Source organism: Serratia sp. SCBI (assembly GCF_000747565.1).
Classification (GTDB): Bacteria; Pseudomonadota; Gammaproteobacteria; order Enterobacterales; family Enterobacteriaceae; genus Serratia; species Serratia ureilytica.
Window position 1 is genome coordinate 1,978,626 of record NZ_CP003424.1, and the last position, 55,295, is coordinate 2,033,920.

58 protein-coding genes and 1 pseudogene (2 of these 59 cut by a window edge) are annotated in these 55,295 nt (G+C 58.5%); 34 read left to right on the top strand and 25 right to left on the bottom strand.

Annotation, left to right across the window (positions count from 1 at the left end; translation table 11 throughout):
- From SERRSCBI_RS09215 to SERRSCBI_RS09240, 6 genes and pseudogenes are all read left to right on the top strand, one after another.
- A pseudogene (locus tag SERRSCBI_RS09215) lies at positions 1-1,458 on the top strand (peptide MFS transporter); it begins 7 nt to the left of the window's first position.
- 127 nt (positions 1,459-1,585) lie between these two features.
- The gene (ghrA, locus tag SERRSCBI_RS09220) at positions 1,586-2,527 is read left to right on the top strand and encodes a glyoxylate/hydroxypyruvate reductase GhrA (protein ID WP_042784222.1); all 942 of its coding nucleotides are present in this window, start codon (positions 1,586-1,588) and stop codon (positions 2,525-2,527) included.
- 90 nt (positions 2,528-2,617) lie between these two features.
- Positions 2,618-3,355, top strand: coding sequence for a phosphatase (locus SERRSCBI_RS09225; RefSeq protein WP_033642709.1), 738 nt, complete (start codon positions 2,618-2,620; stop codon positions 3,353-3,355).
- A 42-nt stretch (positions 3,356-3,397) separates the two neighbouring features.
- Positions 3,398-3,976 carry a molecular chaperone gene (locus SERRSCBI_RS09230; protein ID WP_033642710.1) on the top strand — a complete coding sequence of 193 codons (579 nt, stop codon included), beginning with the start codon at positions 3,398-3,400 and terminating at the stop codon, positions 3,974-3,976.
- A gap of 149 nt (positions 3,977-4,125) precedes the next feature.
- A complete protein-coding gene (locus SERRSCBI_RS09235) occupies positions 4,126-4,779 on the top strand; it encodes a tellurite resistance TerB family protein (RefSeq protein ID WP_033642711.1) in 654 nt (217 codons plus the stop codon).
- A gap of 68 nt (positions 4,780-4,847) precedes the next feature.
- Positions 4,848-6,881, top strand: a complete 2,034-nt coding sequence (locus tag SERRSCBI_RS09240) for a S9 family peptidase (RefSeq protein ID WP_033652006.1) — start codon at positions 4,848-4,850, stop codon at positions 6,879-6,881.
- 35 nt (positions 6,882-6,916) lie between these two features.
- Here SERRSCBI_RS09240 and exoX read toward each other — a convergent pair whose 3' ends face one another.
- Together exoX and SERRSCBI_RS09250 are read right to left on the bottom strand one after the other, a co-directional pair.
- The gene (gene exoX, locus SERRSCBI_RS09245; protein WP_033644251.1) at positions 6,917-7,585 is read right to left on the bottom strand and encodes an exodeoxyribonuclease X; all 669 of its coding nucleotides are present in this window, start codon (positions 7,583-7,585) and stop codon (positions 6,917-6,919) included.
- A gap of 26 nt (positions 7,586-7,611) precedes the next feature.
- A complete protein-coding gene (locus SERRSCBI_RS09250) occupies positions 7,612-8,358 on the bottom strand; it encodes a carbon-nitrogen hydrolase family protein (RefSeq protein WP_042784223.1) in 747 nt (248 codons plus the stop codon).
- 369 nt (positions 8,359-8,727) lie between these two features.
- On the opposite strand from SERRSCBI_RS09250, the gene dksA reads away from it, so the two are divergent.
- Positions 8,728-9,153, top strand: coding sequence for an RNA polymerase-binding protein DksA (gene dksA, locus SERRSCBI_RS09255; RefSeq protein ID WP_033652008.1), 426 nt, complete (start codon positions 8,728-8,730; stop codon positions 9,151-9,153).
- 177 nt (positions 9,154-9,330) lie between these two features.
- Positions 9,331-10,284, top strand: a complete 954-nt coding sequence (pip, locus tag SERRSCBI_RS09260) for a prolyl aminopeptidase (RefSeq protein ID WP_033644252.1) — start codon at positions 9,331-9,333, stop codon at positions 10,282-10,284.
- A 31-nt stretch (positions 10,285-10,315) separates the two neighbouring features.
- Here pip and SERRSCBI_RS09265 read toward each other — a convergent pair whose 3' ends face one another.
- Positions 10,316-10,546 (bottom strand): DNA polymerase III subunit theta, encoded by a 231-nt coding sequence (locus SERRSCBI_RS09265; protein WP_033642715.1) that lies wholly within the window; start codon positions 10,544-10,546, stop codon positions 10,316-10,318.
- Between the two features lie 340 nt (positions 10,547-10,886).
- Between SERRSCBI_RS09265 and ftnA the strand changes: the two genes are divergently transcribed.
- The 4 genes from ftnA (at position 10,887) to SERRSCBI_RS09285 (ending at position 13,406) form a co-directional block, all read left to right on the top strand.
- The gene (gene ftnA / locus SERRSCBI_RS09270) at positions 10,887-11,405 is read left to right on the top strand and encodes a non-heme ferritin (RefSeq protein WP_033642716.1); all 519 of its coding nucleotides are present in this window, start codon (positions 10,887-10,889) and stop codon (positions 11,403-11,405) included.
- A gap of 322 nt (positions 11,406-11,727) precedes the next feature.
- On the top strand, positions 11,728-12,111 hold the full coding sequence (yobA, locus tag SERRSCBI_RS09275) for a CopC domain-containing protein YobA (RefSeq protein ID WP_004940886.1): 384 nt from the start codon (positions 11,728-11,730) through the stop codon (positions 12,109-12,111).
- A 2-nt stretch (positions 12,112-12,113) separates the two neighbouring features.
- The gene (gene copD / locus SERRSCBI_RS09280) at positions 12,114-12,995 is read left to right on the top strand and encodes a copper homeostasis membrane protein CopD (protein ID WP_042784225.1); all 882 of its coding nucleotides are present in this window, start codon (positions 12,114-12,116) and stop codon (positions 12,993-12,995) included.
- Positions 12,996-13,064: 69 nt separating this feature from the next.
- A complete protein-coding gene (locus tag SERRSCBI_RS09285) occupies positions 13,065-13,406 on the top strand; it encodes a YebY family protein (protein ID WP_016928154.1) in 342 nt (113 codons plus the stop codon).
- A gap of 125 nt (positions 13,407-13,531) precedes the next feature.
- Here SERRSCBI_RS09285 and SERRSCBI_RS25345 read toward each other — a convergent pair whose 3' ends face one another.
- Positions 13,532-13,996: a hypothetical protein gene (locus SERRSCBI_RS25345; protein ID WP_369795921.1), complete on the bottom strand. Its 465-nt coding sequence runs from the start codon at positions 13,994-13,996 to the stop codon at positions 13,532-13,534.
- 250 nt (positions 13,997-14,246) lie between these two features.
- Between SERRSCBI_RS25345 and SERRSCBI_RS09290 the strand changes: the two genes are divergently transcribed.
- Positions 14,247-15,149, top strand: coding sequence for a hypothetical protein (locus SERRSCBI_RS09290; protein WP_049866671.1), 903 nt, complete (start codon positions 14,247-14,249; stop codon positions 15,147-15,149).
- A gap of 607 nt (positions 15,150-15,756) precedes the next feature.
- Here the strand turns inward: SERRSCBI_RS09290 and SERRSCBI_RS09300 are convergent.
- The gene (locus SERRSCBI_RS09300; protein ID WP_042784228.1) at positions 15,757-16,410 is read right to left on the bottom strand and encodes a hypothetical protein; all 654 of its coding nucleotides are present in this window, start codon (positions 16,408-16,410) and stop codon (positions 15,757-15,759) included.
- Between the two features lie 371 nt (positions 16,411-16,781).
- Here SERRSCBI_RS09300 and SERRSCBI_RS09305 point away from each other — a divergent pair, with 371 nt between their 5' ends.
- A complete protein-coding gene (locus SERRSCBI_RS09305; RefSeq protein WP_232230759.1) occupies positions 16,782-17,096 on the top strand; it encodes a hypothetical protein in 315 nt (104 codons plus the stop codon).
- Here SERRSCBI_RS09305 and SERRSCBI_RS09310 read toward each other — a convergent pair.
- A complete protein-coding gene (locus SERRSCBI_RS09310; RefSeq protein WP_033640661.1) occupies positions 17,093-17,311 on the bottom strand; it encodes a hypothetical protein in 219 nt (72 codons plus the stop codon). The genes SERRSCBI_RS09305 and SERRSCBI_RS09310 overlap by 4 nt on opposite strands.
- A 74-nt stretch (positions 17,312-17,385) precedes the next feature.
- Positions 17,386-17,730: a hypothetical protein gene (locus SERRSCBI_RS09315; protein WP_033642719.1), complete on the bottom strand. Its 345-nt coding sequence runs from the start codon at positions 17,728-17,730 to the stop codon at positions 17,386-17,388.
- A gap of 248 nt (positions 17,731-17,978) precedes the next feature.
- On the opposite strand from SERRSCBI_RS09315, the gene SERRSCBI_RS09320 reads away from it, so the two are divergent.
- The gene (locus SERRSCBI_RS09320) at positions 17,979-18,329 is read left to right on the top strand and encodes a DUF4377 domain-containing protein (protein WP_004940949.1); all 351 of its coding nucleotides are present in this window, start codon (positions 17,979-17,981) and stop codon (positions 18,327-18,329) included.
- A 50-nt stretch (positions 18,330-18,379) separates the two neighbouring features.
- Here SERRSCBI_RS09320 and SERRSCBI_RS09325 read toward each other — a convergent pair whose 3' ends face one another.
- Both SERRSCBI_RS09325 and SERRSCBI_RS09330 read right to left on the bottom strand, forming a co-directional pair.
- A complete protein-coding gene (locus SERRSCBI_RS09325) occupies positions 18,380-18,682 on the bottom strand; it encodes a hypothetical protein (protein WP_042784229.1) in 303 nt (100 codons plus the stop codon).
- A complete protein-coding gene (locus SERRSCBI_RS09330) occupies positions 18,682-19,296 on the bottom strand; it encodes a DUF4225 domain-containing protein (RefSeq protein ID WP_197781847.1) in 615 nt (204 codons plus the stop codon). The genes SERRSCBI_RS09325 and SERRSCBI_RS09330 overlap by 1 nt, the downstream gene beginning before the upstream one ends.
- Positions 19,297-19,738: 442 nt before the next feature.
- Here SERRSCBI_RS09330 and fabV point away from each other — a divergent pair, with 442 nt between their 5' ends.
- The 6 genes from fabV to SERRSCBI_RS09360 all read left to right on the top strand — a co-directional run bounded on the left by fabV (position 19,739) and on the right by SERRSCBI_RS09360 (position 23,675).
- Entirely contained in the window at positions 19,739-20,938 is a 1,200-nt protein-coding gene (gene fabV, locus SERRSCBI_RS09335; protein WP_033642722.1) for an enoyl-ACP reductase FabV, read from the top strand.
- A 157-nt stretch (positions 20,939-21,095) separates the two neighbouring features.
- Positions 21,096-21,659, top strand: a complete 564-nt coding sequence (locus tag SERRSCBI_RS09340; RefSeq protein WP_033642723.1) for a DUF2975 domain-containing protein — start codon at positions 21,096-21,098, stop codon at positions 21,657-21,659.
- Between the two features lie 7 nt (positions 21,660-21,666).
- The gene (locus tag SERRSCBI_RS09345) at positions 21,667-21,882 is read left to right on the top strand and encodes a helix-turn-helix transcriptional regulator (RefSeq protein WP_025302459.1); all 216 of its coding nucleotides are present in this window, start codon (positions 21,667-21,669) and stop codon (positions 21,880-21,882) included.
- A gap of 637 nt (positions 21,883-22,519) precedes the next feature.
- Complete coding sequence (locus tag SERRSCBI_RS09350; RefSeq protein WP_033642724.1) at positions 22,520-22,819, top strand: hypothetical protein; 300 nt, start codon at positions 22,520-22,522, stop codon at positions 22,817-22,819.
- A gap of 61 nt (positions 22,820-22,880) precedes the next feature.
- Positions 22,881-23,306 (top strand): hypothetical protein, encoded by a 426-nt coding sequence (locus SERRSCBI_RS09355; RefSeq protein WP_049866673.1) that lies wholly within the window; start codon positions 22,881-22,883, stop codon positions 23,304-23,306.
- 33 nt (positions 23,307-23,339) lie between these two features.
- Positions 23,340-23,675 carry a hypothetical protein gene (locus tag SERRSCBI_RS09360; protein ID WP_042784230.1) on the top strand — a complete coding sequence of 112 codons (336 nt, stop codon included), beginning with the start codon at positions 23,340-23,342 and terminating at the stop codon, positions 23,673-23,675.
- Positions 23,676-23,712: 37 nt separating this feature from the next.
- Here the strand turns inward: SERRSCBI_RS09360 and dcuR are convergent, their stop codons facing one another.
- The 3 genes from dcuR to SERRSCBI_RS09375 form a co-directional block, all read right to left on the bottom strand.
- Entirely contained in the window at positions 23,713-24,432 is a 720-nt protein-coding gene (gene dcuR, locus SERRSCBI_RS09365; RefSeq protein WP_033642727.1) for a two-component system response regulator DcuR, read from the bottom strand.
- On the bottom strand, positions 24,425-26,038 hold the full coding sequence (locus SERRSCBI_RS09370) for a sensor histidine kinase (protein WP_042784231.1): 1,614 nt from the start codon (positions 26,036-26,038) through the stop codon (positions 24,425-24,427). Before SERRSCBI_RS09370 ends, dcuR begins: the two co-directional genes overlap by 8 nt.
- A gap of 125 nt (positions 26,039-26,163) precedes the next feature.
- Positions 26,164-27,006, bottom strand: a complete 843-nt coding sequence (locus tag SERRSCBI_RS09375) for a class I fructose-bisphosphate aldolase (RefSeq protein ID WP_033642729.1) — start codon at positions 27,004-27,006, stop codon at positions 26,164-26,166.
- A gap of 496 nt (positions 27,007-27,502) precedes the next feature.
- Here SERRSCBI_RS09375 and SERRSCBI_RS09380 point away from each other — a divergent pair, with 496 nt between their 5' ends.
- The 5 genes from SERRSCBI_RS09380 (at position 27,503) to SERRSCBI_RS09400 (ending at position 32,935) form a co-directional block, all read left to right on the top strand.
- Positions 27,503-28,432, top strand: coding sequence for a sugar ABC transporter substrate-binding protein (locus tag SERRSCBI_RS09380; RefSeq protein WP_033652022.1), 930 nt, complete (start codon positions 27,503-27,505; stop codon positions 28,430-28,432).
- A gap of 75 nt (positions 28,433-28,507) precedes the next feature.
- Positions 28,508-29,992, top strand: a complete 1,485-nt coding sequence (locus tag SERRSCBI_RS09385) for a sugar ABC transporter ATP-binding protein (protein ID WP_042784232.1) — start codon at positions 28,508-28,510, stop codon at positions 29,990-29,992.
- A gap of 15 nt (positions 29,993-30,007) precedes the next feature.
- Entirely contained in the window at positions 30,008-31,048 is a 1,041-nt protein-coding gene (locus SERRSCBI_RS09390; protein WP_033652114.1) for an ABC transporter permease, read from the top strand.
- A 64-nt stretch (positions 31,049-31,112) separates the two neighbouring features.
- On the top strand, positions 31,113-32,033 hold the full coding sequence (locus SERRSCBI_RS09395) for a sugar ABC transporter substrate-binding protein (protein WP_033642732.1): 921 nt from the start codon (positions 31,113-31,115) through the stop codon (positions 32,031-32,033).
- 137 nt (positions 32,034-32,170) lie between these two features.
- Positions 32,171-32,935: an SDR family oxidoreductase gene (locus SERRSCBI_RS09400; RefSeq protein ID WP_042784233.1), complete on the top strand. Its 765-nt coding sequence runs from the start codon at positions 32,171-32,173 to the stop codon at positions 32,933-32,935.
- Positions 32,936-32,981: 46 nt separating this feature from the next.
- Here the strand turns inward: SERRSCBI_RS09400 and metQ are convergent, their stop codons facing one another.
- The gene (gene metQ / locus SERRSCBI_RS09405; RefSeq protein WP_033652023.1) at positions 32,982-33,797 is read right to left on the bottom strand and encodes a methionine ABC transporter substrate-binding lipoprotein MetQ; all 816 of its coding nucleotides are present in this window, start codon (positions 33,795-33,797) and stop codon (positions 32,982-32,984) included.
- Between the two features lie 236 nt (positions 33,798-34,033).
- On the opposite strand from metQ, the gene SERRSCBI_RS09410 reads away from it, so the two are divergent.
- The 5 genes from SERRSCBI_RS09410 (at position 34,034) to SERRSCBI_RS09430 (ending at position 36,515) form a co-directional block, all read left to right on the top strand.
- Positions 34,034-34,552, top strand: coding sequence for a hypothetical protein (locus SERRSCBI_RS09410; RefSeq protein ID WP_033652024.1), 519 nt, complete (start codon positions 34,034-34,036; stop codon positions 34,550-34,552).
- A gap of 147 nt (positions 34,553-34,699) precedes the next feature.
- Positions 34,700-35,125 carry a universal stress protein gene (locus SERRSCBI_RS09415; protein WP_033642735.1) on the top strand — a complete coding sequence of 142 codons (426 nt, stop codon included), beginning with the start codon at positions 34,700-34,702 and terminating at the stop codon, positions 35,123-35,125.
- A 110-nt stretch (positions 35,126-35,235) separates the two neighbouring features.
- Positions 35,236-35,550, top strand: a complete 315-nt coding sequence (locus SERRSCBI_RS09420) for a helix-turn-helix transcriptional regulator (protein ID WP_033642736.1) — start codon at positions 35,236-35,238, stop codon at positions 35,548-35,550.
- On the top strand, positions 35,547-35,876 hold the full coding sequence (locus tag SERRSCBI_RS09425) for an SRPBCC domain-containing protein (RefSeq protein WP_033652026.1): 330 nt from the start codon (positions 35,547-35,549) through the stop codon (positions 35,874-35,876). Before SERRSCBI_RS09420 ends, SERRSCBI_RS09425 begins: the two co-directional genes overlap by 4 nt.
- A gap of 45 nt (positions 35,877-35,921) precedes the next feature.
- Complete coding sequence (locus SERRSCBI_RS09430) at positions 35,922-36,515, top strand: ATP-dependent Clp protease proteolytic subunit (protein ID WP_033642740.1); 594 nt, start codon at positions 35,922-35,924, stop codon at positions 36,513-36,515.
- Between the two features lie 5 nt (positions 36,516-36,520).
- Here the strand turns inward: SERRSCBI_RS09430 and SERRSCBI_RS09435 are convergent, their stop codons facing one another.
- The 6 genes from SERRSCBI_RS09435 to SERRSCBI_RS09460 form a co-directional block, all read right to left on the bottom strand.
- A complete protein-coding gene (locus tag SERRSCBI_RS09435) occupies positions 36,521-37,387 on the bottom strand; it encodes a hypothetical protein (RefSeq protein ID WP_042784235.1) in 867 nt (288 codons plus the stop codon).
- Positions 37,388-37,430: 43 nt separating this feature from the next.
- Entirely contained in the window at positions 37,431-38,183 is a 753-nt protein-coding gene (locus tag SERRSCBI_RS09440) for a molecular chaperone (protein WP_226886058.1), read from the bottom strand.
- Positions 38,180-39,520 (bottom strand): fimbrial protein, encoded by a 1,341-nt coding sequence (locus SERRSCBI_RS09445; protein WP_042784239.1) that lies wholly within the window; start codon positions 39,518-39,520, stop codon positions 38,180-38,182. Before SERRSCBI_RS09445 ends, SERRSCBI_RS09440 begins: the two co-directional genes overlap by 4 nt.
- A gap of 27 nt (positions 39,521-39,547) precedes the next feature.
- Entirely contained in the window at positions 39,548-42,079 is a 2,532-nt protein-coding gene (locus SERRSCBI_RS09450; RefSeq protein WP_042784241.1) for a fimbria/pilus outer membrane usher protein, read from the bottom strand.
- A gap of 20 nt (positions 42,080-42,099) precedes the next feature.
- Complete coding sequence (locus SERRSCBI_RS09455) at positions 42,100-42,822, bottom strand: molecular chaperone (protein WP_033642746.1); 723 nt, start codon at positions 42,820-42,822, stop codon at positions 42,100-42,102.
- A gap of 89 nt (positions 42,823-42,911) precedes the next feature.
- Positions 42,912-43,445 carry a fimbrial protein gene (locus SERRSCBI_RS09460; RefSeq protein ID WP_042784243.1) on the bottom strand — a complete coding sequence of 178 codons (534 nt, stop codon included), beginning with the start codon at positions 43,443-43,445 and terminating at the stop codon, positions 42,912-42,914.
- Positions 43,446-43,820: 375 nt separating this feature from the next.
- Between SERRSCBI_RS09460 and SERRSCBI_RS09465 the strand changes: the two genes are divergently transcribed.
- Positions 43,821-44,504, top strand: coding sequence for a helix-turn-helix transcriptional regulator (locus SERRSCBI_RS09465; protein WP_226773005.1), 684 nt, complete (start codon positions 43,821-43,823; stop codon positions 44,502-44,504).
- A 1-nt stretch (position 44,505) separates the two neighbouring features.
- Here SERRSCBI_RS09465 and SERRSCBI_RS09470 read toward each other — a convergent pair whose 3' ends face one another.
- The gene (locus SERRSCBI_RS09470) at positions 44,506-45,006 is read right to left on the bottom strand and encodes a helix-turn-helix domain-containing protein (protein ID WP_033642749.1); all 501 of its coding nucleotides are present in this window, start codon (positions 45,004-45,006) and stop codon (positions 44,506-44,508) included.
- A 155-nt stretch (positions 45,007-45,161) separates the two neighbouring features.
- Here SERRSCBI_RS09470 and SERRSCBI_RS09475 point away from each other — a divergent pair, with 155 nt between their 5' ends.
- Positions 45,162-45,590 (top strand): tautomerase family protein, encoded by a 429-nt coding sequence (locus SERRSCBI_RS09475; RefSeq protein ID WP_042784247.1) that lies wholly within the window; start codon positions 45,162-45,164, stop codon positions 45,588-45,590.
- A 54-nt stretch (positions 45,591-45,644) separates the two neighbouring features.
- Here the strand turns inward: SERRSCBI_RS09475 and SERRSCBI_RS09480 are convergent, their stop codons facing one another.
- The 4 genes from SERRSCBI_RS09480 to ychF all read right to left on the bottom strand — a co-directional run bounded on the left by SERRSCBI_RS09480 (position 45,645) and on the right by ychF (position 53,041).
- Positions 45,645-48,971: an efflux RND transporter permease subunit gene (locus SERRSCBI_RS09480; RefSeq protein ID WP_042784249.1), complete on the bottom strand. Its 3,327-nt coding sequence runs from the start codon at positions 48,969-48,971 to the stop codon at positions 45,645-45,647.
- A gap of 10 nt (positions 48,972-48,981) precedes the next feature.
- A complete protein-coding gene (locus tag SERRSCBI_RS09485; RefSeq protein WP_232230760.1) occupies positions 48,982-50,148 on the bottom strand; it encodes an efflux RND transporter periplasmic adaptor subunit in 1,167 nt (388 codons plus the stop codon).
- Positions 50,149-51,066: 918 nt separating this feature from the next.
- Positions 51,067-51,651, bottom strand: coding sequence for a TetR/AcrR family transcriptional regulator (locus SERRSCBI_RS09490; protein ID WP_042784251.1), 585 nt, complete (start codon positions 51,649-51,651; stop codon positions 51,067-51,069).
- Between the two features lie 298 nt (positions 51,652-51,949).
- Positions 51,950-53,041, bottom strand: coding sequence for a redox-regulated ATPase YchF (gene ychF, locus SERRSCBI_RS09495; protein ID WP_033633304.1), 1,092 nt, complete (start codon positions 53,039-53,041; stop codon positions 51,950-51,952).
- Positions 53,042-53,376: 335 nt separating this feature from the next.
- On the opposite strand from ychF, the gene SERRSCBI_RS09500 reads away from it, so the two are divergent.
- The gene (locus SERRSCBI_RS09500) at positions 53,377-54,906 is read left to right on the top strand and encodes a SulP family inorganic anion transporter (protein WP_042784253.1); all 1,530 of its coding nucleotides are present in this window, start codon (positions 53,377-53,379) and stop codon (positions 54,904-54,906) included.
- 37 nt (positions 54,907-54,943) lie between these two features.
- Here the strand turns inward: SERRSCBI_RS09500 and pth are convergent, their stop codons facing one another.
- Positions 54,944-55,295, bottom strand: partial view of an aminoacyl-tRNA hydrolase gene (pth, locus tag SERRSCBI_RS09505; protein WP_033652046.1) — the 3' portion only. The gene runs 239 nt beyond the window's last position; the window shows 352 of its 591 coding nt (coding positions 240-591); its start codon lies off the right edge, out of view; its stop codon occupies positions 54,944-54,946.

Genomic DNA, 55,295 nt, shown 5'->3' on the forward strand with positions numbered 1-55,295 from the left:
CGCCGCAAGCGCGCCATGCCATTCCCCCGGCGCGGGGCGCTGTTCTTCATCCAGATCTTCGCCACGCTGGGTTTCGCCGTGCTCTATTCCACGCTGGTGCTGTACGCCACCAAGCGATTGGGTTTCAACGAAAGCAGCGCCAATGCCATGATGGGCGTGTTCGGCGCCTTCAACTATGGCCTGCACATGTTCGGCGGCTATCTCGGCGGCCGTTTCCTCAGCAACCGCAATCTGTTCGTGCTCGGTATGGTGCTGCAGGTGTTCGGCTGCGCGCTGATTGCCGTCGCGGGCGTGTGGGGGTTGTACTGGGGGCTGGCGATGTTCCTGACCGGCAGCGGTCTCAACGTGACCTGCATCAATATGATGCTCACCCAGCGTTTCAAACCGGACGATGATCGGCGCGAATCGGCGTTCCTGTGGAATTACGCCGGCATGAACCTCGGGTTCTTCGTTGGCTTTACTGTGGCCGGGTATTTCCAACTGACGGAAAATTATCGCGCGCTGTTCCTGTTCGCCACGCTGGGCAACGCGGCGGCGATCATCGTCGCCGTCTGTCGCTGGCGCATTCTGGCCGATCTCAATACGCCGCTCCACGACGCCAGCCGCAGCCAATACCGCTGGCGCATGCTGGTCGGGTTGGCGGTGCTGGTGGCGCTGGTGCCGATTATCCGCGTGATGCTGACCCATGCCGAGTTCAGCGGCCATTTCGTGATCGTGCTCGGCGCGCTGATCTTCCTGATGCTGTGCGTCGTGACGCTGCGCCACCATCCGCGCGATGAGCGCCGCAGAATGGCGGCCTATCTGATCCTGGCGCTGGGGTCGCTGGTGTTCTGGGCGCTGTATCAGCTGGCGCCGATGGGGCTGATGCTGTTCTCCGAGCACAACATCAATCTGAACGTTTACGGCATTCAGGTGGCGCCGCAGTGGATCCAGAACATCAACACGCTGGTGATCGTGGTGGGCGGCCCGCTGCTGGCCTGGTGGTTCAACCGCCTGCGCGCTCGCGGCTGCAACATCGACATTCCGCTGCAGTTCTCCGGATCGCTGTTTTGCATCGGGCTCGGCATGCTGGTATTGCCGCTGGGCATCAGCATGGCGGGCGGCGACGGGCTGGTGGCGTTTAAATGGATCGTCATCAGCTATGTGCTGCAAAGCGTCGGTGAATTGATGATCTCGCCGATCGGTTACGCGATGATCGGCAAGCTGGCGCCGCCGCGCTATCAGGGTGTGATGATGGGCTGCTGGATGATGGTGACCGGCGTCGCTTCGGTGTTGGCGGGCTACGTATCCGGCCTGATGCCGGAAAACAGCGGCAGTACGCCGCTGCAAACCAATCCCGGCTACAGCGAAATCTTCAGCGCGCTGGGCTGGGGGGCGACGGGCGTCGGCGTGGCGATGCTGATTTTAATTCCGCTGTTGCGGCGTCTTATCCGGCGCGACGGCGCGTCTGCCGCCTGATTTTGCGCACATGCACAACAGCCCCACTGGTCGGGGCTGTTTTTATTTTGGGCTTTAACGCTTGCATCCGGCGATGAATCGCGGAAGGCTGAAGGAAAACCAATAAAAACAAACGGGAGCCCGCAGTATGAACATCATCTATTACCATCCCTTATTTAACGCCCAGGAATGGCTGACCGGCATCAAGCAACGCCTGCCGCAGGCCGAGATCCGCGAATGGCAGCGCGGCGACGAGCGGCCGGCGGATTACGCGCTGGTATGGCGCCCGCCGCACGAGATGTTAGCCAACCGCCGCGATCTGAAAGCGGTGTTCGCCCTCGGCGCCGGCGTCGACGCCATTCTCGATCAGGAGCGCAAACACCCCGGCACGCTGCCCGCCGGCGTGCCGCTGCTGCGGCTGGAGGATACCGGCATGGCGCAGCAGATGCAGGAATATGCGCTGAGCTATGTGCTGCGCTATTTCCGCCGTTTCGACGAGTATCAGGCGTTGCAGCAGCGGCAGGAATGGCAGCCGCTCGATCCGCACTCGCTGGATGATTTCACCATCGGCATCCTCGGCGCCGGCGTGCTGGGGCAGAGCGTGGCGCGTAAGCTGACCGAGTTTGGCTTTAGCGTGCGCTGCTGGAGCCGCAGCGCCAAACAGATTAACGGCGTGCAAAGCTTCGCCGGGGAGACTCAGCGCGCGGCCTTCCTCGACGGCGTCAAACTGCTGATCAACCTGCTGCCCAATACGCCGGAGACCGTTGGCATCCTCAACCGCGAGCTGTTCGCACAGTTGAGCGCGGGCGCCTACCTCATCAACATCGCGCGCGGCGCGCACCTGGTGGAAGCCGATCTGCTGGCGGCGCTGGAGCAGGGGCAACTGGCCGCCGCCACTCTGGACGTGTTCGCCCGTGAGCCGCTGCCGCAGGATCACCCGTTCTGGCGTCATCCGCGTGTCACCATTACCCCGCATATTGCTGCCATCACGTTGCCGCAGCAGGCGATGGATCAGATCGCCGCCAACATTCGCGCGCTGGAGGCGGGGCATCCCCCTGCCGGCGTGGTCGACAGGCAACGGGGGTACTGATCCTTCAGCCGCCGTTCGGTAACTGATAAGCTGACACCGTCATCGCGCCCGCCCGCACCGCTGCGGGCAGGCCCTCTGGAAGGAGAAACAATGTATCCCGTTGATTTGCATATGCACACCGTCGCCAGCACGCACGCTTACAGCACGCTGCACGATTACATCGCCGAAGCCCGGCAGAAGGGCATCCAGCTGTTCGCCATCACCGATCACGGCCCGGACATGGCCGATGCGCCGCACTACTGGCACTTTATGAACATGCACGTTTGGCCGCGCCGGGTGAACGGCGTGGGCATTTTGCGCGGTATCGAAGCCAACATCAAAAACCTGCAGGGCGATATCGACTGCACCGGCCCGATGCTGACGGCCACCGACGTGATCATCGCCGGTTTCCATGAGCCAGTGTTTGCGCCGCAGGATAAAGCGTCCAATACTGAAGCGATGATCGCCGCGATGGCGCAGGGGGACGTGCATATCATCAGCCACCCCGGCAACCCGCGTTATCCGATCGACATTCCCGCCGTCGCGGCGGCGGCGGCCAAATACGAGGTGGCGCTGGAGCTGAATAACTCGTCGTTCACCCACTCCCGCAAGGGCAGCGAGGCCAACTGTCGGGCGATCGCCGCCGCGGTACGCGACGCCGGCGGCTGGCTGGCGCTGGGCTCGGATTCGCACGTCGCCTTTTCGCTGGGTAACTTTGAGCACTGCGAGCGCATTATCGAAGAGGTGGGCTTCCCGCAGGAGCGCATTCTCAACGTCAGCCCGCGCCGGCTGCTGGATTTTCTCGAGCGGCGCGGCAAGCCGGCGATTGCGGAATTGGCCGATTTGTGACATCGTCCCGGCAAAATTTTCCGTATTGAATAAGGCTTTATCATGAATGAGTTTTCGATTGTCTGCCGCGTGCTGGGTACGCTGTTCTACCGCCAGCCGCAGGATCCGCTGTTGGTGCCGCTGTTCGCGCTGATTAAAGAGGGCAAGCTGCAGCAGCACTGGCCGCTGGAGCAGGATGACCTGCTGAAGCGCCTGCAGCAGGGCGGCGACGTCAACCAACTGGCGACCGACTTCAATGCGATGTTCGTCGGCAGCGAATGCAGCGTGCCGCCGTTCCGCTCCGACTATGTCGAAGGCGCAAGCGAGGCTGAAGTGCGCGCCTTCCTGCAGCAGCGCGGCATGCCGCTGGCTGAGGCGCCGGCCGACCATTTCGGCCAGCTGCTGCTGGCGGCGTCCTGGCTGGAAGATCAGTCGCAGGAAGATGAAGCGCAGGCGCAGATCGCGCTGTTCGACGAGTTCCTGCTGCCGTGGTGCGGCCGCTTCCTCGGCAAAGTGGAAGCGCACGCCACCACCGGTTTCTACCGCACGCTGGCGCTGATGACCCGCGACGCCCTCCAGGCGATGCGCGACGAGCTGGCCGAGTACGAGCAGGACGACGAAGCGGGCGACGAAGACGCGTAACGCCGCAGCCATCCTGGCGGGCCGCCCGGCCCGCTAAACACAGGTTTGCATCCCCCAGACGTAAATTGACAAAAGATCCCCTAATCTGGCGGTTTACCGTCGGTTCGGCCGCGCCTGCGCGCCGCGTTTTCTCACGCAAGGGGTAGATGATGAAAAGTAACTGGATGCAGCAGATTCAAACGTTGATCGGGCAGAAGGCCGGCGCGATGGGCGGGGCAGAAGGCATCGGCAAACTGCTGGCGCCCACGGCGCTGGGCGGCCTGGTCGGCGTGCTGTTGGCCAACAAATCTTCGCGCAAGCTGGTGGGTAAGTTCGGCAAGAATGCGCTGATTATCGGCGGCAGCGCGGCGGTGGGCGCGGTGCTATGGAACAAGTACAAGCAGCGGGTGAAAGAGACCCATCAGGACGAACCGCAGTTCGGTTTGCAAACCACGCCGGTGGATCTGCGCGCCAAGCGTTTAGTGCAGGCGCTGGTGTTCGCCGCCAAAAGCGACGGCCATATCGATGCCGACGAGCAGCGCGCCATCGATCACAGCCTGGCGCAGCTGCAGGTGGGGGAAGAGGCGCAGGGCTGGGTGCAGGAAGCGCTCGACCAGCCGCTCAACCCGGCGTTAATCGCCCGCAGCGTGCAAAACGAAGACGAGGCGCTGGAGGTTTATTACCTGAGTTGCCTGGTAATCGACGTCGATCACTTTATGGAGCGCGGCTATCTTGATGCGCTGGCGCAGGCGCTGAAGATCCCGGCGGACGTCAAGCAGGGCATCGAGAGCGACGTCAACGAGAAAAAGCGCGAGCTGGCATAGCGCCGCTTGGCAAGCCGGGGGGAATCGTGTCACTCTTGCCGCAATCTATGTAAGCGGATGATTTAGCAATGATGACCCCACCGAAAGCGGAAAAACGGCCTTATCCCATCACTATCCACGGCGATACGCGCGTGGATGACTACTACTGGCTGCGCGACGATGAGCGCGCAGACCGTCAGGTGCTGGACTACCTGCAGGCGGAGAACGCCTACACCGATGCGATGTTGAAGCCGCAGCAGACGCTTCGCGAAGCCCTGTACGAAGAGATGGTGGCGCGCATCCCGCAGCAGGAACATTCGGTGCCTTACGTGCGCCACGGCTATCGCTATCAGACGCGCTACGAGCCGGGCAACGAATACGCGATTTATGTGCGCCAGCCGCAGGCCGAGAGCGAGCAGTGGGATGTGCTTATCGACGGCAACCAACGCGCCGAGAACCACGAGTTTTACACCCTGGGCGGGCTGGACGTCAGCCCCGACAATCAGCGTCTGGGGGTGGCGGAGGATTTCCTGTCGCGCCGCCAGTATGACATTCGTTTCAAGAACCTGGCCGACGGCAGCTGGGCCGACGAAGTGCTGGAAAATACCTCCGGCAGCTTCGAGTGGGCCAACGATTCCTCGACGGTGTACTACGTGCGCAAGCACGCCAAGACGCTGTTGCCGTATCAGGTTTATCGCCACGTAGTCGGCAGCGATCCGCAGCAGGACGAGCTGATTTACGAAGAGCAGGACGATACCTTCTACGTCGGGCTGGAGAAGACCACCTCCGAGCGCTTTATTCTGATCCACCTGAGCAGCACCACCACCTCGGAGATCCTGCTGCTGGACGCCGATCGGGCGGATGCCAAGCCGCAGCTGTTCGTGCCGCGCCGCAAGGATCACGAGTACGCCATCGATCACTATCACCAGCATTTCTATATCCGCTCCAACAAGGACGGCAAGAACTTCGGCCTGTACCAGAGCGAGCAGGCGGACGAAGCGCAGTGGCAGACGCTGATCGCCCCGCGCGCCGACGTGATGCTGGAGGGCTTCAGCCTGTTCCGTGATTGGTTGGTGGTCGAAGAGCGCAATGCCGGCCTGACGCTGCTGCGCCAGATCCACTGGCAAAGCGGCGAAGAGAAGCGCATCGCCTTCGACGATCCGACCTACACCACCTGGCTGGCGTATAACCCGGATCCGGAAACCGCGCTGCTGCGCTACGGCTATTCGTCGATGACCACCCCGACCACGCTGTACGAGCTGAACATGGACAGCGGCGAGCGGACGATGCTCAAACAGCAGGAAGTGAAGAATTTCACGCCGGACAACTACCGCAGCGAGCGGGTGTGGGTGAAGGCGCGCGACGGCGTCGAGGTGCCGGTTTCGCTGGTGTATCGCCAGGACAGCTTCCAGCGCGGCGCCAACCCGCTGATGGTGTATGGCTACGGCTCTTACGGCAGCAGCATGGATCCGGCGTTCAGCGCCAGCCGCCTGAGCCTGCTGGATCGCGGTGTCGTGTTCGCGTTGGCGCACATTCGCGGCGGCGGCGAGCTGGGGCAGCTGTGGTATGAAGACGGCAAGTTGTTCAACAAGCAGAACACCTTCAACGACTTTATCGACGTGACCGAAACGCTGGTCGCCCAGGGGTACGGCGACGGTAAGCGAGTGTTCGCGATGGGCGGCAGCGCGGGCGGCCTGCTGATGGGCGCGGTGATCAACCAGGCGCCGCAGCTGTTCCACGGCGTGGTGGCGCAGGTGCCGTTCGTCGACGTGGTGACCACCATGCTGGATGAGTCCATTCCGCTGACCACCGGCGAATACGACGAGTGGGGCAACCCGAACGAGCAGGCCTATTACGACTACATCAAGCAGTACAGCCCGTACGATCAGGTGAAAGCGCAGGAGTACCCGCATCTGCTGGTGACCACCGGCCTGCACGATTCGCAGGTGCAGTATTGGGAGCCGGCCAAGTGGGTGGCCAAGCTGCGCGAGCTGAAAACCGACGACCGGCAGCTGCTGCTGTATACCGACATGGATGCCGGCCACGGCGGCAAATCCGGCCGCTTCAAGGCCTATGAGGATATTGCGTTGGAGTACGCCTTCATTCTGGCGCTGGCGGAATAACGGCGTGCGGCGGGCGGCCTGAGCCGCCCGCTGTGTTAGCCAATCAGATAGTATTTCAGCGTGTGTTTCATGTCCGGGCTCAGATCGTCGATGGATTTCAGCATCCAGCGCAGATAGCCGGGGTCTTCCTGGGCGATGCGGTCGATCTCCTGCCCGCGATACTTGCCGAACTTGAACTTCTTCAGCAGCACCGGCTGTTCGGTGATCTGCACCATTTGCTCCGGCGTCCAGCCCGAATCCTTGATGATGCGTTGCAGCAGCGCGGCGGTGACGTAGCAGTCGTACAGCGCGCGGTGCGGGTACAGCGTGGCGTCTGCCGGCAGCTGCACGTCCAGATTCAGCGCGTAGCGCAGATACTGGTTGCCGTACTTGATGTCCGGATACAGCGTGCGCGCCAGCTTGAGGGTGCAGATCCAGGCGCCGTTCATCTCCGGCAACACCCCGCGATCAAAGGCGGCGTTGTGCGCCACATAGTAGGGGCTGCCCTGATAGCGGCCGATCGCCACCGCAATGCGCGGTTTGCCTTCCACCATCTGTTCGGTGATGTGATGAATCGCCATCGCGTCGAGGCTGATGGGGCGGTCCGGGCTGATCAGGTCGCTCATCGGGTTGGTCAATTGGCCGTCGAGCAGATCGAGGGAGGCCACTTCCACCACGCCGCCGTCCAGCCCGCAGGTCTCGGTATCTATTACGCGTAACGTCATGCTTTCCTCCGCGTTGCCGTCAGGCTTCAGCTTAACCGGCACAGGCGGCCGTGCCAACCGTCGCGGGTCTTGCCGGCGATGACAAGACCAGGGGCGTCATCCGGTGCGGCAATCAAAAGCGCTCCCGTTTCATCCCAGATGGCGCTGCGGCCTGCCGGGATCCAGCCTCCGGTCAGCGCCGCATGGTTGGCCATCAGCGTGACCATGCCATAACGACGGGCATAGCCTGCCAGCGCGTCGCTGTCTTTCGCGTAACCGGCTTCAGATACCAGCACGCCGGCGGCATAAATCTGCGCACCCGCCAGCGCGGCGGCGCTTGCGTGGCCGGGTTGCGAGGTGTCGGCGCAGATCGCCAGCGCGATGCGTTGCCGATGTATTTCCAGCAGCGTGCCGCCATTACCGGGCAAGAACCGTTGCTGTTCCGTGCCGTGCAGATGTTGTTTGGTATAGGCGGCCACCGCGCCGTTGGGGGAAAAGATCAAGGCGGCGATATGCAGCGCCTGGCCGCTGCGCAAGGGTGCGCCGACGATGATCGTCATCTGATGCGATTGCGCCGCCGCAGCGAGCGGTTGCAGACGCGGATCGCCCAGCGTCAGCGCCAGTTCGGCGGCATCGGCCAGCTCATAGCCGCTTAGCGACAGTTCGGGAAAAACCAGCAGTTGCACCTGCTGTTCGGCTGCCTGCGCGACAAATTCAAGGTGACGTTCAAGGTTGCAGGCGATATTGGCCGCAGCGGCGGGGTATTGGGCTGCGGCGAGGGTAAAGCAGGGCATTGGCCATCTCTCCAGTGAGGCAATAAAAAACCCGCCTTGGCGGGTTTAATGACGGATGGAAGGACGCTTACTCACCAGACGGATGCGCTTTTTTGGCGCGTTTCTCCGCACGTTTCTCAGCTGGGGTTTTCAACGGCTTCTTCTTCGCATTTTTTTTGCTATCCATTCCCTTACTCATGATGGCCTCTCGTTACCTATGATTGGGTGGCTTGCTCAGCCATTAACCGCCTAAAGCCGGCAGGATGCAAGCGACAAAGTGCAAGTAGTATGTAACCGGCTGTTTGCACGTGAAATTTTGTTTTTGGATGACCGGGTGCTTAAAATAATTATTATGTTATAATATTACACTTTTGGGGTTCGGAGAACGCAATGACAGTGATGACATTACCGGATGCGCAGCAACTGCTGGCCATGCCGGATTCTGATTACATGAACTCGGTTCAACGGGCTTTTTTCCGCCAGCTGCTGCAGGATGAGCGGCAAAAACTGCTGCTGCACATCGATGAGCTGAAGAAGGCGATCGACAGCGGCGAAGCGACGGGCGATGAAGCCGACAAGGCGGCGCGCGAAGAAGAGCTGCGCCTGTTGTTCCGCCAGTTGGATCGCGAAAGCCGCCTGCTGCCGAAAATCGATGCGGCGCTGGCGCGGTTGCAGAACGGCGAATACGGCTACTGCCGGGAAACCGGCGAACCCATCGGCTTGGCACGCCTGATGTTGCGCCCGACGGCGGAGCTGAGCATCGAGGCGAAAACGGCACAGGAGATGCGCGAGCCGCATATGCGTAAAGGCGTGTAGGCGTAACAAGGCGTGAACTGATCGGGCCTGTGGGCATTTTGCAGGCGGGTCGTTGCGATTTTGAGCAAACGCGCGCCGAGTTCCCGGCGCGCGTTCGAGTTTTCAGGTTTTACCGTTGACCTGCCGGGCGGCTTCCGCTTTGATGAAAGCATGACTCACAGAGAGACGGAAAGCGCCATGGAACAATTACGAGGTTTGTACCCGCCGTTAGCGGCATACGACAGCGGTTGGCTGGACACTGGGGATGGCCACCGGATCTACTGGGAGCTGAGCGGCAACCCGAACGGTAAACCGGCGGTCTTCATTCATGGCGGGCCGGGCGGCGGCATCTCTGCGCATCATCGCCAGCTGTTCGATCCCGAGCGCTACAAGGTGCTGCTGTTCGATCAGCGCGGCTGTGGCCGCTCCCGTCCGCACGCCAGCCTGGACAACAACACCACCTGGCATTTGGTGGCCGATATCGAGCGGCTGCGCGAAATGGCCGGCGTCGAGCAGTGGCTGGTGTTCGGCGGCTCCTGGGGATCTACGTTGGCGCTCGCCTATGCGCAGACCCACCCGGAGCGCGTCAGTGAAATGGTGCTGCGCGGTATCTTTACCCTGCGCAAGCAGGAGCTGCATTGGTATTACCAGGATGGCGCCTCGCGCTTCTTCCCGGACAAGTGGGAGCGCGTGCTGTCCATTCTGTCGGATGACGAGCGCAAAGACGTGATTGCCGCCTATCGGCAGCGGCTGACTTCAGCCGATCCGCAGGTGCAGCTCGAAGCGGCCAAACTGTGGAGCGTGTGGGAAGGGGAAACGGTGACGCTGTTGCCAAGCCGTGAATCCGCTTCGTTCGGCGAGGATGATTTCGCGCTGGCGTTCGCCCGCATTGAAAACCACTACTTCACGCATTTGGGGTTCCTGGAGAGCGATGACCAACTGCTGCGCAACGTGCCGCTGATCCGCCATATCCCGGCGGTGATCGTCCACGGCCGCTATGACATGGCCTGCCAGGTGCAGAACGCTTGGGATCTGGCCAAGGCCTGGCCGGAGGCGGAGCTGCATATCGTGGAAGGGGCGGGGCATTCGTTTGATGAACCGGGCATTTTGCACCAGCTGATGATCGCCACCGACCGGTTCGCCGGCAAGTGACACGAAAAACCCGCCGTAACGGCGGGTTTTGTTATTTGGCCTTCGGTTCGTAAGGCAGACGCGAAAACTTGTGGGATTCCGCGCGGTAGTGCGCCACGCGCTCGCGAAAATAGTCGCGCAGCGGCTCCGGCTGCTCGCGCTCCACCACTTCCGGGATCACCGGCATGTTGTAACGCTCTTTGTACGCCACGCCTGAGGCGGCGAGGTCCACATTCACCCTGTCCATTTCTTCTTTGGACAACTCGGCCAGATTGTAACCCACCTTATGCTCCTTACTTTGCCGCATTGAATCTGCGCAGAAGGTAATCCACCCGGCGGCGCTTGGCAAGCCCGTTGCGCCGCGGCGGCGGGCGATATTTATCCAAGAGTAATGCAATCTATTTATTCTTTTAAATAAGAATAATTCGCTTTATGATTAAAATAAAAGATCTAAATAATTCTCATGTTAATTCTCAAAGTATTGGTGATATTTTAATTTATTGATATTTATGGTTTTTATAATTAATGTGATTTGAGTGTAAATAAGGTGTTTTTATTTTTACGGCGACAGGGCATAATGCGCGGAAATTAAATTCATGACCTGCAAAATAAAAGGAATGATTATGCTGACGCAAGAAATGACTCAAAAGCTGAATGAGCAACTGAATCTGGAGTTCTACTCCGCCAACCTGTATCTGCAGATGAGCGCATGGTGCAGCGACAAAGGCTTTGAAGGCGCCGCCGCATTTCTTAAAGAGCACTCTCAGGAAGAGATGCAGCATATGCAACGTCTGTTCGACTACCTGAGCGACACCGGCTCTCTGCCGCTGCTGGGCACCATCGCGGCCCCGCCGGTGGCGTTTGAGTCGCTGGCGGACGTGTTCGAGCAGACCTACGAACACGAGAAGCTGATCACCCGTCAGATCAACGAGCTGGCGCACGCGGCAATGTCCTCTCACGATTACTCCACCTTCAACTTCCTGCAATGGTACGTGGCGGAGCAGCACGAAGAAGAGAAACTGTTCAAATCCGTGCTGGATAAGCTGGCGCTGGTGGGCACCAGCGGCAAAGGCCTGTTCTTCATCGACAAAGACCTGAAGAAAATGGGCGCGATGGGCCAGGGCGGCAACGGCCAGGCCTGATTCCTGACTGAACATTGAAAAACCGCGCGCGGGGCAAACCCGACGCGTGGTTTTTTTTACCCTGCGTTTATCGCGGTTATGCGGCGATACGTGCTGCCGGATCGCAAAATGCCAGTGATGCGCTCGACTTGCTGAGGCGTGCTCGTTATGATTTACCGCGATACGCTACAGGGATGGTAGAGTCAAAACAGCGGGTTAGCCGATACAACCCGTTTTTCTGTTTACCCGTGGCGCAATCATTTGCGGTGGGTTGGGGCCGCTGATACATCGCCTTGGCTGTGGCCTTAACCCTTATGACCCTCTTTATATTAGGGATACCACTGTGATCGGTAAAATTCGTTCCTCCTGTCGCCTGCTTTCCACCGTTTTCGTCCTGTTCGTTGGCCTGTCTTCACAGCAAGCCTTGGCGCACGCTCACCTGAAAGTGGAAACGCCGAAGGCCGACGCCAGCGTCAGCCCGGCGCCGAAGGCGCTGACTCTCAGCTTCTCCGAAGGCATCGAGCCGAACTTCAGCGGCGTGAAAATCACCGGCCCGGATAACGCTGTGGTGAAAACCGGCAAGCTGCAGCTCGATCCGAACAACAACACCCAGGTCAACGTGCCGATCGAAGGCGAGCTGAGCGCGGGCAAATACAACGTCAGCTGGCATGTGGTGTCGGTCGACGGGCATAAAACCAAAGGCCAGTACAGCTTCACCGTAAACTGATCGTGAGTTTGGCGACCCTGTTCGTTCTGTGTCGCTTGGTGCACTTTGCGGCGGTGATGCTGATGTTTGGCATCAGTCTGTTCACCGCCTTATTGGCACCGCAGCGCCTTTCCCCGATCCTCTCCCGCGATGTGCGTCCGCTGCTGCTTGCCGGCACCTGGATTGCCGGGCTTTCCGCCGTGGCGCTGCTGGCCATTCAGGCTGGGCAGATGGGCGACGGTTGGCAAGACACCTGGCGGCTGGAGGTTTGGTGGGCGGTGCTCGGCACCACCTTCGGCGAAGTGTGGCGCTGGCATCTGGGCCTGTCGCTGCTGGCGATCCTGAGCCTGCTGCTACCGGAACGGCCGCGCGCGCAGGCGTTGGCGCTGTGCTCAGCGCTGCTGCTGGTGAGCCTGGCGTTCATCGGCCACGCGGCGATGCACGAAGGCGCGCTGGGCGCGCTGCACCGCGCCAACCATGCGGCGCACCTGCTGGCCGCCGGTTACTGGTTCGGCAGTCTGGCGCCGCTGCTGGTTTGCCTGCGCTACCTGCAGCCGCCGCAGTGGCGCAGCGACGCCATCACCACGCTGATCCGTTTCTCGCGCTGGGGGCACCTGGCGGTGGCGGCGGTGATCGTCACCGGCATCGTCAACAGCCTGATCATACTCGGCGGTTGGCCGCTTAATCTCAGCTCGCCTTATCAGCGCCTGCTGCTGATCAAAACCGCGCTGGTGGCGCTGATGGTGATGGTGGCGCTGGCCAATCGCTACGCCATCGTGCCGGCGATGAGCCGCGTACCGGCGCTGGCGCAGCGCGGGGTGGTGCTGGCCTGCTGGCTCGAAGTCGGGCTGGGGATGGCGGTGCTGCTGCTGGTCAGTTTATTTGCAACCTATGCGCCGGTTTGACATTTCAGCTTGCCGCAGGCCGGCAAGCTGCGGGAAAATCGACGCGAATAGCAACCTTAAGGCCATCACATGAAATCGGTATTACTCGGCATTACGCTGCTGGCAACCGCGACCGGCGCGCTGGCGGCAGACAAACTGGTTAACATCACCAAACTGGAGTACGGCAAACAGTGGGCGTTCACCAAGGAAGAGGTGACGCTGCAGTGCCGCAGCGGCGGCGCGCTGTTCGTGCTGAATAACAGCACCCTGATGCAATACCCGCTCAACGACGCGGCGGAGCAGCAGGTGAAGAAGGGCCATCAGCGCGCGCAGCCGCTGGACGTGATCCTGCTGGACGATCCCGCTGAACCGGGGAAGAAAATGAGCATGGCGCCGTTTATCGAACGCGCCGAGAAGCTGTGCGCTGACTAACCGCTTGTTTGCCAACGCCTTGCCCAGCGCGCGCAGATTGATGCGCATTTGCCGCATAGTTATTTCGTCACGAAACTATCACGCGGCCGCCGGGCGGCTGGCAAAACTGGCGCGGTAGGCTACTCTTAAAGTGCACGGCTGAACAAGCCCTGCATTAAATGCCAACTTTTAGCGCACGGCTCTCTCCCAAGAGCCATTTCCCTAGACCGAATATAGGAATCGTATTCGGTCTTTTTTTGAGTTTTTGATTTTGAAGGATTTATTTTCGTTTGTCCGAAAATGTCCGAAATATGTCCGAATTTTGATATTCGGTCTTTTACAGCATCACGTACTCTTTCCCCCTCGTTTTGAGATATTTCAGCGTCATCATTTCCGTTGTATGCCCCAGCAGCTTTTTGAGCAAATGCCTTGTCGTTCTGCTTTTCGTACAGGCGGCCGGACAGGCTTCGGAGCTCGTGGAACGTCGGCGGGCTTTCCTGAAATTCCAAACCTGATGCTTTCCGCGCGGCGACAAATTTTTTCGTTAGCCCGTCGGGATGGATCGAACTATCAGGGGGGTTTTTGCGGGTGGGGTGTTCTCCTGAAAGCATCGAGCTGGTGCTCCGCATGCTCCTCGATCGGGGGCTGCTTATCCTGAAGTCTCTGACGGTCGAATCGTGGGCATAAACCATGGCCGAGCAATTGTCATTGTTAAACTTGGATTTTCTACTTGCCAGTATAAACTCCGAGAGTATTTATTCTCTTCAGAAACTATGCTTTGGATGATTGATTGTTAACTAACTTAAAATTAAGATGTACCAAACATATGCATTTTATTGAGATAATTATTGAGGTAATAAAATGGTAAAAGAGAAGCGGGCTAATAATTCGAGTAATATAGAAGAAGTTGATTCGGATGACCAAGGGGTTAATGGTCAACCTATTTGCGGAATAATCATGCCAATAGCTAGCACTCCTGGTTATCCTGATAGGCATTGGGGGGATGTGTACGATATTTTATGCGAGGTCGCATCTAAGGCTAATTTCAACCCAAGAATGGTTAGCTTTGATGATGACATTGGCGTTATCCACAAAAGAATAGTTCAAAATATATACAGCAACCCAATTGTGATTTGTGATATCAGTTCACGAAACGCTAATGTCATGTTTGAGTTGGGTATGAGGCTTGCGTTCGATAAAGCGACCATAATTGTAAAGGATAATCAAACCCCATTCTCATTTGATATATCTGCAATTGAACATCTAGAATACCCATCTGATCTTAGATATCAATCTATTAACGATTTTAAGAAGAAGTTGGAAGGTAAAATATTGGAGACATATCGACGTTCTGTTGAAGATGCAGAGTATTCGACCTTCCTAAAACAATTCGGAACATTCAAAGTTTCAAAGCTTGACGAAAGGGAAGCGGGGTTTAATGAGGTATTACTTGAAGAGTTCAAAGATCTCAAGAAATCGATAGCTATGCAGTTAAATAAAAGTAGCAATAGTAAAATTACTGTCGGGGATAACGTAGGTAGATGGAATAAGCATGAAGGTAATAAAAACATCTACTTTAAAAGACCAGGGATAGGTAATAAAGGAAAGGGTGTTTTAGATATGTTTCTCGATCTAAGTGATTCATCTGGTATAGAAATACCTTCTATTCGTACTATGGATGAGAATATCATAGGGCTTCAATTCACGGTCACCCCGTCAGATGAAGAAATGGAAATAATAAAATCTTCGATAGAAAAACTGTGAGTGATTGAAATAGACCCGGATTATATTTAAAATTTATTGGGGTATTTGATTTTTCGCCTGTGAATGATGTAAATGTGAGTTATCTTAGTCAATGTGAAATTTACTACGAGACAAATGAATTTGTATTTAACATGAGGGCGCTATAGATTGACTTTTTTAACTGGGAGTGACGGTCGGGATAGATGTTGGCTTAAGTGGCCAGCGCATCTACCCAGAGGCTGTAGTTGCACGCTAAAGTGTTTCGAGCAGAGGTGATGTTGGTACGTGCTGCCAGGTGTATATGCCGTACAACTCAACGATTGAACACCGGCGCTACGTATTCGGCGACCCGCTGAGGTTCTCTACATAGAAGGCCCATTGATGAATTATGGCCAGCACTCGTCGGCCTGATAGCATCAATAACCTCGTAGCTTTTTGATGAGGCTGTCGCCGAGCCAGCAAATGATACAAAATATTGCTATTGTCGATAAAATGGCAACGACGCGCTGAGTTATCGTGTCGAAGCTAAAGAAAAAATAGATACACAATAAAAAACCAATTCCTCCGATTAACTGATAGAAAAATTCAAAGAAAAAAGAGAATATGCGGATATGGATGCTATCTTTTCTCATTTCATTTTTTCCTCAATGTTTTTCAGCAATCTATTAAACTCTGCATCACCTTGGTTTTTACGTACAGCCAAAGCCTCTATGAATGGATCAACATAGGGTTGAACTAAAAAGTATATAAAGTCCAAATTCCCGGCACTTCTAAGCTTGTAGTAAACGACACTATGCATACGTTCGAGACCGATTGATTTGTATATGCTTCGTTCTATCATTCCGCCAGCCATCAGCGTGAAGCTTGTAGCAACGCCTGCACCTCGGGTAATCATGGCCGCACCACCTGCTGATATGATGCTATTCACTATTCTGGATGAAATCAGAGAGGTGGTAAGCATTCTGCCGGCGGATGCGGAGCCTACGGCCCTAAATATTTTGTCTTGCGTCTCTTGTGGGATGTGCGCGGTGAATGCATCGATGATGATTTTAGTCGTCCTGATAACTTGATGATAGTTCAATAAACCGGACTTTATTGCCCGCATCATGCGAATGCGTTCGTCTTCCATCTTGCGACGATTGCTTGTGTCAAAAATGCCCAGAGCTAGATAGCCAAAATCGACAGGCACAGACATTGCGCCGTCAAGCAGCCCCACAACTGTCTCTGGGGAGGCAATGACTTTTACTATCCGTTCCACTATCTCTGTGTTGTTCACTTCCATCCCTCGAAATTTTTATGGTTGTAACATAACGGACATGGGGAGATGTTTCAATGCTTGGCCAGTGTGGTCGCCAGAGCGAAAATCACACTTTTGATCTGGCGATTACATCCCAACCCGATCTCCATTCCCCCCAACCGCACCTATCGCTAATTTGGCCGCACCAAAAGTCATTACGTCATCTATGGCGCTGATAAGCTTCGGCCATTGCTCCCATCAACGGTTTAACGAGAGTGTCATTATGGGAAATATCCCGGCATCAGGCGCTATAAAAGGTAACCCGCAGTGAACGAGCAACTGAGTCAATTAAAGATGATGTTGCCCGGCTATCTCGAGGCGTGGCGTGAGGGGCCTTACCCTCTGACTGGGAGCAGGTGGCTAATCCTGAAGTGATCGCCGCCCTGTTGGCGGAGTGGGAGGCGCTCAGCGAGTTGGCCTCTCGGTTCGACACCGCCACTGAAACACGCGCCGATGCCACCGCGTTTTGGCAGTCGCGCGCCGAGCTGATGGCGCAGCGCAATCGTGATCTTATGGCCCAACTGGCGACGCCAATCCGTTTGCCCAGCGCACGGGTGGCCTTTTTTGGCTATGTGAAAACGGCCGTGATGGACGCCAGGCAGGTTAAGGCGGCGATTCGCGATGCCGGTTTTATCGTTGCGGGCGGCGCTCCCAATAAGAACACGGCTTAGCGCGGTTTCTTCTCAAATTTTTCGGCAAAAAAGAACCGCAGCAATTTATGGATCCACAGCAGGATGGCGCCGACCACCACCAGCGAGACGACGAAATGCGACAGATTTTTAGGCGCGGCGTAGCCGTGGGTAAAGGAGACCCCCGCGCCGCTGAGCAGCAGGGTGGCGATCCAGAAGCCGAGCAGCAGGCATAAGGTACGAAACAGTTTAAACATGGTTATCACCAAAAATACGGAAAGCACCGACCGAACGGAGAGGTTCAGCCGGGGCTTTGATTAATTAAAACCGCTTAGCGCGAACAGGTATTGCCGCCTTTATTGCTATTGCAGTTGCTGCCGCTGTTTTTGTTGCCGCCTTTCCCCATACCGACGTTGCCGCCGCCTTTGCTGCCTTCCTTGAAGCAGCCGCCGTTGAGCGCGCCCACCGCCAGGCCGCCAAGGCCGCCCAGAGAACCGGTGATCACGCCGTTAACGCAATCCGGCGAGGTGTGCTTGCCGTAGAATCCCTGATTGGATGACCCGCCCCCGTTCTTGTTGCCGCCGTTGTTGTTGACGCGGCCATTGCTGCCGCGGTTGTCGGCAAAGTTACCGGCGCCGGCGATCAGGTGAAAGTGTTTGGCATCGATCTCTTGCATAAAATTCCCTCTTTATCGATTCAGTTAAATTCAGTAAAGCTTGCGCAAGCCAGCTGTTTTTAACAGAAAAAATAGCGGGGGTAATTACCGGTTCGGATAAGAACAGGGGGTTTATTTTGCGATATTTTCCAGACTGATAGAGCACCGAGGAATGATATTTTGGGCGTGTGGATCCGTATCGCTATCCGTTCTCTTGAGCCGGTTAATTTGTTAGCATGGCGCCCCTGGATGACTATTGGTGCAGTACATTGAAAATTAAAGCGTTGTTATTTGTTGCGTTGGCCGCGCTGGCCGGCTGCAGCCAGGAGGGAACCTCGATGAATCAGCCCGCAAACGAGAAAGGCGGCCAAACGGAAGTGTTGTTGGTCAACAGCGCGCTGGTGGACTGCGTGGGCGTCGGCCCGATGAAGTGCATGCAGGTGCGCCGCTCCGCGCAGCAGCCGTGGGAGTTGTTCTATACCGGCATCGAGGGTTTCACCTTCGAACCAGGCTATCAGTATCGGCTGAAAGTGCGCGTCACCCCGGTGGAGAACGTACCGGCCGACGCCTCATCGCTGCGTTACACGCTGATCGAGCAGTTGGAAAAGAACAAAGCGTAATGGATCTACCTTGTCACCACCAAATGGCGTTTCATTTGGTGGTGACGTTTTCAGGAAAGTTTGTCTTTTTTCTTTCTTTTGGAGGATTCGAAAGTGGCGAAGGCATGTGCAAGAGCAAACCCCAGCGCACAGTAGCGTAGAGGCCAATTTTCTTTGGCCCATGTTTCAGAGTCAGCAATAAACATCGTGTTGCCGTTGGCAAAAAGGGTAAATTGCCAGCAAAGGATTAAAAAGCATATCGTAACCAGAACGACATAACCCTTGGAACCCAGAGACGGTCTGAAGACGTATTTCACGGCCAGACAGGCCGCGGCAGCGAGAGTAGAAAAAATATAATATAAAGTCGGTTCCATCACTGTTCCTGGCTGCTTTTATAAATGGAATTAAGGGTTGAGACATCTGCGCCACCTTCAAGCATCAAGCTGGCTCTTCCCATGTTCCTCCAACCGCGAATATAGTCTGTATTGATGTAACGAAATAATCGCCAGGCTTCGGGTTTCAGCGACAGTTTTAGTAAACCATAGCCTGATAACAGTAAGTCTACGCCACCTAACGCCATGTCTGCTGCGGAATGAGAATAGCCTAGCGTTGAAGCCGCAGAGCGGTACATCATTCGGCCTGGACCAATAGTATTCTTGCCAAATAATAGCGTATAACCGTTTTCGTAGACATTATTGATGCCATTGATTAAAAGTAACGTTCCTGGAATGGCACCGACGCCAGTCCAATCCAAGCCCACGCCGAGTAAAATTTGTGCTATTCCCGAGAGGAAGCCAACGCCGGCTAACACGTAGGTCACTACGGCGTCATGATTGACTTTCTTTCTCATTACGGCATAAGGCGTCACGGCGTCAGTTCGCAATAAGCGCTCTTGCTCAGAAAGCGATTGATATTCTTGCTTCATTTCTCTCATTGCAACATTCGCCGCTTCACCTACTTGTTGGCATTTTTGCAATTTATCATTCACAAAGCAGTGCATCTCATGTCTGAAGGCATTACCGACTGTCCGATCTTTTAAAAAGTCCCTATTTATTAACGCGCTCTGAGAGTTCTAAAAGCATACGTCCTTGTTGACGAGCCATCGTTTGCGAGTAGGTATTTAAACGTTCCTTTAGTAACAGTGGATTATCCATTTTTCTTTGTTCCTCCCTGGATTTCGACCGAAAAACAGCCACACCATAACGCAACGCCAGAAGCATGATCAACTTTTGCTGATTTTAAGAGGGAAGGCTTGAACGCGCTGAGGGTGCGAAGCGTGGCGCGTGGAGGCATCACGATGCGGAGTTGGGCAACCCTGATCCCTCGACTAAACTGGTCTGTTCACTGCGCTTGTTTTCGCACTTTCTTAAGTATATCGAGAAAATCAGGTATATTGTCCTTCGGTTTTTAGCTACCAAGAAAAAATTACTATGATTATCAAACCTAAAATTCGTGGTTTTATCTGCACCACCGCTCACCCGGCAGGCTGTGAAGCCAACGTCCGTGAGCAAATCGCTTACGTTAAGTCGCGCGGCGAACTGAAAAACGGGCCTAAAAAGGTGCTGGTCATTGGTGCATCCACCGGTTACGGTCTGGCCTCGCGCATCAATGCCGCTTTCGGCAGCGGTGCGGCCACCATCGGCGTATTTTTCGAGAAGCCTGGCAGCGAAGGCAAAACCGGTTCCGCCGGTTGGTACAACTCCGCCGGTTTCGACAAGGCAGCTAAAGAAGAAGGCCTGTACGCGAAAAGCATCAACGGCGACGCATTTTCCAACGAGTGCCGTCAGACCGTTATCGATCTGATCAAGAAAGACCTGGGTCAGGTTGACCTGGTGGTTTACTCGCTGGCTTCGCCGGTGCGTAAGATGCCGGAAACGGGCGAAGTGGTGCGTTCCGCACTGAAGCCGATCGGCGAGCCGTACAAATCCGTCGCGCTGGACACCAACAAAGACGTGCTGGTTGAGGCCGTGGTCGAGCCGGCCAACGAGCAAGAAATCGCCGACACCGTGAAGGTGATGGGCGGCCAGGACTGGCAGCTGTGGATGGACGCGCTGGACGAAGCGGGCGTGTTGGCGGATAACGCGCAGTCTGTCGCTTACTCCTACATCGGTACCGATCTGACCTGGCCAATCTATTGGCACGGTACGCTGGGCAAGGCGAAAGAAGATCTGGATCGCGCGGCGCACGCCATCAACCAGAAGCTGCAGGCCAAAGGCGGCGCGGCTTACGTTGCGGTGCTCAAGTCGGTGGTGACACAGGCTTCTTCCGCCATTCCGGTGATGCCGCTGTATATCTCCATCGTGTTCAAGATCATGAAGGAGCAGGGCATTCACGAAGGCTGCATCGAGCAGATCCAGCGTCTGTTCGCCACCAAGCTGTACAGCGGTGCGGCGCCGGATACCGACGAGAAACACCGTCTGCGCCTGGATGACTGGGAACTGCGTGACGAAGTGCAGGAAACCTGCCGTGAAATCTGGAAGCAGCTGAACGACAGCAACATCAACGAACTGACGGATTACCAGGGCTACAAGGCGGAATTCCTGCGCCTGTTCGGCTTCGGTCTGCAGGGCGTTGATTACGATGCCGATCTGAGCGGCGAAGCCAACTTCGACGTGATCGAACTGGTCTAAGCGCGTCGAGCGGTCAAACAAGGTCGGGTTAGCCCGGCCTTTTTTATTGTGCGCGCGTTGGCGACCACTGCCTGACTCATCAGTCCACTTGATCATTGACAGCAATAAATTATCGTTTTACGATAATTTATTGCTGTTGATTAAGGGATAGAAAATTATGGGCGCTGCGCCAAGGATCCATCTGCCGCTGTATGTGCGTTGTCTGTGTTTGCTCATTATGGCGATGCTGATCGTCAGCACCGGCGTTGAGATGTTCATCATCGTGCGGGACTGGCTGCAGGGCGTAGCCTATCGCGATATCGTCGCCTCTTACCGGGAATATTACCCGGAGCTGCTCGCCTACGCGATCCCGCAGCAACGCTGGGCGCTGTTCGCCACGCTGGTTATCGACATGCTTGGTTATTTGCCCTATTACAGCGCGCTGCTGTGCGGCGCCGGGCTGTTTTATCAATTCTTCCGCGGCAACGTGTGGCATCGCAACAATATGGTGCTGTTGCAGATCATTGGCATCTTGCTGATCGTCGATGTGTTGTTCCCGTCGTTAGCCGGTCTGCTGCAGGTAATGGTATTGACCGCCGATGAAAAAATGCTGTTTATCCTTTATTATGGCGTCAATAGCGAGTCGGTGCGCTCGCTGATCGTAGGCTGCGCAATCCTGGTATTTAGCCGGGTATTTCTGGAAGCGTTGCGGCTGAATGAAGAACAGCTTTCTTTCGTGTGAGAATAGAGTGGCAATAATCGTAAGTCTTGATGTCATGTTGGCCAAAAGGAAGATGCGTTCAAAGGAGCTGGCGGAGCAGGTGGGGATCACCGAGCAAAACCTGTCTCTGTTGAAAAACGGCAAGGTCAAGGGAGTCAGGCTGGAAACGCTGGACAAGATCTGCCGCATTCTCGACTGCCAGCCTGGCGATCTGCTGGCCTGGCAGCCGGACGGCGAAGAGTAAGATCCCAGCGCACTCGGAAGTGCGCTGAGCCTGCTGGCCCATTTCTGCGATTAGCGTTGTCTTATTGAACGATATTTGTTTGATTCAGGTTAATTAAAATAACGGGTGATTAACACTTGCGTATTCTTTTTGTCGCAGGCGATTGCATGCGGCGAAAGTTATTAAACTAAATAAACTCGTTTTTCATTTACCGTCACTACCAATAGCGTTATTTTAAGGGAAATAGTATGACATGGCGTAATTCTCTTCTGGCATTGTGTCTTGTATTAAACGGATGCAGTGCCATTCACCCCACTGTTTCATCCTCATCCTCCTCCACGCACTGGGGGAATTGGGGAACACCGCAGCCCGCAACGCGAGAACAGAAACAGCGCATTATCGCCGGCGAATCCGCCGCTGCCGTGCTGAATGAAGGCCGGGTCGGTATCGGCGGTACGCTGGACTGGTCGAAAATAGGGGGGCGCTAACCGCCGCTCTTTATTCGGCGGGGCGGCAGACGTTATCTCAAAGATATTGTGGAACGGTTTATTATTAATTCGCTACTCTGTTTTTCCGATGCGTTATTTATCTTTAAACGATGAATCTCTGCTTGTTGAATATATATCAACATACCCAGACATCCTTACAGGAGTTTTCAATGGCAAAGCGTATTGTCGCCATGTTGATAATGTCGTTGTTGAGTCTGCAAGCAAATGCGGCCCGTTACGATCGGCAATGCGAGGGAATTTCTCCCGTGCTGTTTCAGAAGAAATTGAAAGAGCTGGCGCATGGCCTGCGACAAGAGATGGCTGAGCCGACCCCGCCCACGGAGAATGAGGCCGAAACCCTGGCGCGTCTGGCGGAATGCGATGCCGAAAACGCGAAAGCGCCGGCGACGGGAGGGCAACATGCGCCCGATCCCGCGGAGCCTCAGGTGTCTTCACTCAACGGCTGTTGAACGGTTCTCTGCGTCGTTTTTCGCGGCGCGCCCCAGTCGGCTTATTCATGGAGCTTGTGTATTGAAACTACCTTCGTTAATCGCTGCGGCGCTGGCGCTGCTGGCCTCATTTTGCAGCCAGGCGTTCATCGATCGCCATTCCTCGCCCGGCGCCTCGACGGAAAGTCCCTCTGCGGCGGGGTGTCCGGCGCGGCTGGATGGCTTGTTGCAGCATATTTGGTTGGCTGAACAGATTCAGGCAGAGCGCATGCAGCTGGCGCTGCTGCGTGCGGAGCGGGAAGCGTTGGAAATCCGGTTGCAAACGCAGGAAGCGGCGAGACCTTCCGGGCAGGGGCATCAGAGCGCCCGATCGGCCTGTGAGCAGGGTGCCGATATCGTCCGCTGCCTGTCGCTGCGTCTGCGGCGGACGTCTCTGACGGGGCCGCATCGGCCGTTTGTCGGCGTTTATTGCCGCGCCTGGCTGAATGGCCGGCCGCTGAATTGCTAAAGATGAGAACAGGGATTTGTCAGGAGTTTATCGATGAAGAGGCTAGTGTTGGCCGGCGTGGCCCTGTGTTGCGCCTACTTTGCGCAGGCGCGGGTGGATTTGGAATACCACGCGGCGCCGCCGAAGGATAATAAAGTCCCCGAGGAGTACCAGAAAAAACGCAGCGCGCTGCGCCACAAGGTGTGGAATGTCGACAGCCTGACGCAGGCCAATGAGCAAGCGATCGCGCGTGAGCAGCAGCGCGAGGCCGCAGAAGCCGCCAAGCGGCAGCAGCGTCACCTGGAGCAGCAGCAGAAAAAGCGGCGCTGCCTGCGGATACACTCGAAAGATCCTCACCGCGAGGCGAGGTGTTACATGTACAACTTCTAACTTTCAACGTCCGGGCGCTTTCTGCGCCCGGCGTCGTTTATGCCGGGCGGCAATGCTCTTTCAGCATGGCGATCGCGTCCGGCTTCAGTTGATACAGATAGACCGGGCGGCCCGTCGCGCCGTACAGAATGCGGGTGCCGAGAATGCCGCTTTCCGCCAGGTAGATGAGGTACTTGCGGCAGGACACCCGCGAAATGCCGATGGCGTTGGCCAGGTTGTCGGTGGAGAATTCGCTGTCGTGCTGCTGTTCTATCCACTCGCAGACCGTGCTCAGGGTGATGCTGGTCAGGCCCTTCGGCAGCTTTTTGCTCTCCTGGCCGCCGGGCTGACGGCGCAGCAGGCTGTCGACGTCGGCCTGCGAGAACTCGCGCTGCGCCAGCAGCTGCGACTGTTGCCGATAGTGGCTGAGCGCCTCCTTGAAGCGGCTGAACTGGAATGGCTTGATCAGGTAATCCACCACGCCGTAGTGCAGCGCCTTTTGCACCGTGTTCACATCGCTGGCGGAAGAGATAATGATCACATCGGTCTTCTCGCCGAGCTCGCGCAGGCCGGGCAGCAGGTCCAGCCCGTTCTCCTGCTGCATGTAGATATCCAGCAGCACCAGATCGATGCTGACGCTGGCGTCGGCCAGCAGGGCGCGCGCCTGGCCCAGGGTGGCGACCGTCGCCTGGCAGTGAAAACCGCCGATCTGGCTCAGGTAGTATTTGTTCAGCTCCGCCACCATCGGGTCGTCGTCGACAATCAGTACGTTAATCATGGGTTCCGCTCTTGGCCTGATAGGGAAGGTGCACGAAAAATTGGGTCAGCTCGCCCGGTTCGGACTCGACATCGATGCCGCCGCCCAGTTTCTCCAGATGGCTGCGGATCAGCGCCAGGCCGATGCCGCGTCCCGTTCCCTTGGTGGAAAATCCGTGTTCAAAGATGTGCGCGGCGATCGCCGGATCGATGCCGGGGCCGTCGTCGCTGACGATACAGTGTAATTGATCGTCGTGGTGATGGAAGCTCAGGCCGATCTCGTGGCCCTCAACGCCGTCGATGGCGTCGATGGCGTTTTCGATCAGGTTGCCGAGCACGCTGATCAGCACGTGCGTGGTTTCCGCGTCGTCGGTTTCCGGCAGCAGGCTGGTTTCCTCGATGGTCAGTTCGATGCCGGCTTCGTGGGCGCGGCTGATCTTGCCGATGAAGAAGCCCGCCACTTCCGGCGAGTGGATCTTGCGCAGCAGCGCACCGATCTCTTCCTGGTAGTTGCTGGCGGTATTGATGATGTAGTTTTCCAACTGCTGATAAGCCTTCATGTGCAGCATGCCGAGTATCACGTGCAGCTTGTTCATAAATTCGTGCGACTGCACCCGTAGGGCATCGGCGTAGTGCGCCATGCCGCTCAGGCGCTGCAGCAGCCGGCTGACCTCGGTCTTGTCGCGGAAGGTGGCGATGGCGCCGGTCACCTGGCCGTTGACGATCACCGGCACGGTATTGGTCAGCAGTTCGCTGCCGTTGAAGCTGATCTGTCGATCGCGCAGCGGCTTGCCGCTGGCCAGCACTTCCGCCAGATGCAGCTGCGCCGGCCAATGCTTGCTGGCGGCGTCCAGCAGCAGGTTTTCCACCGGGCCGCTCTGGCGCAGCAGGCGCTTGGCCTCGTCGTTGACGATGGTGATGCGGGAATCATTATCGACCGCGATCACGCCTTCTTTAATCGACTGCAGCATGGCGTTGCGCTGCTCGAACAGGGTGGAGATTTCGTAAGGCTCGAAACCCAGCATGATGCGTTTGAGCGCGGAGACCAGGAAAAAAGTGCCCAAGCTGCCGACCAGCGCGGCGAAGGCGATGGTCCAATAGATGATCCAGCGGCTTTCCGCCACCACCCGCTGCACGGTGTCCAGCGCGATGCCGAGCGCCACCACGCCGATTTGCCGCCGCTGCTCGTCATACACCGGTACGAACACCCGCAGCGCCGGGGCCAGCGTGCCGCGGTTGATGGCGCTGTTGACGTTGCCCTGCAGCGCCGGCGCCAGATCTTCGCCGATAAAATGTTTGCCGATCAGCCAGGGTTTGGGATGCGAATAGCGGATGCCCTGCATATCCACCACCACCACGAACAGCAGCTCGTTTTGGTGGCGCACCTGCTCGGCGAAGCGCTGCACGGCGCCGCTTTGATCGCGTCGCTGCAGGCCGTCTATCACGGTGCTCGAGAGCGCCAGCGTGTTGGCGATAGCGATGGCTTTTTGCTGCAGCTGCTCTTGCCCTTCGCGGCTCATCTGCACGAAAAACAGCGCGAACACCACCAGCAGCACCGAAGCGATGATGGCGGACACCATCAGCGTGATGGAGGTGCTCAGCTTGAGCGGCACCCGTTGTTTTGGCATGGCGGTTCTCCGAATGGCGATATCACGGCGTATTCTAGCGAGGAATGAGGCAAGCTGCAGTTACCGGCAGCAGGTTATAGCATGCTGCCGGGTCGCGAAGGGGTTATTTTAGTTACAAAAGCGGGTCACTGCTGGTGGTAGATCTCCAGCGCCTGTTGGCCGCTGGCGCCTTGATGGATGATCGCCATCAGGGCGCGCACCACCTGCGACGGATTGCTGTGTTGATACACGTTGCGGCCATAGACCATGCCGGACGCGCCCTGGGCCATCAGCGCCGCAGATTTCTCCAGCACCGGGCCCAGCTCCCCCTTGCCGCCGCCGCGCACCAGCGTCGGGCAGCGCGCCGCTTCCACCACGCGGTGGAAATCTTCCACCCGTTCGGTCGGGTCGGCCTTGATGATGTCGGCACCCAGTTCGCGAGCCAGCCGCACCAGCGGCACGATCTTTTCCACGTCGCCGAGCGACCCGTAGGCGGCGCCCTGGCCGGCCGGGGCCATCACCAGCGGTTCGATCATCAGCGGCATGGCGTAGCGATCGCAGGCGTGGCGCAGGCGGCCGATGTTCTCTACGCACTGGCGGAAAATGCCGGGTTCATCCGGGATCATATACAGATTGACCACCACCGCGGCGGCGTCCATTTGCAGCGCGGCGAGGATCGGCGCTTCCGGGTTGTGCAACACCGCCCACATCTCACGGTGGCGTGCTGCGTTATAGGCGTTGCCGACGTCGGTGCGCATCACCAGCGCCGGCTTTTCGCGCTGCGGCGCGCGCTGCAGCAGCTCCGCCTGGCCGTAGTTGACCTGAATGGCGTCGGGGCGCGCGGCGATCAGGTTGCCCATCACCCGTTCGATATCTTCCAGACCGATTAAGAAATCTGGTTCGTTGGCGATGCCGTGATCGATCGCCACATCCAGGCACTTGCCGTTATTGAACAGGCGGTTCATCCGCACCTTACTGCTGAGCTGCATGTCAGGTCCTCCTGAGATAGGGATATGTCCATTATTGCCGAGTAAGGATGGTCGGGAAACGCGGAAACCGCAAACTGCGCGCCCGCTCGCAGTTTTTGCCGACGCCCGGCGTGGCGCACGCGCGGGGCGCGTTACCCGATGGCTTTCACTGCATTTGTTAGATCCGTGTCATGTTTTTGTTAATAAGCCATTCCAAAACGCATGTTTCGCTTGTTTGGGTTAAAAAGTTTCAATAATCTAAATTATGAAATAAACATTTAAAAAAGCGGCGAAGACGCGGCTTGCTCTGCCAGGGGTTTATTTCAATTGATTGTTTTTAATCTGTTTTGAGATATCGATCACCATTTTGTTCACGGCCTTAATACGGGGATAACGCGGTAATTTCGCCGTATCAAAGGGATAACACCGACCGTAATGTTGTTTGAATGTAAAAAATATCTTTCATTAGCTGTCAATCAACAGACCACTTCATTCTAACGATTAAAGGGTAACGAACATGAAGCTGAAGAAACTGATCGCCGCCTCCGTACTGATGTGCATGCTGCCGGCCAGCGTGTTGGCGAAAGACATCAAGATCGGCGTTTCCATGGCTTACTTCGATGACAACTTCCTCACCATTCTGCGCCAGTCGATGCAAAACAAAATGAAAGCCGACGGCAACGTCAGCGGCCAGTTCGAAGACGCCAAGGGCGACATCGCGCAGCAAATTCAACAAATCGAAAACTTCGTCAGCCAGGGCGTCGACGCCATCATCCTCAACCCGGTGGATACCCAGGGCGTCAAGCCGATGATCAAATTGGCCGAGAACGCCAAGATCCCGCTGGTGTTCGTCAACCGCAAGCCGGAAGTGACGCTCCCGGCCGGCATGGCCTACGTCGGCTCCGATTCCAAGCTGGCCGGCAAACTGCAGATGGAAGCGTTAGCCAAGCTGATGAACGGCAAGGGCAACGTGATGATCCTGATGGGGGAATTGTCGAATGAATCGACCCGCGACCGCACCCGCGGCGTGGAAGAGGTGGCGGCCAACTATCCCGGCATCAAGATTGTCGATAAGCAAACCGCCAAGTGGACGCGTAAAGATGCGGTGGATATCACCACTGACTGGGTGCTGACCGGCCAGCAGATCGACGCCATCGCCTCCAACAACGATGAAATGGCCATCGGCGCCATCCTGGCGCTCAAGCAGGCTAAAAAGTCCGGCGTGCGGGTGGCCGGCGTGGATGGCACGCCCGATGCGCTGGAATTCATCAGAAAAGGCGATCTGGCGCTGAGCGTGTTCCAGGACGCCAAAGGCCAGGGCGAAGGCGCGGTGCAAACCGCCGTTCAGTTGGTGAAAGGCGAGAAGGTGGAGAGCAACGTGCTGATCCCTTATCAGTTGATCACCCAGGCCAATTACCAGCAATTCGCCGATAAAAACAAAAAATAAGCCTTGAAGCCTGCCGCGGGCGCTCCACCTGAGCGCCCGCGGCAGAAAACGTGGGTCAGTGCGGAGGTAAGCGGTATGTACCCTTATGTTCTTGAGGCCGAAGGCATCAGCAAGCAGTTCCCCGGCGTCAAAGCGCTGGATAAGGTCTCGATTAAAATCAAACCCGGCAGCGTGCATGCGCTGATGGGCGAAAACGGCGCGGGCAAGTCGACGCTGATGAAATGCCTGATCGGCATCTATCACCCGGATGAGGGCTCGATCAAAATCAAAGGCCGGCCGGTGACCTTCAGCGACACGCTGCAGGCGCTGCATTCGGGCATTTCCATGATTCACCAGGAGCTGAACCTGGTGCCCTACATGACGGTGGCGGAAAACATCTGGCTGGGGCGTGAGCCGGCGCGGCTGGGGTTCGTCAACCACGAAGAGCTGAATGAACAAACCCGCGAGCTGCTGGCGCGGCTGAACATCAAACTGCGGCCGGAAACGCTGGTGGGCGAACTGAGCATCGCCAGCCAGCAGATGGTGGAGATCGCCAAGGCCGTGTCCTACAACGCCGACGTGCTGATCATGGATGAGCCGACCTCGGCGCTGACCGAAGGTGAAGTGGTGCACCTGTTCGCCATCATTCGCGAGCTGCGCGAGCAGGGCAAGGGCATCATTTACATCAGCCACAAGATGGACGAAATCTTCGCCATCACCGACGAAGTGAGCATTTTCCGCGACGGCACCTTCATCGCCTGCGACAAAACCGAAAATCTGACCAAACAGTCGCTGATCACCATGATGGTGGGGCGCGAGCTGACGCAGATGTTCCCCAAATTCAACAACAACATCGGCGAGGAAGTACTGCGGGTGGCCGGGTTGCGCCGCAGCGGCTGGTTCCACGACGTCTCGTTCAGCGTCAAACGCGGCGAGATCCTCGGCGTCGCCGGGCTGGTGGGCGCCGGACGCAGCGAAGTGATGGAAAGCCTGTTCGGCATGCACCCGGCGGACGGCGGCGAGATCTTTATCGAAGGCCAGGCGGTGAAGGTGGATTCCCCGGCGAAGGCGATCGAGAGCGGGCTGGCGTTTCTCACCGAAGATCGCAAGAAGTCCGGCCTGTTTCTGGTGCTGTCGGTGGTCGAAAACATGAGCATCGTCAACCTGTCGGAATACATCGGCAAGAACGGCTTCGTCAGCCATGTGCAGATGGCCAAAGACTGCATGGCGCAGATCAAGAAGCTCAACATCAAAACGCCGACCATGGATCAGATCATCAATAACCTCAGCGGCGGCAACCAGCAGAAGGTGCTGATCGCGCGTTGGCTGCTGGCGCAGCCGAAAATCCTGATACTCGACGAACCGACGCGCGGCATCGACGTGGGAGCCAAAGCGGAAATCTACCGCCTGATCAGCGAGCTGGCCAACCGCGGCGTCGCCATCATTCTGGTGTCTTCGGAGCTGCCGGAGATCCTCGGCATGAGCGATCGGGTGATGGTGATGCACGGCGGCCGCATCACCGGCATTTTGGACAAAGACGACGCGGACCAGGAAAAGATCCTGGCGCTGGCCTCTGAATAACGAAGGGTGAACATCATGAGTAACGTAAAGATTGAGAAGCCGCTCTCCGCCGATTCAACGGGCAAGGGATCGCTGTTCTCCGGGCTGAGCGGCAAAATGCCGAAAGACACCGGTATTTTCATCGTGATGCTCGGCATTGCGCTGATCTTCGAAATCCTCGGCTGGTACATGCGCGATCAGTCGTTCCTGCTTAACCCGAACCGCCTGCTGCTGATCGTGCTGCAGGTAGCGATCATCGGCATCATCGCGGTGGGCGTCACCCAGGTCATCATCACCACCGGCATCGATCTCTCATCCGGTTCGCTGATTGCGTTGACCGCGGTGGTGGCGGCCAGCCTGGCGCAGACCTCGGACAGCATCTCGCCGATGTATCCGGGGCTGCTCGATCTGCCGGCGGCGATCCCGATCGGTGCGGGGATCGGGGTGGGCATCGTCTGCGGCTTTATCAACGGCTTCCTGATCACCCGCACCGGCATTCCGCCGTTCATCGCCACGCTGGGGATGATGGTATCGGCGCGCGGTCTGGCGCAGTACTACACCAAGGGCAACCCGGTCAGCTTCCTGTCGGATGGCTTCACGGCGATCGGCCAGGGCGCAATGCCGGTGATCATCTTCCTGGTGATCGCGGTGATCTTCCACATCGCGCTGAAGCACACCCGTTATGGCAAATACATCTACGCCATCGGCGGCAACATGACCTCGGCGCGGGTTTCCGGCATCAACGTCAATAAGTACCTGGTGACGGTTTACACCATCGCCGGCGGGTTGGCGGGGCTGGCGGGCGTGGTGCTGGCGGCGCGCGTCAGCAGCGGCCAGTCGAGCATGGGCATGTCCTATGAGCTGGACGCCATCGCCGCGGCGGTGATCGGCGGCAGCAGCCTGATGGGCGGCGTCGGGCGCATTACCGGCACGCTGATCGGCGCGGTGATCCTCGGCCTTATCAAAAGCGGCTTCACCTTTATCGGCGTCGATTCTTACATTCAGGACATCATCAAAGGCGTGATTATCGTCGCCGCCGTGTCGATCGACATGCGTCGCAACCGCAAAAAACACTGATTGCCGTGAATTGCCGCCGGCGCCAAGGTTGGCCGGCGGCGTTTTTTACCCGGGGGGACACATCATGAACTTTCTGAAAGGGCTGTGGCTGGCGGCGGCGCTGTGCGCTTCCGCGCCGGCATGGGCGCAAACCATCGGCGTATCGATGGCCTATTTCGACCAGAACTTCCTCACCATTATCCGCCAGGCGATCGACAAGGAGGCCAAAGCGCGCGGCATTACCGTGCAGTTCGAGGACGCGCGCGGCGACGTCGGCCGCCAGACCGATCAGGTGCAGAGCTTTATCAGCGCCGGGGTGGACGCGATTATCGTCGATCCGGTCAACTCGGCCAGCACGCCGGTGATGACCAAAATGGTGCAGGCCGCCGGCGTGCCGCTGGTGTACGTGAACCGCACGCCGGGCGACGCCAGGCTGCCGCAGGGGGTGGTGTTCGTCGGCTCCGACGAGCGGGAGTCCGGCACGCTGCAGATGGAAGAACTGGCGCGGCTGGCTAACTATCAGGGCAATGTGGCGGTGATGATCGGCAACCTGACCGACGCCGGCGCGCTGCAGCGCACCAAAGACGTGGAGCAGGTGGTGGCCAAATACCCGAAGATGAAGGTGGTGCAGAAACAGAGCGCCAACTATTCACGCAGTGAAGGTATGGACCTGATGATGAACTGGCTGACCAACGGCGAAACGATCGACATCGTCGCCGCCAACAATGACGAGATGGCGATCGGCGCGATCATGGCGCTGCAGCAGGCCGGCAAAGCGGACAAGAACGTGCTGATCGGCGGCATCGACGCCACGCCCGACGGCCTCAAGGCGCTGGCCTCCGGCAAGATGCAGGTCACGGTGTTCCAGGATGCGGTCGGCCAGGGCAAGGCGTCGGTCGATGTGGCGCAGCGCATGATCAACGGCGAAAAGCTTGAGCCGTATTACTGGATCCCGTTCGAGTTGGTGACGCCGGCCAATCAGGAGAAATACGCGGCCAAACCGTGAGTTCGCCGTCGGATCCGCGTTGCCGGGGCGCTGCTTGCAGCGCCTTTTTCATGGCGCCAATTGCATGTCCGCTTGCGGCCAGCGCTGCGCCGGATGTTGCGTCACACTGAGGCTCTTTTACGGTGTGAGGATAAGAGATGAACGCATTGAACAGTAAGGTGGCGGTGATTGGCGGCGCCAGTTCGGGGATCGGGCGGGCGGCGGCGCTGTTGTTCGCCCGGCAGGGGGCGACGCTGGTGTTGGGCGCCCGGCGCGAGCGGCTGCTGGCTGAACTGGTGGAGGACATTCGGCGCGAGGGCGGCCGGGCGTTGGCGGTAGCCGGTGACGTGCGCGACGAAGCCTTCGCCGAACGGTTGACGGCGACGGCCGTCGATGAATTCGGCGGGCTGGATATCGCCTTCAACAACGCCGGCACGTTGGGGCCGCTGGGGCCGTCGCTGGCGCTCAGCGCTTCAGAATGGCGCGACGTGCTGGAAACCAACCTGTCCAGCGCTTACTACAGCGCCAAATATCAAATCCCCGCCATGCAGGCGCGCGGCGCGGGCTCGGTGATCTTCACCTCTACGTTCGTCGGCCACACCGCGGCGTTTCCCGGTACGGCGGCCTATGCGGCCAGCAAATCGGGGCTGATCGGCCTGACGCAGGCGCTGGCGGTGGAGTTTGGCGGACACGGTATTCGGGTGAACGCGCTGCTGCCGGGGGGCACCGACACGGCGATGGGGCGGCAGATGAGCAATACCCCGGAAGCATTGGCGCAGGTGGCTCAGCTGCACGCGCTGAAGCGGTTGGCGATGCCGGAGGAGATCGCGCAGGCGGCGCTGTATTTGGCGTCTGACGCTTCCTCGTTCGTCACCGGCACCGCAATGCTGGTGGACGGCGGCGTTTCCATCCAGCGCGGCTGAGGCTGTCATCGCCCGTGGCCAGGCGCCACGGGCCCTACGCGCGGCGTTACCAGCCTTTGACGGCGTCGCCCTTGTAGATTTCGGCGGCGCTGGCCGCCACTTCATCGGTCTGATAGGCCTTGACCAGATCCTTCACTTTCTCGCTGTCTTTGTTGTCGATGCGGCTGGCGAAGATGTTGACGTAAGGCGAGTTTTTGTCCTCGACAAACAGCCCGTCCTTCGCCGGCGACAGACCGATCTGGCTGGAATAGTTGGTGTTGATGATCGCCAGCGTCACCTGCTGGTCGTCCAGCGCGCGCGGCAGCTGCGGCGCTTCAATCTCGACGATTTTCAGCTTTTTCGGGTTGCTGACGATGTCCAGCGCGGTCGGCAGCAGGCCGACGCCGTCTTTCAGCGTAATCAGCCCCTGTTTTTGCAACAGCAGCAGCGAGCGGCCCAGGTTGGTCGGATCGTTCGGCACCGCCACCTGCGCGCCGTCCGGCAGTTGGCTGAGCGCGGTGATTTTCTTCGAATAGCCGGCGATCGGGTAGACGAAGGTGTTGCCTACTGCCGCCAGTTTGTAGCCGCGCTCCTGAATCTGTTTGTCCAGATACGGCTTGTGTTGGAAGGCGTTGACGTCCAGATCGCCGTTGTTCAGCGCTTCGTTCGGCAGCACGTAATCGTTGAAGGTCACCACCTCCACGTCCAGATCGTATTTCTGCTTGGCCACTTTCTGCACCACCGCCCACAGCGACTGATCGATGCCAGCGCTGATGCCGACCTTGATGTGGTGATCGTCCTGTGCGGTCGGGCCGCAGGCGGTCAGCAACAGCGTGCCGGCGGCGGCCAGCGCCAGCGTGAGGTTTTTCAGCGTAAATGTCATTTTCCCAGGGTCCTTGTCAACATTGCCTGCTAATTTAGGCGGGCAGAATAGTGGCAGTGACTGTAGGTAATCGCTGAGCTAAAACAAAATACTGATTCACTATGACTAATAGCGATTGGCTATGAGTAGCCGCCGCCCGGCGCGATGCGGATTGCTTTGACGGCGAATCGGCGGGCTTATTATGATAGCCGCTGGCCCGCGAGGGCAGACTGGGTACTGAAACGAAGGAAAAGACAATGCGATTGAACACTTGGAGCAAGGCGCTGCTGCCGCTGGTGGTGTTGGCCTGCGTCTCGGCGACTCAGGTTCGGGCGGCGGAGAGCGATACCGGGCCGATCCCTAAACAGCTGCTGGGCAACTGGCGCGTCAGCAAAATCGTGCCGACCCAAACCACCGGCTGCTGGGATCAGCAGCAGGCGCAGAGCCTGATCGGCGGCAAGATCAGCTATAAAGCGGATGCGTTCAGCTGGAACGGCACGGCGCTGAAAAGCGAGGGGGCTACCGTCAGCACCGTAGAGGCGCAGGAGTTTGTCGAGGACAACGCCGGCAGCAGTTCCTACATCGATTTCCCGATGCTGGGCATCAGCACGCCGTCGGTCGAGCGCGTGGCCATTCAGCATGCCGATACCGCCATCAAAGGCATCACCGATCAAGGCACCGAAGGGGTGCCCGGCGACAACGTGCTGGTGAAAGACGCCAACACGCTGATCCTGTCGTTGTGCAACGTCTGGTTTGAGGCGCAGCGCGAGAAGTAATTTCTGCCTTCAGCCCCGGCAACGGGGCTTTCCCACCGCATCACCTCCCGCCACGAGTGCCATTTCTGAACTAAAATTAACCATAACGATATGACCCCGGCGTGATATCGGAGCCTCGGCTCTACCGAGTCCATGACAGGAGGCGCTATGTGTTACCACCATATTGTCATCGCCACCGATCTGAGCGATGACGGCAAACGGCTGGTCGAAAAGGGGGCGCTGCTGGCGGAAGCGCTGAAGGCCAAACTCTCGCTGATCTATGTGGACGTTCACTACGACACCTACCACGCGGCGATCGGCTTTTCGGAGCGCAGCGACGACGGCGTGCCGTTCGAAGAGAAGATCCGCAAAGAGCTGGAACCCACCACGCAAAACGTCAATTACCCGATCGCGGAAGTGATTATCGGGCGCGGCGGCTTCGTTGACGAACTGCGCACGGCGATCGTGGATAAAGACATCGATCTGCTGGTGTTCGGCCATCACCACGATCTGTGGAGCAATCTGTTTTCTTCCACCCGCAACGCCATCAACCAGTTGAATATCGACGTGCTGGTGATCCCGATCCGTTCATAAGCGCGATCATGCCTCGTCCATTCACTCCGCGCTGCGGCGCGGAGTTTCTTTTGCAGCAAAAAATGCCTTGCTCGGTTGCATAATACATAAGTGAATACTAATGTGTTTGTATGAACGAAAATGACATCTTCAAGGCGTTGGCCGATCCGACCCGCCGCTGCATCTTCGACAAACTCGCCGCCGGCAGCATGAACGCCAGCGCGCTGCGCGAAGGGCTGACCATCAGCCAGTCGGCGATGTCGCAACACCTGGCGGTGCTGCGCAATGCCGGACTGGTGCGCGAGGCGAAACAGGGGCGCTTCGTCAATTACCAGGTCGACCCGGAGGGGCTGGCGCAGATCGCGCAGTGGCTGGCGAAGTACCGTGCTTACTGGCCGGCGCGCATCGACGCGCTGCAAACCTTGCTGAAGGACATGGATCAATGAACAAACAGGCTGAACCGCCGCCGCATGAACGGTTGGTGTTGGAATATTCGCTTGATGCGCCGCCGGAAAAAGTGTGGCGAGCGCTCAGCGTGCCCGAATTGCGCGAGCAGTGGCTGCCGACGGGAGATCTGGCGCAGGCAGAACCGTTGGCCGCCACGCCGGGCGAAGCGGTGAGCTATCGCCTGCGCGACGACCAACCGCCGTTTCTCGAAAGCGTCGTCACCCTGCAGATCGTGCCGGACGCCGGCGGCGGCAGCCTGCTGCGGATTATCCACCAGCTCGACGCCGCCAACGATGGCCCGACGACGGTAATGCGCGCCGCCTGACGCGTTAAACACCTTTCTCTTTGTTGCCAACCCAGGAGTTCACCGATGCGTGAGAAGATGATGCTCGTCCCGATGGTGGTGGAGCAGACCAGCCGGGGAGAACGTTCCTTTGACATTTACTCGCGCCTGCTGCGCGATCGGATCGTGTTCCTCAACGGCGAAGTCAACGACGACGTGGCCGAAATGCTGTGCGCCCAGCTGCTGTTTCTGGAAGCGGAAAACCCGGAAAAACCGGTTCACCTGTACATCAACTCGCCGGGCGGGGCGATCACCAGCGGGCTGGCGATTTACGACACCATGCAGTATATCCGCGCCCCGGTGCATACGCTGTGCATGGGCACCGCGCGCTCGATGGGGTCGTTCCTGCTGATGGCCGGTGAACCGGGGCACCGCATGGCGCTGCCCAACGCCAGCCTGCATGTGCACCAACCGCTGGGCGGCTTTCAGGGGCAGGCGTCCGACATTCTGATCCAGGCAGAGGAAATGAAACGCACCAAAGACCGGGTGATCCGGCTGTATGCCCAACATTGCGGCCTGAACGAAGAGGAAGTGGAGCGGGTGTTGGATCGCGATCGCTTTATGACCGCCGACGAAGCGGCGGCCTGGGGATTGATCGATCGGGTATTGCGGGCGCGGTAAAGGGCTCAGGAGTGCGTGGCGGATTGTTGCGTTTGCCAAACGTGTTCAAGCCCGAATTCGACCATCGCGAAATAGAGACTGAAATAACGCTCCGCCATGATGAAAAACGAACTGTTGAGTTCGATCACCACATTATTGGTGGTGGTCAGCAGGCCGGATTTTTCCGCCGCCTGCAGAATGCGGTTCACGTGAGCGCGAGAGACGGAACACGACTTGGCGATTTTCGCCGAGGAGAGCAGCAGAAAGGGGGAGTCCTGTCGGATGCTTTCGATAAACAGCATCAACAACACCATGTGACCTGCGTCTTTGCTGATAAACAGCCCGGACTGTGGCACCAGATCGATCAGGTAGATCTCCTTGAGCATCAGTTGCCCGTAGGCGGCGAAAAAGGTGGGCAGAAAGTCGGGCGCCGCCAGCAGCGCCGCGATGGGCATCTGTGGCGCCAGCGCCTGATAAGGCCGCGCCATTGAGGCGATCAGCGCCTGAGTTTCCGCCAGCGCGTGCGGCGTAGGCTTATAGCGCAACTGGCGTTTGTCATGCTCGCAGGGTTTGACCTCCAGCCGGCGCCCGACCCGTAAAAAGAACAGAAAGGAATCCAGGGAGTTCTCGCTGATCATATTCTTCCCTTTGAAAAAGGCTTTGATGTCTTTCAGCGCGGCGGCGGGCTGGTGGTAATAAATGGACAGGATGGTGGAGCAGATGATGAACCGGCTGTTCCTGAAAATGATTTTGTAAAACAGCGGATGCTTCTTGTAGGTCTCCCTCAATAATTCCCCGTGTTTGACGATAGCGGTGTGAAACGCCGCTGACTGCCTGATGTTGTTGGCCTGTTTCTCCAGATGAAACTGTAGCTGGAATCTGCTTAGACTCATTTTCCCTATTTCCTGTACTTAAAAAAATGCGCTGCTTTTATCGTTATGGGTTTGCTGTGTATGGCTTGACGATCTGCTGGCCCTGGTCGTTGATGAGGGTGGCCTGAACGGTGGCCCGAGAGGGGAGCGCGGATGCCGAAACGCCGTCGAGGTGATAATCCCGCGAGCTGAATGGCGCGGTCATCATGTCGCTTTCTTGCCGTACCGGATAATCGCGCCTGTCGGCGTGCACGGCGATGCGCGCGAACGAGAGATAAAACGCCGATCGGTTTTGACAGCGCAGCAGATAACCGTCCGGCGATTTTTGCAGCGTGAATGAGACGGCCTCGGCCGCATTTTCGGCTTTCCCCTTCAGCGCCCTGGGCCGATAGAAGATTTTCATCTGGGTGTTCATCGCCAGCGTCACGCGCGACGCCAGCGGCGGCGTGGCCGGCCGGGTGGGCGGGATCTCATACAGGTTAAGCCAGAACACCGACTCTCTGTCGGCGGGCAGGTTCGCGCCGGCAAACAGGATCCGCAGCCCTTTCAGCGCCGAAGGCTGCAGCGCGAATACGCTGGGCAGGGCGACAAACGGCGCGCGAGACAGTTCGGGGGCGGCGTTGACGTCACCGTTATCGACCCAGGTTTGCGCCACGATCGGGTAACCGTTGGTGTTGAGCAGCATCAGGGTTTTTTCCGTCTCGCCCTCGTGAAAGATCACCCGCGTGGCGGAGGCGATGATGCCCGCCTGCGCGCCGATGGAGGCCAGCGCCAGCAGCAGGGCGCATCCCATAATCAGGTATTTCTTTCTCATCATTGCACCTTAACCCAGACGTAGGCCCTGGCATCCACCTTGCCGGCGGTGACGGTCTGGCCAGGCAGCCGGGCGAGCGTGGCGGTGAGCTGGGTGGTGTAGTGGGTAAACCCCGCCGCGGTGCTGCCGCCGCCGCTGGCGCCGTTGAGCACCGGATACCAGCCGGCGTCGCTGCCCTGCGGGCATTGCCCGGCGCTGCAGCGCGCCCAGCCGACAAAGTTCATCGGCGCGCCGTTGCCGGCGTTGGCGAGCGCGATGCCCACGCCGGTGGCGACGCTGCTGTCGGTGCCGTAGCCGCTGGAGAGCAGGTAACTTACGCCGCCGTTGGCGCTGACCAACCCGAGCCGCTGCGCCGCGACATAGCTTTCATACGGCACCTGCAGGCCGAGGGCGGTATTGTTGCTGCTGACGCCGGACACGGCGGCGTTGTCGCATTCGATATTGAGGGTGAACTGCGCCTGCGAGGTTTGCCCGGCGGTCAGTTGGCTGACGGAGAGGGTCGGCAGGAGCACCAGCGGCGTGACGTTGCGCGCCACGCAGGTGGCGGTATAGGTCAGCGAAGAGATCGGTGCGGTACCCATGCCCATCGCGTTCCAGCGCCCGGTGCCCCAGGTGGCGTAGTTGGTGGCGGAGTCGCTGCCGATAGGATCCGAGGCGATGCCGGGCCCCTGAAAGGTGACATAGCCGTTCGGCTGCGTGCAGGTATAGTTCGAATTGCCGGTGGTCGACGCCATGCCCACCAGCGGGTTGCCGGCGCTGTAGCCGCAGTAGTTGCTGGCGCCCGCGCCCGGCAGCGAGCTGATGCGGATCAGATCGGCGCGGATGGCGCTGAAGTCTTTCACCCGGATCTGGATTTTGTTGCCGACGGTGGCGTAGCGGGTAATCGGCGCCGACTGCCAGTAACGGGTAAAAACCTTGCCGGAATCCAGATGGGTCAAACGAATGCCGACGTAAGGGAAGTAGGTGGCGTAATAGTTGGGATTGCCGTCCCTGGCGCCCAGATCGTAATAGCCGCCGACGCGATCGTCGCCGTTGGTGGCGAAGACTTCATAAATTTGCCCAACATCGCCGGCATCGCATTCATACAGCACCTTGTTTGGGTCGGGATAGCGGGTGCCGGAGGTCAGATCGAACACGCTGGTGCCCAGCGGCGTGCCGACGGGCTGCAGATAAGTGCTGGTCAGATTGACCCGACCCAGCGCCGTGCCCACCCCGCAAGGATCGCAGCCGGAGTCGATCCAGGGGGCGACGCGCGTGCATTGCGCCAGCGCCGCGGGCGCGCCGAACAGCGACAGGGCGAACAGCGCCGGGGCGGCGACCAGATAAGAAATGCGTTTCATCGTCTCTCCTGAGATAAGTTAAACGGGTTAGCGGCACGGAGCGCTGAGCCGCTGAATCGGGCTGTCTTCCGCGGCGGGCAGGCGATAGTGCAGCGTGCACTGCTGGCCGGGTGCGTCGCCCCAGTTCAGCGTCAGCGTGCCGGCATTCCGGTCGCTGCGCAGATACACCTGATTGGCCTGGCCAACCATGCCCACGCTGTTGCCCGCGTTGTCCAACACGTTGGCGCCCATCGGGATCGGCGCGTTGTCGGGACGCTGTGCGGTAATCAGCAGCGCCTGGCCGCGCACGGTGTTGAAGCGCAGGCGCACCGTGGCGCCGGCGTACGGGGCGACGCGTTGCTGGCCGTCCTCCAGTTCCGCTTTATCATTCATGCCCTCGGGGTTCAGCGCGACGGTGTTGTAGTGATAGGGCACCAGCGCCGGCGCCAGCGCATAGCCGAAGCGATCGACGCGCGCGCCTTGGCCGCCCATCACCTGCGCGCCGTTGGCGCCGGGCGCCTCTATCAGGGCGAAGGTATCACCGACATACGGCCCTAATGTCACGCCGCCGCGGTGCGCCACCACCGCGCCCTGCAGCGACAGTGAGCCTTGTCGATACTGGCGCGCGGTGGAGAACGAGCCGGTGACGTTGGCGTAAGGCAGGCGGGTTTGCAGGTTGCCGCCCCAGATGCTTTGTTGGCGATCGTCGTCGGTGGTGAAGTTCAGACCGTAGCTGACCGGCTGTTCGTCGCCGACGCTGCCCGACAGCGCAGCCTGATAGTTGCCGCCCTGACCCTGGCTGTGGTTGGCCAGCAGCGAGACGCTGGGGGCGGATGACGAACGCCCGAGCGGGAAGCTGAGCGACAGGGCAGTGACGGTTTGCGTGTTCTGCGCCAGCGGCGCGCTGTAGACGTTATCCAACGGCCCGTAGCCGCGATAGTCGCCGTTGCTGTAGCCCAGACTGCGGGTGCGGGTGACGGAGAGGTTAAGCGCCACGCCGTTGCCGAAGGTTTTCCCCCAGCCCAGCTGGAGCTGATTGTCGCGGCCGCGCTGATCGCGGTAGTCCTGGGTCGAGCCGGACATCGTCAAGCTGCCGAACGCGCCCATGCCCTGATTGACGGCCACCTCGAAACGCGAACGCTGGCGGTAGGAATCGGACTGCCAGCGTTGGCCGGTGACGGCGGCGCGCCGCACGCCGAGCACGTCGCTGAGATCGCGGAAGCCTTCGGTGGAGTAACGGTAGCCGGCGATGGATAAGGTGGTGTCCGTCGGGCTGAAGGTTCGGCTGTAAGAGAGATGCAGCATCCAGCCTGAGGCGCCGCCGTCCGGCAGGCTGGCGTGGGAATAGGTGGTGTCCATGCCGAAGGCGCCCAGTTCGCTGCTGTACACGCCGCCCAGCATCATCGCCTGATAGCCGTCCGCCAGCTGGTTGCCGATGTTGAAGGTCAGGGCGTTGGTCAGGCCGTGCTGCCAGGTCACTTCGCTGAACAGATCGTTATCGCCGACGTAGCGGGAACGGCCGACGATGGCGGAGTAGCGCGACTGGCCGGGGCGGATGGATTCCGGCACCGCGGCGAACGGCACGGTGAAGGTGCTGACGCTGCCGTCGGCCTCGGTCACCACCACGGTCAGATCGCCGGCGTAGTTGGTGGCGTACAGATCGTTGATGGCGAACGGCCCCGGCGCCACGGTGGTTTCGTACAGCGTGCTTTTACCCTGCAGCACCGTCACGCGCGCGTTGCTTTTCGCCACGCCGCGCACCACCGGCGCATAGCCGCGCTGTGAATCCGGCAGCATGCGATCGTCCGAGCTGAGCTGAATGCCGCGAAAGCCCAGGCCGGAAAAGAAGTGCCCGTCGGTAAAGCCTTCGCCCAGCAGCATTTCGCTGCGCCAGGGCAAGATCGCGCGCTGCACGTAGCGGCGGCTGGTGTCCAGGTGGCCGCCGAACTCCCGATCGTAGCGGTAGCTGGATTGCTGGCGGTAGCGCCAGAGCCCGAGGTTGAACCCGCCGTTCAGGTTGGCGTAGGTCGAGTCGAGGTCGCGGGTTTGCCCCTGTCGGTAGCTGACGTGGTACTGGTTGAGGTTGTAATTGACGAAGACCATCGATTCGCCGCCGTCCAGGCTGGCGGGATTGACGCTGCCGCGCGGCTGGCCGTTCAACAGCGCCTGCGGAATGCTCAGATCCAGGCGCAGCCGCGAGATATCGGCGTTCACCGTGATGTCCTTCAGATCCCGGCCGGGCAGCAGGCATGCCGTTTCGGCCGACGGCGGATTTTTCAGCCCGAAGCGCGTCAGCTGCGCGCGATCGAAACAGGGCAGTACCTGCTTGCCATCGCGCACGAAACGAATTTGATCGCGCTCGAGAAACTGGCCGTTGAGGTACAGATCGATCTGATAGCTGCCGGGGGCGACGGCGTCCTGTTGGTTGAATTGACTCAGGGCGCTGTTGCTCAGCACGCTGCCGCGCAGCAGCGCGGGATCGAAGGTGTAGCCATCGGCGGCGGCGCAGCCCAGCGGCAGCGCCAGCAGCGCGCAACACCAGCGTGCGGGAAGCGGCGTCGCCTTGCGAACATCGAACATGAAAACCTCCCTGTCTGGTTTCAGCGCGCGACGTTCAGGGTGCGTGTGATTTCCACCCCATAGTCATTGATGACGCGCAGCGCGATCTGCCGCACCTCACCGTTCACCGGCCAGCTGGCCTGCGAAAACGGCGGGATCAGGTCCGCCTGCGGGATCGCGGTGCGTTTTGCGCCGCTGAGTATCGCGGCCTGGCTGACGTTGGCGTAGTAGCCGGTCGGGTTGTCGACGCGCAGCGCGTTGCCGACCTGGCGCAGGCTGAGCTTATCGATGACGTGATTGGCGTCGCCGGCCAGCCCGGCCGGGCGATAGAACACTTTCAGGCGATTGGTGACCACCAGCAGCAGTTTGTTCTTGTCGCTGTCCGTCTGACGCACGGCGGGCACCTGCAGGAAGTTGAGGTAGAACAGCGATTCGCGATCGCGCGGCAGCGGCTGGCCGACGAACGACAGCCGCACCATCTGCCCGCTGTGCGGATTCATGCGGAAGATTTGCGGCGAGGCGACAAAAGGCGCGTCGGCGTTTTCCGGCGTGGACTTGGGGTTATTGATATCGAGCCAGATCTGCATCAGCGCCGGGGCGCCGTCGTCATTGGTGAATTGCAGCGTTTTTTCCCGCGCCTCGGCGGGGTAGATCACGCGATTGCCGAGCAGCGTGACGCTGGCCGACGCGTAGCTGGCGGCAAAACTCATCAGGCAAAACGATAGGGCGGCCCAACGGCGGGCGTAACGGGTTATCTGCTGCATAAACGTGAACCGATAAAAGGAGCGAGTCATTCAGCGCCGTCCGCTAAGGAACGGCGCTGTCATCAACAGGTATGGCGCCTGACGCCGGCTTATCTGTAGGTAATGGCGAACTGGGCGGTGGCGATCACCGAACCGGCCGCTACGCCGGTATCTTCCGCGTAGTAGCGAGCCACCAGGTTCTGCGAGGTGGACGTGGCGTCTTTCGCCAGCGTCATCGCCGACGTGGTGACGGTAGAGCCGCTGGCGAATGACAACGGCGTAGTGGCGTCGCTGTCCAGCAGTTGAATGGAAACCTTGGCCGCATCGCCCGCGTTGCCCAGGTTGCCGTTAACTGTCGGGTTGTTGCCCGCCAGCACGGTTTTGATCGCCGTATCGCTGGTTGCCGCCGCACAGCCCGTGACGTTAACGGTAAAGGTGGTGTCGCCGGCGGTGGCGCCTTTGGTGGCGAGCTGGCTGGCGGCGACGGTCGGCAGCAGAACAACCGGGTTGGATTGGTTGCCGTTAATATTCACCGAACAGGTTTGCGTGCTGACTTCGCCTTTAAATTGCACCGTATTGGACGAGGCGGCCGCACAGGCGCCGGAGAGAGCCAGCATGGATAATGCGACTAATTTAACATTCATGTGAAATGCCCTTTAATTTACTTTAGAGAAAAGCTTTCCTGACAGTAATAATTTACTGACGTGCGGTTGTTGATTAATCATGTTGCGCAATTGTTTTTTAAACGCGTCGGCAAACATGGATTTTCATCCTAACAAACTAAGAATTTTCCCTATAGATATTTTGAATAAGGCAATAAGGCGATGGCTCCTGTTGTTACATTTGCTTTCATTTTCGCTTATATCATACAAAATAGAAAATAGATCTATATCATTGCGTTGCATTTTTATTGAATTGTCAGTTTTTGCGAATGAAATAATTTGAAACATTCATGCCTTTTTTGCGTATTAATCAAAGCGCTGGCTGTTGCGTGATTATTTGAAAAACATGTTATCAAGATGTTTTATATCGGTGTGCTTTGCAGGCGAATTACCCCAAAAAAGAGCAGCGACAAGCCGCCTGAGGTGTGGAAGCATACTTTTACGCTGATAAGGAGAATTAAAGTGAGAGTGATTTATATCGACGGTTCACCGCTGTGCCGTTTGGGGATGAAAACATTATTGGGAGAAGGAGTGATAACCTTATCCTCGCCTAATATTAATATTATTAAAAATATAAGCCCTGCGCCTGATTTAATTATCATGGATTTTCCCCATGAAATTTATCGGTTCGAAGCGTATTTGCGATTTATTCACGCCTCACGTGCTGAATATGAAGGCGTCCGGATACTGTTCTTCGTCGATAAGACTTCGCCGCTGATCCTGGCGTTTATCGCGGCGGCGCAGCCGGATGCGATTTTGCACAAACGGGAAGCGTTGCAGGTGGTGCGGGAGACCTGCGCGGCGCTGAGCCGCCGGGAAAAGGCGGGCGAACGGCGCGCGCTGAACAGGCATCGGGCGGCGGCGATCACGCCCGGTGAGGCGGCGGTGCTGTGTGAAACGGCCCGTACGGAAGATATCCGCCTGACCGCGCGGCGGCTGAATTTGCACCCGAAAACCGTTTATTCGCACCTCAACAATGCCGGCAAGAAGTTCGGCATCCGCAATCGGGTGGAATTGCTGAAGATGATTGCGCTGCTGTAGATCACAACGAACGGGCTTGGCCGACGGCCAGCCGCCATTGCGTCATTTCGTCGGCGCCCGGCCCGGCCGCCAGCGCCAGGTTTTGCGCCGGCAGCGATTCGCCGGTCACGGCATCCACCGCGCGCAGGGTGGCAGGGTGGCCGGTTACGCGGTCAACCACGCGCAGCGGCGGCCCGGGCAGCTCGGACAGATTCCATTTGTCGCCAATCTGAATCATCGCCATCACCAGCAGCCCGAGATCTTTTCCTTTCTCCGTCGGCAGATACTCATAACGAGCGGGGCGCGTTTGGTATTGCCGCTTTTCGATAAGGCCGTGGCTTTCCAGGGCCTTGAGCCGGTCGGCCAGCGTATTGTTGGTGATGCCGGTCGAGTGGCGCAGATCGTCATAGCGCGAGAGCCCCAGCAGCAGATCGCGCATGAGAATAGCGCCCCAGCGATCGCCCAATGCCGACAGCACGTGCGCCACCGAGCACGTCATGCCTTCAAACCCTTTTGCTTTCACGTTGCTTTACCTCCGCTTGCCGCCTGATTGCCGAGAATGTTATCGCCTCGGCTTGATAACTTCAATAATTGGAGTTATTACTCTTATTATTGGAGTTTATCATTAACAGCGGCTGATGGCCTGAGCGCCGGCCGGAAACCCTAGGAGACAACGCGATGCCACTGTGGCAGATTTACCACCCTGAGCCGGCCTTCAGCGACGCCGATAAACGCGCGATTGCGCAGAAGGTCACCGCCCTGTACCAGGACTTTTTGCCGCGCTTTTACGTCAACGTGTTCTTCCACGCGCTGCCGCCAGGTTCGGCCTATCTCGGCGGCGAACCGGCCGATGATTTCGTGCGGGTGACCATAGACCATATCGCGCGCGCCATGGACAACGACGCAGAGCAGCAGCAATTCCTGAGGGCCTGCACCCGCATCCTGCACCCCTACATCGCCGCCCGCGGGCTGCGCTGGGAATTGCACGTCGACGAAACGCCGTTCTCGCTGTGGACGATAGACGGATTGAAACCGCCGGCGCCGGGGACGGCGGCGGGGGAGAGGTGGCGCAAGGAGAACCGGCCTTCGGCGTGGGAGGGAAGTTGATGGGGGAGCGGCGGCGGCAAAACGCTATTCGCCACCGCGAACCGTTATCAGCGCTTAGCCTTTTCGCTTAAAGACCTTCTGCCGCAGCCAGTGTTTGATCTGGCCCCAATACTCTTTGCCCAGCAGGGCGATGGCAATGACAAACAAGGTTTCACCGACCACAACAAGCGTAGAGACAACGACAATCTTGTAGGGGATGTCGAGGAACGGAATGACAGGAAATGCCAGCCAATACAGCAGAACTACGATAAGCATGGCAAACCCGGCTTTCTTCCTCCCGCTCAGGTTCTTGCTGCGTGCCAGCAGGCTGGGCAACTTGCGCAGCCAGTTTTCAAGATCGTCAATCAGGGTATAAACGACAGGGATAACCAGCAGGCTCAGCACGGTGGAGGTGATCAATCCTCCGATGACGGCCACCGCCATCGGGCTGCGGAAGCTGGGGTCGGCACTGCCGAAACCCAGAGCCACGGGCAACATGCCCGCCCCCATCGCTAACGTCGTCATGATGACGGGGCGGGAACGTTTGTGGCAGGCATCAATCAGCGCCTCTGTCCGGCTCATGGGTTTATTCAGCACTTCGCCATTCGGGCCGTAATGGCCGCGCCGTGACTCGATCGCATAATCGACCAGCAGTATCGAGTTTTTGGTCGCAATCCCCATCAACATGATTAACCCGATCAGGGATGACATCGTGAACGACTGGCCCGCCAGCAGTAACCCAACGAATGCGCCGCCCAATGACAGCGGGAGCGCAGCCAGGATGGTGATCGGTTGGAAGAAGTCTTTGAACAGCAGAACCAGCACGACATAGATGGCCAGGATGCCGGCGACCATAGCCGTGCCGAAACCGGCAAACAGTTCCTTCATCATTTCGTCATCACCCTGCACAACCTGGTGCACGCCGACCGGCAGATTCTGGATTGACGGCAGCTTCGCCACCTGAGCGGCCAGATCCCCGAGTTGGGTGCCCGACAGTTCCACGTCAAGGGTCACGCTGCGTGTGCGGTTGATGCGATTAATCTGCGCCGGCCCACTGCCTTGCTCAATATTGACGATCTGATTGAGCAGCACCGGGCCTCTGGCGCCGGGTACGGTCAAACGTTCAAGTAGCCCCATATCTTCACGGATGTCCTTTGACAGCTTGACGACGATCGGGATCTGGCGCTGCTCCACGTTGAATTTAGACAGAAACTGATCGTAGTCACCTACAGTTGCAATACGCAAAGTATCGGCAATCGCGACGCCCGATACCCCCAGATCGGCCGCTTTGGCGAAATTGGGTTGCATGAGGATTTCGCTGCGCGCCAGCCCGGCACTGGAGGTAATGTTACCGAGGCCGGGGAGCTGCCGCAGGTCACTTAATACTGAATCGGCCGCCTTAGCCAGCAGCTGAGGATCATCACCGGCCAACACCAATTGGTATTTTTCACCTGAGCCGCCAAACCCCACTTTGCTGCGAACCCCCGGAAGTGCTGCCATTGCCGTGCGTATCTCGCCTTCGATGACCTGCTTCTTCGGGCGCGCTTGACGCGCATCCAACAACACCGTCAGCGTTGCCATGCGAACGTCGGTTTTCCCATCGGAAGCCATGACATCGCCGCCCGTTGCACCGCCACCGAGGGTGGTATAGATGTTACGGATATGCGGTATGGGCGCCAGGCGATGCCGAGCGAGTTCTGCCATGGCCTGGGTTTGTTCCAGCGTGCTCCCTGGCGGCAGCTCCAACGTCACCTGCGTCTGGGAGTTGTCATCTGCAGGGAAAAAGCCCTGGGGCAGCAGAGGGATAAGCATCAGAGAGCCAATAAAGAACCCGCCGGCCAGCGCCAGGGTGAGCCCGCGGTGCCGCAGCGTCCACCGGCAGGCGCGCAGGTAGATCGCCATCCAGAAAGGATCGCGCTGAGGGCGCGTATGCGGTTTCATCAGGTAGGCGGCCATCATCGGCGTCAGCAAGCGTGCCACAACCAGCGAGGCAAACACCGCCAGCGCCGCCGTCCATCCAAACTGCGTGAAGAATCTTCCGGCAACGCCGGACATGAAGGCCGTCGGCAGGAAAACGGCGATCAAGGCAAACGTCGTGGCGACGACGGCCAGGCCGATTTCCGATGCGGCATCCATCGCGGCCTGGTACGGCGGTTTACCCATGCCGATGTGGCGTTCGATGTTCTCCACTTCGACGATGGCGTCATCCACCAACAGGCCAATCACCAGCGACAGCGCCAGCAGCGTGACGATACTGAGCGAAAAGCCCATCATGTCCATACCGATGAAGGCCGGTAAAATCGACAGAGGCAACGCCGCCGCCGAGATCAACGTCGCCCGGATATCGCGCAGAAACATGAAGACCACCAGGATGGCGAGAATGGCGCCTTCATAGATCATGTGCATGGAAGCGTCGAACTCCTCCTGCACAGGCCGGACAAAGTCGAAGACCTGCGTGATGTGCAAATCAGGCCGCTCCGTGCGCAACTGCGCCAGAACTTTTTCAACCTTGTTGCCGACCTCGACTTCACCGGCGCCTTTGGCGCGCGTGATCTCAAAGCCAACTACCTTCTTGCCGTTGAGGAGCGCAAGTGCACTGCGTTCCGCAATGGTGTCTTTCAGCGTCGCCACGTCGTCCAGGCGAAAACGTTGCCCGCCGGGCAACGACAGTTCCACCGCGGCTAGTTCATCCACGTTCTTGACGCGGGCGACCAAACGCAGCGGCTGTTTTCCCCGCCCCAGATCGACTCGCCCGCCCGTCGCGTCCATCTGTACATCGCGCAACTGGCGGGAAACTTCGGCGGCGGTGGCGCCAATCGCCTCCAGTTTGACCGGATCGAGTTCGACTTGAACCTCGCGGTTCACGCCGCCCACACGGGTGACCGACCCTACGCCGGCGACGCCTCTCAGACGCCGCGACAGGGTTTTGTCCACGAACCAGGACAGTTCATTCTCATCCATCTTGCTGGCGCTGATGGAAAAGGCCAGGATAGGTTTGCCCGTGATGTTGAGCTTGCGAACGATAGGATCACGTAAATCCGTCGGCAACTCGGTGCGAATGCTTTGCACGGCTGACCGGACTTCATCCACCGCTTCCTGAACGGGTTTTTCCAGACGAAACTCCGCTGAGATATCGACCAGCCCATCCTGGATCGTGGTGCGCAGGTTCTTCAACCCCTGTACCGAAGAGACGGTGTCCTCCAGCTTGCGCGCCACCTCCGTTTCGAGCTGGGGCGGCGCCGCGCCCGGAAGCGAAGCGGACACGGTGACCGTAGGCACATCCATGTCCGGGAAGCTCTGGATCTTCATCAATTTGAAAGAATAAAAGCCGGCAACGCTCAAGATGACAAAGAGCAAGATAGACGGAATGGGGTTGCGAATGGACCAGGTAGAGATATTCATGATGGGCCTCTTAGCGCGCTTCCGATGAGTGGGAAGCATCGGTGGTGTTGGCCAACTGGACTTTATCGCCCTCATTGAGGAATACGCCGCCGCTGGCGACGATGCGTTCCGCGCCTTGAAGACCGGACAGGATCTCCTGCTGGTCATTCACCAGACGGCCTATCGCGACTTTAAGCGGATGTGCACGCAGCTCGTCATCTACGGTGAACACCAGGTGAAAACCGTCGCGCGCCACGACGGCGGATTGCGGCACGGTCAGCCCTTGCCGATCGCCGACCGTAATCAGGCCGCTGGCATACGTGCCGGGCCGAATGGGAGAGGCGTTCTTCGCTGTCGATGGGAGGATGTCCACATAGGCAATCCCGCGGCGCGAGGTCGAATTGACCGTCGGTGCGGCCAGGCGCACGACGCCTTCCCAGGTGTTACCGCCAGGTGAGGCGATCTGCGCTTTTTGCCCCGGTTGGATTTGTTCCAGCTGCTGCGCTGACAATTCCGCTCGCCATTCAAATTTTCCCTGGCGGATCAGACGGAACATCTCGGTGCTTTGCATAGGAACTGAACCGATCGTGGCCGATCGCGCGGAGATGATGCCGTCATCGGGGGCGCGCAATATCGTCTGGTCCAGTCGCAACTGCTGGGCCGACATGCGTGCTTTCGCCGATTCCAGACGCGCCTGCGCCGTCTTTTCCTGGGTTAACAGTTTTTGGATATCCTGTTCACTCAGGCTGCCGACACCGCGCAGCAATCGCGCGCGTTTTCCATCCGCTTGCGCATTCAGAGTGACCGCTTTCGCTTCGTTGAGATCGGCTTTCGCCAGCAGCCAGTCATTCATCACGGAGTCGCGTGTAAATTCCGCCAGCGGTTGGCCCTGGCGCACCACATCCCCTTCCTGCACCAACAGTTTTTGCACGCGCAGCCCATTGGCTTCCGGGCTGATGATCGCCTCTTGCCAGGCCGCAACAGAGCCATTGGCCGTGACGGTGCGGGAAAGGGACTGTCTTGCCGGCGTTGTCAGGGTCACTGTCAGCGTCGGTTTATCTGCCGGTGGGGCAACCTTGTCCGCCGGCGCATCGCAGGCCGATAAGGCGGCGGTAATCGGCATCGCCAGCACGGCTGCATGCAGGGTCCGCAAAGACCAAAAGCGGGGACGCGTGTTTTTAGCTATCAGTTGTGTCATCGGGAGAACCCATAAGGTGAATGATTTGTCGAACCTGTCGCCAGCGGCGCGGCGATGTATTGCTCTGTATTGAATTTCAAACGAATCCGGCGCTGTTCTGCAGCGGTTCAGCCTGGCGTTGAAGCATTGCTCGCTCTGACGAAGTGAACAGACGCCGTATCCACTTCCGCACTGTCGATCGCACGCGGCTATGATGCTCATGCGGTTCAGCCTGCCAATCCGCCGCGCTTTCGCCGGGGTCGGTATCCACGCGCGATAAATCCAACATCAAGGAAACGGAATTCCTGGTGGTGTGGCGGTTGCTCCCGTTTCCATCGGCAGCGGTCTTGCCACGCTCGGCGACTTCCTTCTGAGCAGATTGAGACGCCCGGCGAGGGGCGTTTGTATCGCCCATTCGAAGGATTCAGGCAATGGCGCGCTTTGGGTAGAGAACGCGTGTTGTCGCCGGCAGGTACGCGAGGCGTAATAGAGGGCCGCAGCCTCTGCCGCAACCAGTTTGCGGGCGTCATTCCATAACGCTTGAACGCACTCCAAATTTGCGCGCGCAACCGGCGTTTTTGCTGTGCGCTCATTCTCTACGTGACTGGGCTTGCCGGCCGGAGCGCGCAAGCGCCGGGCGCCGGATTCATTTCGGGCGGGGGGCCATGCATTCCACACAGACACGTGCGCCGAGCCAGGCAGGGAGGCCCGCCATTTTGTTGGAACATGCTGGGTTCCTGACAAACGGTCTGATGCAGGTGCGGTTGCGCAAGCGCAGAGGATCAAAGACACGCTGAGAATAAGAGAAACGAATATGAGTCGGCGGAGCCTTGGATAGGGCCGTGTTCGCAGCATTTTTTAGTTTTGAAACGGGTGGCATGATTGTCGTGTCTTTTTAATGCGTGAGTACGCACTCATTATATAATTAAAAAAAAGAAGCTAGATGGCTGTATGAGCGTCAGGAAGCTCAATGGCTCGCATCATGGCTTCATAACCTGCGCGTTTGTAAATATCCAGCAGGTGAGGTTTTTGAACGGCCATATCGATAACGCCATTGGCCATTACCGTGCAAATCATGCCCTGAAACTCGCTCGACTGCGGTAAATCCAGCCCCTGGACCAACGGAATACCCAGTTGGGAAATATCACCGAACCGTACGCTTCTTTCCCTCTGTGCGCTGGATAACTTGCCGGAGACCATCAATTTGTTTCCTGTCGCATACGCGGCGGGATTGGCGAGCGCCCAGTCAATGTAGGCATCCCAGGCGGCCTGCATGTGATCTTTACCAGGCGAAACGTCCTGCAAGCTTTGCGTCAGCAGGCACTCCATTTCATCAAGCAGGTAATCGCAGACTGCGCTCAGCAGTACGTCCTTATTTTCAAAGTAGCGGAACAGCGTACCCTCCGAGACGCCAGCCTTCCTGGCGATGGCCGATGTGGGCGCCGCTAATCCTTGTTCGGCAAAAATGTCGGTGGCGGCCTGCAAGAGCGCCTGCTGCTTTTCTTCACTGCGGGGACGGGCCACTTTGAGGCTCCTTTAATAAGTGATTAAGCACTCATTATAAGACTGCAACGGAAGATGACAAGCTTTTTCCTGTAGGACAAAGTATCAACACGAGAGCCATTTTTCGTGCAGCGATGCGGGTAATGCCGTCATGAAGGGCGTAATAAAACGTACGGCGAAGATCGTTCAGTGGGAAAGAACCGGGAGGGTGAGACGGCGTCCTGGTTGCCAAAACGCAGGCCCTGGAGACAAAAAAATCCACGCCGAAGCGTGGATTTTTCTGTTTCCGGCAGCGGAGAAAAGCGCTGCGGAGAGAGGCTTAGACGTTGAACAAGAAGTTCATTACGTCGCCGTCTTTGACGATGTAGTCTTTACCTTCGGAGCGCATTTTACCGGCTTCTTTGGCGCCTTGCTCACCTTTGTAGGTGATGAAGTCGTCATAGGAGATGGTTTGGGCGCGGATAAAGCCTTTCTCGAAGTCGGTGTGGATCTTGCCGGCCGCCTGCGGGGCGGTGGCGCCCACCGGGATGGTCCAGGCGCGCACTTCTTTCACGCCGGCGGTGAAGTAGGTTTGCAGGTTCAGCAGTTCATAACCGGCGCGGATCACGCGGTTCAGGCCCGGCTCTTCCAGGCCCAGTTCGGCCATGAACTCGTCGCGCTCTTCGTCTTCCAGCTCGGCGATGTCGGATTCCACGGCGGCGCACACGGCGACCACCACGGAGCCTTCGGCGTCGGCGATTTTACGCACGGTGTCCAGGTACGGGTTGTTCTCGAAGCCGTCTTCGTTGACGTTGGCGATGTACATGGTCGGCTTCAGCGTCAGGAAGCTCAGGTATTTGATCGCAGCCTTGTCTTCCGCGGTCAGATCCAGCGCGCGCAGCATGCCGGCGTTTTCCAGGTGCGGCAGGCATTTCTCCAGCGCCGCCAGCTCGGCTTTGGCGTCTTTGTCGCCGCCTTTGGCTTTCTTCTGCACGCGGTGGATGGCGCGCTCGCAGGTGTCCAGGTCGGACAGCGCCAGCTCGGTGTTGATCACGTCGATGTCTTCGGCCGGATCGACCTTGTTGTTGACGTGGATGATGTTGTCGTTTTCGAAGCAGCGCACTACGTGGCCGATGGCTTCGGTTTCGCGAATGTTGGTCAGGAACTGGTTGCCCAGGCCTTCACCTTTGGACGCGCCTTTCACCAGGCCGGCGATGTCGACGAATTCCATGGTGGTCGGCAGAATGCGCTGCGGCTTGACGATCTCGGCCAGCTTATCCAGACGCGGATCGGGCATCGGCACCACACCGGTGTTCGGTTCAATGGTGCAGAACGGGAAGTTGGCTGCTTCAATGCCCGCTTTGGTCAACGCGTTGAACAGGGTGGATTTGCCTACGTTAGGCAGGCCGACGATACCGCATTTGAATCCCATGTTGTAATCACCTTAAATATCTTAACTATCAGTCGGTTAGATTTAACCGACTGCATAAAGGGCAAAATAATGCCGCTATTATACACGTAATGGGCGTTTATCTCGATCAGACTTGATTGGCCGGGGCGATCCCAGCGCCCGCGGCCGGTTTTTGATTGAGATTTGGATCACATTTACCCATACTGGCCATTCCGATTAACCGACAGGAAACGCGCCGGATGTATTTCTTGCCTACGCCACCCTGAGCTGTGCCCGCCTGCAGTCTGCCGCGCCTTGCGGTACCCCATACCCGCTACGCGGGGAAGATGATGTCATCTGTCATAAGTGAATAATGCATGTTTAACCTGAGTAACGTCAGGATCGCGGACGTTAAAAATGAAGTCCTGGCGGGCTTTGTGGTGGCGGTTTCGATGATCCCCGAGGCGGTCGGCTTTTCGCTGGTCGCCGGTCTTTCGCCGATCGTCGGTTTGCATACCGCGTTTATTATCGGCCTGGTCACGGCGCTGTTCGGCGGCAAGCCGGGCATGGTTTCCGGCGCCGCCGGCTCCATTGTGGTGGTGCTGATGAGCCTGGCGGCGCAGTACGGTATGGGTTACGTGCTGTGGGCCACGCTGTTTGCCGGGGGGATCCAAATCCTGATCGGCGCCTTCCGGCTGGGCAAGTTCATTCGTCTGGTGCCGCTGCCGGCGATCCACGGCTTCGTCAACGGCCTGGCGATCGTCATCATGCTGGCGCAGTTGAAGATGATCGCCGGGCAGGGCCCGCTGATGTACGGCCTGGTGGCGCTGGCGATTGCGGTGGTGGTGCTGTTCCCGCGCCTGACCAAAGCCATTCCGTCTTCGCTGGCGGCGCTGCTGGTGGTTTCGGCGTTGGCGATCGGCCTCAATCTGCATACGCTGCGGGTGGGCGATCTGGCGGACATTTCCGGCGCGCTGCCGCACTTCAGCCTGCCGACGGCGCCGTTTACCCTGGAGATGGTGCGGGTGGTGCTGCCCTATGCGGTGGTGATTGCCTTGGTCGGTTTGATCGAATCGCTGCTGACCATGACGGTGCTGGATGAAATGGGCGGCAAGAAGGGGAACGGTAACCGTGAAAGCATCGCGCAGGGCACCGGTAACGCGGTATGCGGCCTGTTCGGCTGCTTCGCCGGCTGCGCGATGATCGGCCAGTCGATCATCAACTTCACCTCGGGCGGGCGCGGGCGCCTCTCCGGCACAGTGGGTGCCATCCTGCTGATTTTGTTCGTGGTCAGCCTGTCGCGCTATATCGGCCTGCTACCAGTGGCGGCGTTGGCCGGGGTGATGCTGGTGGTGTGTTACAACACCTTCGAATGGAGCTCGCTGCGCCGTTTGCGCCGTATGCCGAAGGCAGACGCGCTGGTGATGGTCGCCGTCACGTTGATCACCATCTTTACCGATCTGGCGGTGGCGGTAATCAGCGGGGTGATTATCTCGGCGCTGGTGTTCGCTTGGCAGCAGGCGCGCATCCGCGTGCGCCAGCGGCAGGTGACGGGCGACGTGGCGGTGTATCGGCTCGATGGCCCGCTGTTCTTCGGCTCTGCCGCGGCTTTCGCCGAGCTGTTCGAGCCGCAAAGCGATCCGCAGAACGTGGTGCTGGATTTTGCCGGCACGCGAGTGATGGATTCCAGCGGCGTAGAGGCTATCGATAAGCTGACGGCGCGTTACCTGGCGGCGGGAAAAAGCATTCGGCTGCGCCACCTGAGCGGTGACTGCGTGCGCCTGCTCAAGCGCGCCGGGCCGTTTTGCAGCCATGAGCTGGACGATCCGCAGTATTACGTGGCGGAAGAGGGATTCGCCGCCGATGACCGCCGCGTGAGCGAGGAGACCTTCCACCCGCGTGGCTAAAAGCCGGCAGCGGGCAGGGCGCCCGCTGCGGCAAGGTTCAGGCTTGCGCCTTGAAGCTGTGCAGGCGCTGAACGGTTTTTTCCAGCCCGTCCTTCATTAGCATCTCGGTGCAGCGCAGCGATTCGTCGATCGCTTCGTCGATCATCTTCTGCTCGCCGGCCGGCGGCTTGCCGAGCACGAAGCCTACCACCTTGTTCTTGTCGCCCGGATGGCCGATGCCGATGCGCAGGCGATAGAAGTTCGGGTTGTTGCCGAACTTGTTTTGGATGTCTTTCAGGCCGTTGTGGCCGCCGTTGCCACCGCCGAGCTTGATTTTGGCTACGCCGGGCGGCAGATCCAGCTCGTCGTGCGCCACCAGGATCTCGCTTGGTTCGATGCGATAGAAGTTG

Bases quoted from the DNA above. Each gene is read 5' to 3' on its own strand.
- SERRSCBI_RS09455 (WP_033642746.1), bottom strand. From the start codon at position 42,822: ATGCAGCAGATAACCCGTTACGCCCGCCGTTGGGCCGCCCTATCGTTT.
- SERRSCBI_RS09440 (WP_226886058.1), bottom strand. From the start codon at position 38,183: ATGATGAGAAAGAAATACCTGATTATGGGATGCGCCCTGCTGCTGGCG.
- SERRSCBI_RS09425 (WP_033652026.1), top strand. From the start codon at position 35,547: ATGAACAAACAGGCTGAACCGCCGCCGCATGAACGGTTGGTGTTGGAA.
- SERRSCBI_RS09395 (WP_033642732.1), top strand. From the start codon at position 31,113: ATGAACTTTCTGAAAGGGCTGTGGCTGGCGGCGGCGCTGTGCGCTTCC.
- SERRSCBI_RS09485 (WP_232230760.1), bottom strand. From the start codon at position 50,148: ATGACACAACTGATAGCTAAAAACACGCGTCCCCGCTTTTGGTCTTTG.
- SERRSCBI_RS09285 (WP_016928154.1), top strand. From the start codon at position 13,065: ATGAAATCGGTATTACTCGGCATTACGCTGCTGGCAACCGCGACCGGC.
- dcuR (WP_033642727.1), bottom strand. From the start codon at position 24,432: ATGATTAACGTACTGATTGTCGACGACGACCCGATGGTGGCGGAGCTG.
- exoX (WP_033644251.1), bottom strand. From the start codon at position 7,585: ATGACGTTACGCGTAATAGATACCGAGACCTGCGGGCTGGACGGCGGC.
- SERRSCBI_RS09340 (WP_033642723.1), top strand. From the start codon at position 21,096: ATGGGCGCTGCGCCAAGGATCCATCTGCCGCTGTATGTGCGTTGTCTG.
- SERRSCBI_RS09445 (WP_042784239.1), bottom strand. From the start codon at position 39,520: ATGAAACGCATTTCTTATCTGGTCGCCGCCCCGGCGCTGTTCGCCCTG.
- ftnA (WP_033642716.1), top strand. From the start codon at position 10,887: ATGCTGACGCAAGAAATGACTCAAAAGCTGAATGAGCAACTGAATCTG.
- SERRSCBI_RS09385 (WP_042784232.1), top strand. From the start codon at position 28,508: ATGTACCCTTATGTTCTTGAGGCCGAAGGCATCAGCAAGCAGTTCCCC.
- SERRSCBI_RS09390 (WP_033652114.1), top strand. From the start codon at position 30,008: ATGAGTAACGTAAAGATTGAGAAGCCGCTCTCCGCCGATTCAACGGGC.
- metQ (WP_033652023.1), bottom strand. From the start codon at position 33,797: ATGACATTTACGCTGAAAAACCTCACGCTGGCGCTGGCCGCCGCCGGC.
- SERRSCBI_RS09500 (WP_042784253.1), top strand. From the start codon at position 53,377: ATGTTTAACCTGAGTAACGTCAGGATCGCGGACGTTAAAAATGAAGTC.
- SERRSCBI_RS09370 (WP_042784231.1), bottom strand. From the start codon at position 26,038: ATGCCAAAACAACGGGTGCCGCTCAAGCTGAGCACCTCCATCACGCTG.
- SERRSCBI_RS09310 (WP_033640661.1), bottom strand. From the start codon at position 17,311: ATGTTTAAACTGTTTCGTACCTTATGCCTGCTGCTCGGCTTCTGGATC.
- dksA (WP_033652008.1), top strand. From the start codon at position 8,728: ATGACAGTGATGACATTACCGGATGCGCAGCAACTGCTGGCCATGCCG.
- SERRSCBI_RS09460 (WP_042784243.1), bottom strand. From the start codon at position 43,445: ATGAATGTTAAATTAGTCGCATTATCCATGCTGGCTCTCTCCGGCGCC.
- SERRSCBI_RS09325 (WP_042784229.1), bottom strand. From the start codon at position 18,682: ATGGAACCGACTTTATATTATATTTTTTCTACTCTCGCTGCCGCGGCC.
- SERRSCBI_RS09465 (WP_226773005.1), top strand. From the start codon at position 43,821: ATGTTTTATATCGGTGTGCTTTGCAGGCGAATTACCCCAAAAAAGAGC.
- SERRSCBI_RS25345 (WP_369795921.1), bottom strand. From the start codon at position 13,996: ATGCTTTCAGGAGAACACCCCACCCGCAAAAACCCCCCTGATAGTTCG.
- SERRSCBI_RS09230 (WP_033642710.1), top strand. From the start codon at position 3,398: ATGAATGAGTTTTCGATTGTCTGCCGCGTGCTGGGTACGCTGTTCTAC.
- fabV (WP_033642722.1), top strand. From the start codon at position 19,739: ATGATTATCAAACCTAAAATTCGTGGTTTTATCTGCACCACCGCTCAC.
- SERRSCBI_RS09350 (WP_033642724.1), top strand. From the start codon at position 22,520: ATGGCAAAGCGTATTGTCGCCATGTTGATAATGTCGTTGTTGAGTCTG.
- SERRSCBI_RS09450 (WP_042784241.1), bottom strand. From the start codon at position 42,079: ATGTTCGATGTTCGCAAGGCGACGCCGCTTCCCGCACGCTGGTGTTGC.
- SERRSCBI_RS09235 (WP_033642711.1), top strand. From the start codon at position 4,126: ATGAAAAGTAACTGGATGCAGCAGATTCAAACGTTGATCGGGCAGAAG.
- SERRSCBI_RS09430 (WP_033642740.1), top strand. From the start codon at position 35,922: ATGCGTGAGAAGATGATGCTCGTCCCGATGGTGGTGGAGCAGACCAGC.
- SERRSCBI_RS09480 (WP_042784249.1), bottom strand. From the start codon at position 48,971: ATGAATATCTCTACCTGGTCCATTCGCAACCCCATTCCGTCTATCTTG.
- SERRSCBI_RS09375 (WP_033642729.1), bottom strand. From the start codon at position 27,006: ATGCAGCTCAGCAGTAAGGTGCGGATGAACCGCCTGTTCAATAACGGC.
- SERRSCBI_RS09475 (WP_042784247.1), top strand. From the start codon at position 45,162: ATGCCACTGTGGCAGATTTACCACCCTGAGCCGGCCTTCAGCGACGCC.
- SERRSCBI_RS09410 (WP_033652024.1), top strand. From the start codon at position 34,034: ATGCGATTGAACACTTGGAGCAAGGCGCTGCTGCCGCTGGTGGTGTTG.
- SERRSCBI_RS09415 (WP_033642735.1), top strand. From the start codon at position 34,700: ATGTGTTACCACCATATTGTCATCGCCACCGATCTGAGCGATGACGGC.
- SERRSCBI_RS09225 (WP_033642709.1), top strand. From the start codon at position 2,618: ATGTATCCCGTTGATTTGCATATGCACACCGTCGCCAGCACGCACGCT.
- SERRSCBI_RS09300 (WP_042784228.1), bottom strand. From the start codon at position 16,410: ATGGAAGTGAACAACACAGAGATAGTGGAACGGATAGTAAAAGTCATT.
- ychF (WP_033633304.1), bottom strand. From the start codon at position 53,041: ATGGGATTCAAATGCGGTATCGTCGGCCTGCCTAACGTAGGCAAATCC.
- SERRSCBI_RS09315 (WP_033642719.1), bottom strand. From the start codon at position 17,730: ATGCAAGAGATCGATGCCAAACACTTTCACCTGATCGCCGGCGCCGGT.
- SERRSCBI_RS09290 (WP_049866671.1), top strand. From the start codon at position 14,247: ATGGTAAAAGAGAAGCGGGCTAATAATTCGAGTAATATAGAAGAAGTT.
- SERRSCBI_RS09360 (WP_042784230.1), top strand. From the start codon at position 23,340: ATGAAGAGGCTAGTGTTGGCCGGCGTGGCCCTGTGTTGCGCCTACTTT.
- SERRSCBI_RS09400 (WP_042784233.1), top strand. From the start codon at position 32,171: ATGAACGCATTGAACAGTAAGGTGGCGGTGATTGGCGGCGCCAGTTCG.
- SERRSCBI_RS09240 (WP_033652006.1), top strand. From the start codon at position 4,848: ATGATGACCCCACCGAAAGCGGAAAAACGGCCTTATCCCATCACTATC.
- pip (WP_033644252.1), top strand. From the start codon at position 9,331: ATGGAACAATTACGAGGTTTGTACCCGCCGTTAGCGGCATACGACAGC.
- SERRSCBI_RS09380 (WP_033652022.1), top strand. From the start codon at position 27,503: ATGAAGCTGAAGAAACTGATCGCCGCCTCCGTACTGATGTGCATGCTG.
- ghrA (WP_042784222.1), top strand. From the start codon at position 1,586: ATGAACATCATCTATTACCATCCCTTATTTAACGCCCAGGAATGGCTG.
- SERRSCBI_RS09435 (WP_042784235.1), bottom strand. From the start codon at position 37,387: ATGAGTCTAAGCAGATTCCAGCTACAGTTTCATCTGGAGAAACAGGCC.
- SERRSCBI_RS09420 (WP_033642736.1), top strand. From the start codon at position 35,236: ATGAACGAAAATGACATCTTCAAGGCGTTGGCCGATCCGACCCGCCGC.
- SERRSCBI_RS09250 (WP_042784223.1), bottom strand. From the start codon at position 8,358: ATGCCCTGCTTTACCCTCGCCGCAGCCCAATACCCCGCCGCTGCGGCC.